The organism is Pseudomonas sp. ATCC 13867 (genome assembly GCF_000349845.1).
Taxonomy (GTDB): Bacteria; Pseudomonadota; Gammaproteobacteria; order Pseudomonadales; family Pseudomonadaceae; genus Pseudomonas.
This window is the reverse complement of the sequence record NC_020829.1, coordinates 1315845-1370688: the sequence shown is the minus strand read 5'-3', so window position 1 is coordinate 1370688 and position 54844 is coordinate 1315845. Positions and strand designations below refer to the sequence as shown.

Below are 54844 nucleotides of genomic sequence, written 5' to 3'. Positions count from 1 at the left end.
TGAGGCTGATGCGGGTCAGGCCGTTGCCGTCGTGCAGCGCCTGGTAGCTGAGCTCCACGGTCACCCCGCCCTGGGTGGCGCTGAGTACGCTCGGCTCGCCGGCGAAGGCCGGCGCGGCCAACGCCAGCAGGAGGAGAAACCGGGCCACGCGGATCATCACAGGAAATACACCCGGCCAACGGCCACGCGCTTGAACTGGCCGGTGTTGTTGGCGTCGATCAGGTCGAACTTGACCTCGTCGATGCTGCGCCCATTGCCGGTCCTGGCGCCCAGGACCGGTGCGCTGCCACGCTGCTGGCTGAGGGCGACGGCCGGCGCCACCAGACGGAACCACAGGCCGTTGTCCAGACGGACCTTCAGCGAGGCGATGTAGTAGTCGCCGAGGTTGCCGTTGGCCGAGAGGCACGCACCGACCTTGCTGACCGGCTGGGAGAACTTCAGGTGGATCGGTTTCATCAATTCACCCGCGCCACGGATCGAACCCAGCAGCAGGGGTTCGTCGACGTCGAAGTTGTAGCCGAACAGCCCGTCACGGCATTGCGAATACACCAGTGTCGGACCGTTGCGCACGATGGTGATGCGCTGGTCACCGACGACGAAGGCGCGGTAACGGCCACTGACCGACACGTCCTGGACGAGGGGTCGAACGCCGCCGTTGAAGTCGGCGAACGATTGCCAGGACGCCGTCTGGCAATCGGCGCTGAGGGCATTGCGGTCGAGCACCGCTTCGAGGTCCGCGCTCATGGTTTGTCCTCCTTGAGGTCTTCAGTGGCGCCCGACGTCACCCGCAGCAGGCCCCAGGTCCCGCCGTCGAAGACGAAGCTGGCCTGGCTGCGCCACAGGTAGTCCATTGCCACGCCCTGGCGTCCGCCGGCCTTAAGCAGCAGGTTGGCGCTCATCAGCGGACCCACGCCGTTGTAGCTGCCCTGGTTGATCCAGCCGTGTTCCACCGCGTCGGCATGGCTGGCGAAGGGCACGGGCACGCCGGCGTTGCCCGGTTGCACGTCGCGGACCAGGTGGTACGGCATCGGGTCCCACTCATGGCCATGCACGGCGATGGCCTGCTGGCGGGTGTGGCCGCCGGGGTGGACGATGCGCAGGCGCACTTCGCTGCCGGCGCGAGCCAGCAGCAGTGGCGTCTCGGGGTCGCAGACATGCCGCAAGGGTTGCGCCAGCAGGTCGATGCCGGCCTGGCAGCGGATGTCCCGCGCGGCGACCAGCGCGCCTTTCGCCTTGACCAACTGGTCGGCGCTGGCCGGGCTCACCGGCATGCGCCGGGCGTCATTGCGCTGCACCTTGGAGCTGAGCACCCCGGCGTAATCGAGCTGGTTGCGATCCTCGAAGGGCACCGACGGATCGCCGCCGCGGCGGCCCCAGAGTGGCTCGCTACGGTAGTTGACGGCCTTGGCGCCATAGTCGTCCGGCTCCTCGGCGCCTGCGAGGTTCTCCAGGCGGTTGCCGTCGATCTTGGCGTCCACCGCGTCCTGCAGCACCAGCACCAGGTCGCGGTAGCGGCGTTGCTCGCGCCGGTCCTCGGCGATGGCGTTGCCGTCCTTGTCCAGGGTCGGAGAGAAGCAGACCGTGGCGCTGATATCGCTGCGACGGTCGGCCTCACGCTCCTCGACATTCTCGGAACGGCACACGCGGCTGCCCTGCGGACCGATCACCAGCGCGCCGATGGCGCCGTGCGCCGGGTGCTTGATCACGTCGGCGTAGCTGCTCAACGGCAGCGCACCAAACTCCACCGGCGTGGGCACCTGTCGACCCTTGTCGTCCATCCGGTACTCGCCGGCGTACCAGATGGCGAACGATGCCGACGTACAGGCGCTGTCGTCGGGCGCATCGGCAGTGCAAGGCGGTATCAGGTTGCCTTGCGGGCGGTCCTGGGCGGGGTCGTCGCGCCCGGCATCCCAGCGGCCGTTGCTGCCGATATTGGCGCCATCGGCGTCACGGCTGTAGCGGGCGAGCATCGGCGTCGAGAGGCCGATGCTCGACGACATGCGCAGCTGGTTGTAGTTGAAGCCGTCGAGAATCATCGACATGAAGTTGTCGCTGAAATGCGCCGTGGTGCGTTCGCCATTGACCACCGGGCCATCCGGCAGTACCGCCGGCAGGTGGTTGCGCAGTTTGACGAACAGGCAGGCGCCAGCCGGCGCGCGCAGCACCAACGGCTCGATTGGCCGCGTGCCGTTCTGTACCTGCTGGCGCAGCTGGGTGAGGATGAAGCGGTTCAACTGGCCGGCGTCGAGATACGGGGCGGCTGCCTCCGCGAGGGCCGCGTCTTCCTCCACCAGGTCGTCGTAGAACCCCTTGGGTTCGTCCTCGCCGGGCAGGCGGTTGTTGCGCACGTAAAGGATGGCGTTCGGATCGTCCAGGCGCAGGCGCTGGTTGTAGGGGATGCCGCGCCGGCCCGCGCCGCATCCGCCCGTCAGCTCGCAGGCGCGCACCGCGCTGATATCGAAGAACAGCTGCGGGCTGCCAGCCGGGCAGACCCGGAGCGAGGCTTCGTCGTCCGCCGGCCGTGGCGGCAGCGGCACCGGGTTGCCGGGCAAGCCGTGGAGCCGGGCGATGCCGGCCTGGACCACCGGTTCGCTGACAGGCGCCTGGCCGTTGCGCACCGGGCTGTCCTTGCGCCCGTAGCTGCGCACCAGGCCCCACATGCCATCCCAGAGCTGGTCTACGGAGGAACCGAAGTACAGCGAATCGAGCACCGGAGTGGCCAGCGGGTTGACCTTGATGTCGAACTCCATGTGCTCGGAGATGCCCAGCGGCTGGGCGCTGGTCCAGCCGGAACGGGGGTTGTCCGGCTCGCGGGACCACTTGTACTCGCTCATGGCGAAGACGTGCTGGGCCTCCTGGGCCCCCTGGATCAGCCGGATGTACAGCGGGTCCCCTTCGTAGCCGGCGACCACCGGCGTCGCCGGGTCGCCCAGCATGCGCCAGGGCTCCTCGCGTTGCAGCCGGCAGGCGCCCGGCAGTTGCGTGGCGGGATAGAGCGCGCAGTTGAAGTCCCGGCGCCAGCGCTCGATGTCGGCTAGGGTCTTGTCCAGCCGGTTGCCCAGGCCGGCCTGCTTGAGGATCTGCCGTGTCCGGGGCGACACCACCGCGCCATAGGACTGGGTGGCGAGCAGCCGGTCGGGAGAGGCATGCACCTGGGTGCTGAACACGTTGGCCATGTCGCCGACACAGTCGTAGCGCCCCGGCGGGCAATCCTTCTGGCGGTAATCGAAGCCGCCCAGTGACGTGTTCGGCGTGCGCTCGGTGATGCGCAGCGGCACCGGCTCGTTGCGGTAGTTGATCAATTGCGTGCCGGGGTCCTCCGAGGAGATCGCCAGCGGGCGCGGCTGATTGAGGGCGACCTGGCGATGCCCGAGGCGGATCTGCGAACGGTCCGGGTCCTCCGGGTTGATCGGCTCCAGCGCGGCGTTGTAGAGGATCGAGAAGTCAGCCAGGGCCAGCGCGTATTCGCGCCGGGTGTCGGGGGCGCGCAGCGCCGGCGGGCAGTCCAGCTTGGCGTCGGTACGGGCCGGGTCGAGCGGGTTGGAGTCCTTGCGCGATCCGCTTTGTTGCGGGGTCGGCACGCCACCCCAGAGGCACAGCGGCGAGACGATGTTGGCACGGGTCGCGGTCGGACCGCCGTCCTCGCGCAACTTCAGCGGCTCGCGCAGCTCGTTGGCGGCCACCGCGCGGGCGGCGGGGTCGGGCGCGCGAACCTTGCAGCGCTTGTCCAGCTCGATGGTCCATTGGGAAAGATTGGCGCCGCCGATCAGCTTGCCGCGCTCCTTGTCCCGCAGCGCCGCGTCGCGGCTGCACAGCTTGCTCCAGTCGAGGTCCCTGGCGTCCAGGCGCAGCCAGACCGAGTTGCTCGGCTCGACGATCAGCGCGGCGTAGAGGCCATGCTGCTGGTGCGAGCTGGGGCCGAAATGGTCATGGGTGAACACCGTGCGCAAGGTGTAGTCGCGGCCATTGCGCGGGTCGAGCAACGGGTCGGCATACCAGCGCTGCACCGTGCGCTGGGCGCCGCAGAACGGGTATTTCTCGGCAAGGGTCTTGAGTGGCAGCCCGGCCGCATTCGCGGGACAGGTGCCCTTTTTCTTCAACGCCGCGCAACGCGCATTGCCCGGCGCGCACGGAGCGGCGAACAGCGGGTGGGTGCGCAGCGCCAGCGGGGCGACTCCGCGGGCGCCGGCGGTATTGTTGTAGGCATGCACGCGCTCGCGCACTTCCTCGGGGGAGAACGTGCCGTCCTCGTAGTTCCAGCCGTTGCCCGCCCCATCGGAGGCGGTTACGTCGAACTTCACCAGGTGGATGTGCTGGCCGATGGTGTCGGTCGGCGTATAGATCTGGAAATCGTCCAGCGCCAGTGCGTTGGGCACCAGGTTGCTGTGCTTGAAGTTGATGCAGTCGCCGGAGTTGGCGCGGAAGAATAGCGGCTCGGGCAGGCGCGCGCGGGTGTTGGGGTCGATGATGTCCTTGATGTCCTGCTCCAGCGAGAGGATGCGCGCCTGCGGATCGAACCAGCCGTGGCGGTTGACGGTGAGTTCGGTCTGGATCACGCCCACGCGATAGTCGCGCACCGGCGCCGGGGCCGGGCATGGGTCGGCGAAGGGCGCGCCGGACACCGGTGCGCGACCATTGACCCAGAACACCGGCGGGCCCTCGGGCGTGTCCTGCTGTTCGACAGTGCTGGCGCGGCTCGACTTGTAGCCGCGCGCCTCCTGTTCCCACAGTGGATTGCGCGGATCGTCCGCCTCGCTCACCGGCTCCAGCCCCGGCGCGCTCAGGGTGCCGGCATGAAACGCCATTGCGCTGCGCTCCTTCGGCTCGCCCTCCTCGTCGAGCAGCCGGATGCCGGCGATGGACTTCCACTCCTCGGCCAGCGCGTACAACGCATTGGGGTTCTGCTCGAAGACTCGCCGGGCGTTCAGTTGCGCGCTCGGCGAGCCCTTGGCCAGCGCCGCTTCGAGCACATCCTGGTTGGCCAGCGCGCGCTCGGTGAGGTTGCCCTTGTTCTCCCAGCCGGTGAGCACATGGCGCGGCAGGCCGCCGTTGACCGGCTGGCCGTCGACTACGTCCATGTCCTTGGGCGGTTGCGGCGGCCGGTGACCGGGCTCACCGGGAATATAGAAGGGATAGCCGGCGAACTGCTCGGTGGGCATCGGTGCCAGTGCGGAACCGGGGATCGGCACCAGAGCCGGGCTTTCCGTGCCGCCGGCGACTTCGGCGTCCGGCAGCTTGCGTGCGTCGGAGCCATCCTCGAATACGTCGTGGGTGCGCCACAGCTCCCACATGCCCTGGGCGAAGTGCGGATAGAGATGGCAATGGAAGATCGAGTCGCCAGGCGTCAGGTTGCGGTTACCCGAGCCGCCGAACTCGATCTCGTAACTGAAGGTGGCGCCGGGGGAGATGGTCTGCGAGTCGAGGTAGGTGGAGCCAGCGGCGCTGGGGTTCTGCACCCACTGGTGGGCATGCAGATGGAAGACGTGGGTTTCCTTGGGCCCCGCATGGATATTGCGAAAACGTACCGCGTCGTTCAGGTACGAGTGGTGCACGTTGGAGGGGTCGTCGGGATACAGCGCGCCGACCGGTTTCCGGCCGTCATCGCTCCAGCGCAGCAGCAGCGCCGGGTCGCCGTTGGCCCAGGAGCTCAGGAAGAACTCTTCCGCGCGGCACTCCGGGCAATCCCTGGCCGGACCGGTGCGCCGATTGCGGGCCAGCACCATAGCGCCCATGCCGCCGGCGCCGTAGTTCACCCCCATGTTGTCGCGGATGTAGAACAGCGGGTTGGACTCGTCCTCCAGTTCCGCGAACGCCTGCACCGCCTTGATCTCATCGTGCATGATCACGGTGAATTCGCGGTAGGCGTGACCGCAGCTGTTACCGAAGGCGTATGCCTGGCAGTGACGGTCGGGGCCGGTGGTGTCGTTGTGGTCTGGCGCCTCGCCGGTGAGCACGACGATGGCATTGAGGTCGGAGTGGACGATCTCGTCGCCATCGAGCATGGCCAGTATCGGCATGCCCGCCTGCGGCCCGCTGGCATAGCGGGCGTTGTCGTAGTCGAGATTGGAGAATGGATGGCTGCCCGACGCGGCCGGATGGGCGGCGGCCTGCAGATCGCCGTGAGTGACCTGCGAACGGTACCAGCGGGCGCCGCGTGGCTGCACGTTGACGGCGCCGAAGAGCCCCGCGCCGAGTTGCCCGCCGTCCCCCTCCCCGCCGACGCTGGCGCCGGTGGAGTATGCGAAGTAGGTTCCTTCGCGTACCGCCTGCAGACGGTAGATGGCACTCTGTCCGGGGTAGACCTGGCCGCCCTGCTGTTCCAGGCGCTGGCGCAGCGCGGCGTCGGTGGCGGGGTTCAGCACGGCGCGATTGAGGCCGACGTTATCCCCGTCGGTGCCGCACAGCCAGGCGTGACCGGCAGTCGAAGGCGGGCACTCGTCAGGGCGCATCGGCACCAGGTTGAGGCCATTGACGTGAAACGCGGCGGCACGGGTATAGGGCAGGTCGTTGCTGACCGACATGGCGCGAACCAGGTTGCGGCCGTCGCTGCCATTGGCGGGGTAGACCGTGCCGTAGTTGTCCTCCATGTGCGCGGGGACCTTTCCGGCATATTGCTCAGGCAGGTTGCTGCGCTCCTCGGGCACCCCCGGCAGGAGCAGGTTGTGGAAGCGCACCTCCAGGCAGTCGCCTTCGTTGGCGCGCAACACCAGCGGGCGCGGACGCTTACCGGGACGCAGGCGCACGTGGCCGGGGGCCTGGGTCAGGTTGCCGTCGTCGACCGGCGTGCCATCGGCGATCCGCGGATGGCCGGAAAACACCACGTCGCGGCGCAACGCATAGAGCATGCCGGCCGGGTTGAACGCGCCGAAACGGTTGAGTACGTAGGCCTGCTCCAGCGCCACTACCTCGGCACGCAACGTGCGTTGGCAGAGGACGGGGGACGGCGCGCCGAGCGCTGCCCCTGCGGGGGCCGCGATAGCCAGTTCACTGGCGGAGCCCAGGACGCACAGGGCGAGCCACTGGCAGGCAGAACGTATGGGAAAGCGCATGGACTCTCTCCTCTTTCGTTCGGTGCCGGCACACGTCGCGACACGATCGAAACAGCACAGAATCCCCGCTCAGGGCACACTCCTTGGAGCATCCGCTCACTACTACAGCACCCGGACTAGATCCAGCAGGGCTAAGTTCCTGCGCAGAACTCTAGATCACAGGCCCAGCCCACGTACGACCGTTCGTAGCAAAAAACGAAACTCGCAGTAGCACAATAATATCGGTCCGGGCGCTTCGATCCGGCCCCGTCCTCGCCGGCAAACGGAGGCAATGCCGGAGGGTCATATCTGTGGCGCGCCACCCGGTTCAGCGAGCAGACTCAACGATCGACTCGACAATCAACGAACCGGCCCACCCGCCCCAGCACGTCGCTCCTCGTCGCCGCTTTCAACGAAGCGGCGCAATCCCTGGAACCCGCTGCTTCCGCTACGGCCAGCGCCGCCATTGTTCCATCCCACACTTCCGTCGTATTGCTCATCGGCCAGCGAGAATCGAGAATACCGGCTGCTGAAAACGAGGTGACCCGCCATGATTCTGCGCGGTATGGCACACATGCACATCGACGACCTGCCCGCCAGGTTTCAGGCGCTGCTCCAGGCGCCCGCGGGTTCGGAGTCGGCGGGCTTCGTCTGGGTGGTGTTCTACCAGGGGCGTATCTTTGGCGCCTATCCCACTGCCGATCTCGCGTTGCGCAAGGTGACCGAAATCGAGCATTGCATCAGCGAAGACGAAGTGCCCACCGCGCAATGCTGAAAGCCCCCATCCAACCAGGCGATAGTGCAAATGCTCCCTCATGTTGCAAAACCCCGCAGCGCCAAACGATCGCGGCTACATGTGCTGCGCGGACGTGTCGGGCTGGGACTCGTCGCCGGCATGTCGGTGCTGGCGGGAATGACCGATGCCATCGGTTTTCTGGCGACCGGGGACTTCGTGTCCTTCATGAGCGGCAATACCACCCGCCTTGCCGTCGCCGTGAATGACCACGACCTGACCACGCTGTGGCGGCTGTCGCTCGCGGTGGTGTGTTTCGTCGCCGGCAATGCCCTGGGCATTGTCCTCGCCCGCGGATTCAAGAGGCAGGCCACGCCGTTGCTCATCGTCGTCGCCGCGCTGCTGGGCTTTGCCGCGCTGTGGCCTGAGGCCCGGAACCTCCCGGCCTTCGCTGCCGCGATCGTCTCGATGGGGATGCTGAACGCAGTCGTGGAACAGGTGAATGGCATGCCCATCGGCCTCACGTATGTCACCGGCGCGCTGTCCCGTTTCGGCCGGGGCCTCGGGCGCTGGCTGCTCGGGGAGCGCAATAACGGCTGGCGCGTTCAGCTCATCCCCTGGAGCGGCATGCTGCTGGGGGCCACGGCGGGGGCCTTTCTGGAGCATCACCTGGGGCTGATGGCGATGGCCGCGAGCAGCGCCCTGGCCTGCACACTGGCCGTGGTCGTCCACTTCGTCCCGCGCGCCTGGCAATTGGGCTACATGCCCCGGTAGTTCCCGGGCACGCCCGCCGGCTAGACGAGCACTTGCCGGGTACTGGCTATCAGCTCATGCACCTGGCGCTCAACCTGTTCGTCCGTTGCGGCTTCCGGCCCACGGCCGCGCGGGCATGGCAGGCTCGGGGTAGTCCCGAACAGACGGCAGATCAACGGACGCTCCCCGTACACCTCGCAGCCCTGGGGCCCCAGGTGCACGCAGTTCCATTGCTCGAGGGCGGCCTCATGCTCGGCGTCGCCTTTCCTCGGGAGCCGCGACATTTCCTCGGAGGACGCGGTCACCGGCCCGCAGCAATCGTGGCAGCCAGGCACACAGGCGAACGTCGGGATCTGCCGGCGCAGATGGTCGATCTTTCGACGGGTCGTGCAGCTCATGGGGTTGTCCACCCCAGGCCCTTGCCGGCCCTGCGCGGATAACGCTTGCGCAGGGCCGGATCCGTGATCGTCACTGACATGGCGGCACCTCTCGGATTAGAGATGGATTTCGACATTCTTGATGCCGAGCGCGCGCAACTCATCGATCAGGCCGTCCAGGTGCGCAAACGACTCGACGTCCTCGTTCTCATCCACCAGGAAGAAACTGCGCCCCGCGTCCTTCTTGAAGAACACGATCCACTCCCGGGTATTGGCCGGGTTGGCAATCACGTGGGTGTAAAAGGAGATACCGACGGCATTCCGGGCTTTCACATCGTTTCGCTTCACTTCAAATCACCACACTGCATCCGCGCTTGCACCTGTCCATTCAAGATTGCCACCGATCCGCTTCGACGCTGGATAGGCACAGGCTCCCCTGCTGGCGGGCAGCCTGCTCCAAACATGCGTCATAAGGGTTACATGATAACACCCGGAACCGGCCTCGTTTCCCGCCGAGAGCTCTTGAACCCGGCTCATTCGCTGGAGCCGGGCCGTGATATCCCCCTTTGCATGATCGACGGAGGCCAGCATGACTGACTTCCGCAAACTCGCCGATGGTGACGACGAGGGCCGGCTCGCCACCCTGCGCTCGATGCTGGTGGTCGGCCTGACCGTGATGCTCACTGCCTTCGCAGTCACCCTGTCGTACCAGGATCCGGCCGCCGTGGTCAGCGGCCAGATCGTCGACTCGGCGACCCTGGCGGCGATGGACGCCTTCGGCGCCCGGGTCGAGCAGCCGTTCGTGGCCATCGTACTGGTAGCCTTCGTCGCCTGCGTGGTGTCGGCGCAGACTTGCATCGGCCGCGCCACCTTCGGCATGCCCCACCCACTGGACGCGCGCTATCACCTGCACCACTGGCCGCTCAATGCCGTACTGCCGCCCTCTGTGCTGATCGCCAACCGCTCGGCCATCGAAGCGGACGCGAGCTCGGCTGGCGCCCGGAAAGCTGCGAGGTCGAGCGGGGCGACTGCGGTAACCGCCGTTCCCGAGGTCAGCCATTGGCGCTGCCGCGCACATTTTCCTGACGCGCGAGTCAACTTTGATCTATCCTGTCACTGTCCATGCTGAGGACACTCTGCGGCCGCCATGGCTTTACTCCTTTCCCATGGCGGCCTTTCTTTTGCAGGCGTTGGGCCTGGCCCCTGGCGTAAACGCCACCGCCGTCATCAAGGCATCCCACGTCATCGTCGGCGTACCTGCCTGACATCCTCCCGCCAGAGCACTGAACGGTGCTCTGGCGCTCCGTCACCTCCAGGCTGTTGTGCTGGCAGCGGCCGCGGCTGAAGCGCCAGAGTTACCATCACGCCTCATATTCATCGTGCCGCCGCCACCAGAGCCCGTGCTCATTGCGTCCCAGCGGCGCGCGGTCCAGCCAGGCGTACATGTTCCACAGCGCATCCAGTCCGCGCGAATAGGTGGAGTAGCTGTGGTAGATGACGTCGCCCTCGCGGATGAAAGTGCTCAAGCCCGGGCGGTCGCGGGCGAAGGTGGGAGCGTCGGTACCGCAGCGGGCGGCGAAGCGGGTCATGGTCTCGGGGATACACGAAGCATCGAGGGCCGGCTCGCCACGGCCGTAGTTGTAGTCGATGTCACCGACGCGCTGCTGTTCCTGGGTGAAGGCGACGTTGAAGTCGAAGTTGAAGTCGCTGTCCTTCGAGGACGCCCAGGGGAAGCGCCAGCCCATGCGCCGCTGGTAGGCCCGCAGCTTCTCCAGGGGCGCACGGGAGACCGCGCACAGCGTCACGTCGTGATGGGCCAGGTGAACGACGATGCCGTCGAAGCCGTCGGCGATGGCCGAACAGGACGGGCAGCCGGCGCTGTAGTCCGGGCCGAACATGAAATGGTAGACCAGTAGTTGCGAGCGCCCCTGGAACAGCTCGACCAGGGTGGCGGGGCCGTCCGCCGTGTCGAAGTGGTAGGGCTTGTCGACCTTGACCCAGGGCAATGCCTGGCGCCGGCGAGCGAGTTCGTCACTGTGGCGGGTCAGGGCCTTCTCGGCGTCGAGCAGTTCCAGGCGTGCCGCCAGCCATTGTTCGCGGGTGGCGAGTGGGTGCGTTGCCATGTGGAGTTCCTCCGGTCGCCGGTGGCGACAAGTCGGTCGATGGGCGAGGGATAGGCTAGGCTCGGGACCAGGCATGGCGGGAGTGACAAGCGTGGCGGGATTACGATGGACGCCCTGGTAACGGCCGCCGCGCGGGCGCTGGCGGCGGGCGATCCGCTGGCGGCGCTGAACCGCATCGCCCTGCGCGACGATCCGCCGGCGCTGGCCTTGCGCGGTATCGCGATGGCGCAGCTGGGCGACCTGGACCGCGCCCGCCTGCTGCTGCGCCGGGCGGCCCGCGCGTTCGGGCCACGGGAAGCGACATCGCGCGCCCGCTGCATCGTCGCCGAGGCGGAGGTGGCGCTCGCCAGCCGCGACCTCGGCTGGCCGCCCCGTGCGCTGGCCGCCGCACGGGCGACACTGGTGACCCACGGCGACCGGGTGAATGCCGCCCACGCCAGTTACCTGGAAATCCGTCGCCTGCTACTGATCGGCCACGTCGACGAGGCCGAACGGCAACTGGCCGATCTGGATCCCTCGCCCCTGCCCCCGGCCCTGGGCACGACCCACGCGCTGATCGCCGCCGGCATCGCGCTGCGCCGCGTACAGAGCGCGGCGGCTCGGGAGGCTCTTTCACAGGCGCGGCTCACTGCGCGGCGTGCCGGCATTCCCGCGCTGCTGGCAGAGGTGGAGCGGGCCACGGCGCTGCTCGATGCGCCCGCCGCCCGCCTGATCGACGACAACGACGGGCGTCCGCTGCGACTGGATGAGGTGGAGCGGCTGCGGGCGTCCGACGCGCTGCTGGTCGATGCCTGTCGTTACGCGGTGTGCCGGGGCGAGCAGGTGATTTCTCTGGCGCGGCGGCCGGTGCTGTTCTGCCTGGCCCAGGCGCTCGCCGAAAGCTGGCCGGCCGATGTACCGCGCAACACGCTGATCGCCCGGGCCTTCCGCACTCGCGCGCCGGACGAAAGCCATCGCGCCCGCCTGCGAGTCGAGATCGGCCGGCTGCGCAAGTCGCTTGCCACGCTGGCCGGGGTCAAGGCGACGCCGCGTGGTTTCATACTGGTCCCGCTGGCCACGCGGGACGTGTACGTGCTGGCCCGGCCGCTGGAGGAGCGCCACGCGGCGGTGCTGGCGTGCCTGGCCGATGGCGAGGCCTGGTCGAGTTCGGCGCTGGCCCTCGCCCTGGGCGGCAGCCAGCGCACCGTGCAGCGCGCGCTCGATGCGCTGGCCGAGAGCGGCAAGGTGCAGTCCTTCGGCCAGGGCCGCGCGCGGCGCTGGACCGCTCCCACGGTGCCGGGTTTCGCGACGACCTTGTTACTCCCCACGCCCTGGTCGGGGAACTAGGCTGGAGTCTCAGACCCATCAGCGAGGACTGTCAGATGAAGCGTTCAACAGCCGAGATCCTCGGCGAGTTCGGTCCCTTCCCCGGAGTCGACGCGGTACACGGCGTCACCTTCGATGGCGAACGCGTCTGGTTCGCCGCGGGTGAACGGCTGGTCGCCCTCGACCCGGACAGCGGCGAAACCGTCCGCACCCTGGACACCCCCGGCGATGCCGGAACGGCCTTCGATGGCCGGCACCTGTACCAGATCACCGACGCGCGCATCCAGAAGATCGACCCGGCGACTGGCGAAATCCTCGCCAGCATTCCCGCTCCCGGCAACGGCGAGGATTCGGGCCTGGCCTGGGCCGAAGGCACGCTCTGGGTCGGGCAGTACCGCGAACGGAAGATCCACCAGATCGACCCGGACAGCGGAAAAGTACTGCGTACGCTGGAATCCAACCGCTTCGTCACCGGGGTTTCCTGGGTCGACGGTGAGCTCTGGCACGGCACCTGGGAGAACGAGCAGAGTGACATCCGGCGCATCGACCCCGGCAGCGGCGACGTCCTGGAAAGCGTGGAAATGCCGGCCGGCATCGGCGTGTCCGGGCTGGAGTCCGACGGTGGCGAGCGCTTCTTCTGCGGCGGTGGCGGCAGCGGCAAGCTGCGCGCGGTGCGGCGTCCGGCGCGGGGCACGGCCTGACAGAGGACCGTCACCAACAACACGCTCCTGGCTCACCACGAATGCGTGGGCCAGGTGCCCCGGACTCACCTGCCCGCTCTACCGCAACAGACCGTAGGGCACCGGCGTTTCGTCGCTCCGCTGCTCACCCCGCCGAAGAGCGAGGCGGACCCCGCTAATCACCAAAAGCCTCCAACTGACTCTAGTAGCCCGAAAACGATTCGAAACCAGTGTATTTGTGTGTGGGAGCCCTGCGGTACCGTGCGTACTCCCACGACTTGGCGATTGGCACTCCCAACTCAATCGCCGGGACCGAAACCGTCGACAGGGAACAACGATGCAGAAGTTCAACGACTCCCTCCGCGGGTACTCCCATAACGTCCATAAACGCGACCATTTCGTCTGCCGCTACTGCGACCTAGACGGACCCTTGTCGTTCGCTAATTGGCTTGCACTTTCCTGGGATCATCTGCTCCCCACAGGAGATCCGAACCGCGACAACGAAGACTTCATTGTTACCGCCTGCCTGTTCTGCAATGGAGCCGACAATTGCTACTTCGATCACGCGAAAAGGAGGAACGGGTTCGGCCAGCCCCTGGCAACTCGGCAACCTAGCCGCTTTATCCAGCAGCGCCATCACGCTCCTTCAACAACGCCTTGATCACCGCCTCCTGCTCCCCATAGCCGCCCTCCCCGATCGCCAGGTAGCGAATCCGCCCCTGGGCATCGATGAGGTAGTGCGCCGGCCAGTACTGGTTACCGAAGGCATTCCAGATGCGGTACTGGTTGTCCAGCGCCACGGGGTAGTGGATGTCGTGTTTCTTCACCGCTTCGCGGACGTTGGCCGGGATGCGTTCGTAGGGGTATTCCGGCGTGTGCACGCCGATCACCACCAGGCCCTGGTCGGCGTACGTCTTCGCCCAGGCGTTCACGTACGGCAGGCTGTGCTGGCAGTTGATGCAGTCGTAGGTCCAGAAGTCGATCAGCACCACCTTGCCGCGCAGGTCACGCAGGTGCAGTTCGGGGCTGTTGATCCACTCCACGGCGCCTAGCAGTTCCGGAGCCGGGCCGAGGTCGGGCAGGCGTTCGGCGCCCTGGGCGGTGTCGCCGGGCATGAGCCGGGTGAGCAGTACGGGCACGCCCTCGACGACCTTGCGCTCCAGGCTGTTCACCAGCGTGGATGAGCTGCCGGAAGCCAGTTGTGCGCTGGCACCGCTGGCGATGCCGACCACGGCCAGCAGGGCGAGCACGCCAGTGGCACGGCGCAGGCCTTCGATGACCGCCATGCGCGGGCGCAGATGCCGCATCAGGCGGCGACCGGCGAAGAGCACGATGCCCAGTACGGTGGCACTGCCCAGGCCATAGGCGAACAACAGCAGGCTGGTCTGCGCACTCGGCCCTTGCAGCATGGCGCCGGAGAGAATCAGCCCGAGCACAGGCCCGGCGCAGGGCGCCCACAGCAAGCCGGCGGCGAAGCCCGGCAGCCACGCGGAAAGCGCCGGCGGCAGGCGCCGGGATTCGCCCTGCAGGCGATCGCCGATCCACGTCCAGGGCTTGGCCAGAGTGTCGCCGAAGCGCGGCCAGAGCAACGCAACCGCGGAAACCGACAGCAGCGCGAGGGCGACGTAGCGCCCCCACTCGCTGGCGGCGATCACCCAGTTGCTGGAGACGGTCGCCAGGCTCGCCAGCACCGCGAAGCCGCTGGCCAGGCCCAGCAACGTGACCCACGGCGACCACGCCGGGCCGCCGGCGCGCTGCAGCAACAAGGGCAGTACGGGAAGGATGCAGGGGCTGAGCAGGGTCAGCGCCCCGCCGAGAAAGGCGATGAGCAGCATGGGTACCTCAGTGAGCCGCCGGCCCGTGGGGTCGCAATGAATGAACGCCAGGGAATGAACGCCGAGGCCGTCCGTGGCCGCGGCTTCAGGGGAATCAGCCGCCTTCGTTGCAGTTGGTGGCGAACTTGCGATAGGCCAGGCTGCGCGGCTGGCCGTTGGAATCCAGGTAATCCATGCGGGCGTCGACGATGCCGCAGTCGAACGGCGAGGCGCTCTCTTCGTGGATGGCCAGGACGCGCTTCACATCCAGTTTCTGACCGTAGTGGTACTGCTCGGCGGGTTGGGTATCGGCAGCCTGGGCGCCGAAGCTGGCGAAGGCGGCGATGGCAGCGAAGAGGCAAGCGTTGGCGAGCTGGATGGCTTTCATGGTGGTTCTCCTGTCCTGTGTCGGGTTTGCCCGGCGGCGGCTGTGTGCCTCGCCGTTGGTACCCATTTCACGCTCAGGAGGTATCGGGCTTGTGTCGCGCCAGCCCTGGGTTTGCGGCGCCGGGTATCGCCGGCGGCCCTGGATACAGTGCAATACAAAGCCCGGCAGGCAAGCGCGGCGCGGCGCTATACACTCGTTTCAACCCACTACGAACGAGGAACCGGCATGGACCATGTCGATCACGTACTGATCGTCGATGACGACCGCGAGATCCGCGAGCTGGTCGGCAACTACCTGAAGAAGAACGGCCTGCGCGTGAGCCTGGCGGCGGACGGCCGGCAGATGCGCGCCTTCCTCGACGGCAACACGGTCGACCTGATCGTCCTCGACATCATGATGCCCGGCGACGACGGCCTGAAACTGTGCCGCGAGCTGCGCGTGGGCAAGCACAAGTCCACCCCGGTGCTGATGCTCACTGCGCGCAACGACGAGACCGACCGCATCATCGGCCTGGAAATGGGCGCCGACGACTACCTCACCAAGCCCTTCTCCGCCCGTGAGCTGCTGGCGCGGATCAATGCCGTACTGCGGCGCACCCGCATGCTGCCGCCGAACCTGCAGGTCAGCGAGGCCAGCCGGCTGATCGGCTTCGGCCGCTGGAAACTGGACACCACCGCGCGCCACCTGCTCGACGAGGACGGCACCCTGGTCGCCCTGAGCGGCGCCGAATACCGTCTGCTGCGGGTGTTCGTCGATCACCCGCAGCGGGTGCTCAGCCGCGAGCAGCTGCTGAACCTCACCCAGGGCCGCGAAGCGGACATCTTCGACCGCTCCATCGACCTGCTGGTCAGCCGCCTGCGCCAGCGCCTGCTGGATGACGCCCGCGAGCCGGCCTACATCAAGACGGTGCGCAGCGAAGGCTATGTCTTCGCCCTCGCGGTCGAACTGCTCGAGCCCAACGAATGAAATCCGTCCTGCACTGGCCACGCACGCTGGCCGCACGCCTGGCGCTGATCTTCCTCGCCGGACTGGTGTTCGCCTACAGCCTGTCGTTCTGCTCGCAGTTCTACGAGCGCTACCAGAGCGCGCGCAACATGATGCTGGGCAACCTGGAAACCGATGTCAGCACCGCCGTCGCCCTGCTCGACCGCCTGCCGAAAGATGAACGCGAGGCGTGGCTGCCGATGGTGCAGCGGCCCAACTACCGCTACCTGCTGAGCGAAGGCCAACCGGGCGAGCCGATGAACATGGCGCAGGCGCCGATGGCCGCCACCTCCATTGCCGATGTCGTCGGGCCGCGCTACCCGCTGCGTTTCGAGAACATTCCCGGCTCCATCCCGCACTTCCAGGTGCACTTGAAACTGAGGGACGGCAGCCCGCTGACCATCGACGTGACGCCCAAGGGCGTGCCGGTGGCGCAGTGGTTGCCCTGGGTGCTGATCGTGCAACTGGCGCTGTTGCTGTTCTGCACCTGGATCGCCGTGCGCCTGGCCATCCGTCCGCTGACGCACCTGGCGCAAGCCGTGGACCACCTCGACCCTGACGCCCCGGCGCCGGAACTGGACGAACGCGGCCCCAGCGAAGTCGCCTACGCGGCCCGCGCCTTCAATGCGTTGCAAGGCCGCATCGGCGCCTACCTGAAGGAGCGCATGCAACTGCTCGCCGCCATCTCCCACGACCTGCAGACACCCATCACGCGGATGAAGCTGCGCGTCGAGCAGATGGACGACTCGCCCGAGCGCGAGCGCCTGTGGAGCGACCTGGAAGAAATGCAGCACCTGGTCCGCGAAGGCGTTGCCTACGCCCGCAGCATGGACGGCGCCAGCGAGGCGGCGGTGAAGGTCAACCTCGATGCATTCCTCGACAGCCTGGTGCTCGACTACCAGGACAGCGGCCAGGCCGTGGAGCTGCGCGGCAACAGCCACGCCGTGCTGGAAACCCGCCCGCACGCACTGCGCCGGGTGCTCACCAACCTGGTGGACAACGCGCTGAAATTCGGTGGCTCCGCCCAGGTGGAAGTCGAACGCGATAGCCAGGGCGTCGTGTGTGTTCGTGTACTGGACGAGGGCCCCGGCATCCCCGAGGCAGAGCTGGAAGACGTGGTGAAACCCTTCTACCGGGTGGAGAGCTCGCGCAACCGCAGCACCGGCGGCACCGGCCTGGGGCTGGCGATCGCCCAGCAACTGAGCCAGGCGCTGGGCGGCACGCTGAGCCTGTCCAACCGCGCGACCGGCGGGCTGTGTGCGCAACTGGAACTGCGCCCCACCGCCTGACACCTTGCTCGCGAAAGGCTTGCCCGTGAAAGGAACGCCCATGAAAGGAATGTACAAAGCGATACATGACGGGCTTTACCGGACACATCCGAGATAAGGCCCGTTGACAGCATGGCTCCACGAATCGCGGCGGCATCCCGCACGCCGCGTTCACACTTCGGAGCCTGCCATGAACCGTCCCGTCGAAACCGCCAGCCTGCAGGGCTGGCGCCTGTTCTCCCTGCTCTCGCTGCTGGTGCTGATCGTCACCGCGCTGGCCCTGTGGGCGCAGCCGCAATGGGTGGAAGCGCTGCGCAGTTCGATCCGCGTCACCGCCCGCACCTCCTTCGCGCTGTTCCTCGCCACCTTCCTCGCCTCGTCCCTGGCGGCGCTGGTGCCGAGCGCCTTCACCCGTGGCCTGCTGCGCGAACGACGCTTCCTCGGCCTGGCCTTCGCCTTCTCCCACGCCGTGCACGCGGTGCTGATCCTCCTCTACGTGAAGTTCTTCCCCGAGACTTTCTGGCACGGCCGCAGCGCCGCTGCGAACATCCCCGGCTCCATCGGCTACCTGTTCATCATCCTGCTGACGATCACTTCCTTCCCCGCTGCGGTAAAGCTGCTCGGCTTCCGCCTCTGGAAGGGCCTGCACAGCACCGGCACCTGGGTGATCGCCGGGGTGTTCCTCCTGTCCTTCTACAAGCGCCTGCCGATGGGCTCCTGGTACCCGCTGGGCTTCGGCCTGATCTTCAGCGCCCTCGCCTTCAAGCTGATCGCCAAGCTGGCCGGACGCCTGCGCCGTAGCGTCCGCCCGGCCCTGCCGAACGCGTGACTCCGACTTCCCCCGCGACCGGGCGAAACCATCGCCCGGCCGCCCCTGCCTTGCCCACGACCTTGCCCATGAGGTGCACCATGATCCTGCTCACCCTGAATCCGCTCAAGACCGCCTTCGACCAACTCGACCGTCTCGCCACCTGGAGCTGGGACATTCCCCTGCGGCTGTTCCTGGCCTGGGAGTTCTTCGAATCGGGCCTGGAGAAATGGCACGGCGACAACTGGTTCGAACAGATCCACGCCAGCTTCCCCTTCCCCTTCAACCACTTCTCCGCCGGCTTCGACTGGCAGGTGTCAATGTGGGCCGAGCTGATCGCACCGGTCCTGCTACTGCTGGGCCTGGCGACCCGCTTCGCCTCGGCCTCACTGATCGTCGTGACCCTCGTCGCCATCGCCGCCGTGCACTGGCCGGCGCAATGGTCGAGCCTGGCCGAGCTGGCCCAGGGATACTCGATCACCGACCACGGGTTCGGCAACTACAAGCTGCCGCTGATCTATCTGGTGGCGTTGCTGCCGCTGCTGCTGAAGGGCTCTGGGGCGCTGAGCGTGGATGGCCTGGCACGGCGCTTCCTGGGGGGTTCGCGGATCGACTGATCGCTTTCGCCATCCGGCGGCTCGACAGAAACGCCCTCTCCATTGGAGAGGGCGTTTTCATTTGTCCGCGCAACGGTCGTGCTGCCGTGGAGGACTGGGGTGCCACGCGTCCAGCCATGTGCACGGCAGCCTGGGTATCGCTGCGCGCCCCCTCCTGCGGGTGCGTTCGATTCATACGTTCACGCGCGCCAACACCGACGCAGGCCCCACCTGTAGGAGCGGACTTTGTCCGCGATCGCGGGCATCGCCCGCGCCCACAAGGAAGCACACAGCCATAGGCGGGCTCGATCCAAACGGCCGGAGGCGGGCCCAAACGGTAGGGGCGAGCTGGCCCGCGAACGGATTTCCCGGCGACGCCAACGCTGGGCAGGTTCGCGAGCAAGCCCGCGCCTACGAACAACAGAAAGCAAAAAGCCCGCGCACCGATGACGGTGCGCGGGCCAGGCTGTGGATAACCGCGATCAGGGAATGACGAACCCGACCTCGATGTTGCCGCGAGTCGCCCTGGAGTACGGGCAGATCTGGTGCGCCTCGGCCACCAGTTTCGCCTTGTCCTCCACCGTCAGGCCGGGCAGGTGCACGGTGAGTTGGGCGGCCAGAGCGAAACCACCGTCGTCGGTGTTGCCCAGGGAAACTTCGGCGTCCACCGCCACGTCATTGGGAAGACGAAGGTTGTACTTCTGCCCCGCGCGGCGCAGGGCGCCGATGAAGCAGGCGGACCAGCCGACGGCGAACAGTTGCTCGGGGTTGGTGCCGGGACGGCCGGAGCCGGGCGGGCTCAGCGGCAGGTCCAGTTCACCATCGACGGTCTGGCCGCGTCCGTCGCGGCCGCCGGTGGTGTGGGTGTGGGCGGTGTAGATCACGGTTGCCAGGGTATCGGTCATGATGCTTCTCCTTCAGAAGCGAGCCAATGGTGAACGACGTGGAGCGCCGCAGTTGGGGCGGGTGCCGAGCACCACGCCCTGTTCTTTCAGGCTGCGCAGCAGGGCGATGCCCTGTCCTTCGATGGCGGCCGGTTCGACGCCGGCGATCTCCGCCAGCGCCTTGAGGTGTTCGCGGCCGCTAAGCTGCCACTGTTGCAGCGATACCAGCAGGGCATGGGCCAGCGGCGCCAGGCGCGAGAAATGCACCTGCAGATCGGCGCCCCGGCGAGCCAGCAGCAGCGTGGGTTCGGCCGGCATTTCCGACGGAATGTCGTCGGGACCGATATGGCTGACCGGCCAGGCATAGGCCAGTGGCGCGGCGAGGCTGGACAGCAACGGCACGCCGTCGAGCAGGTCGCCGTCCGGATCGTGGTCCGGTTCGGCCTTGTCGCTGAGCAACAGCGCGGTCTCGATCCATTCGTAGTGGGCCAGTTCGGCCACCCAGCCGGGCTGGCCGGCGCGCCCTTCCAGGTAGTCGACGAACTCGCCGGCAACCTCGGTGAACAACGGTGTCCGGCAGTGGAAAACGGCGTAGAAGTCCTCGGTCAGCCCCTGCCACTGCTCGCGTGGCAGGCTGGCGTGGAGCACCGGGAAGTTGCCGGCCAGCAACGATTGCAGGTTGCCGAAGAACAGCTGCCGGTAGACCGCCAGGCGCCGCGCTTCGATGCCCGGCGGCGGCTCATGGGCCTGCGGGTTCCGGATGAAGCGGGTCATGCGCAATTGCTGTTCGCGCAGGCTCTCAGTCATGGCGCACCGCCTTCGATTGCGCGGCGGACTGCAGGCCACGAATGTGCCCGATCTCGCCCAGCAGCTCGGCCAGCGGCGGCAGGTTGAAGTCGCGCTCCAGCAGGGTCGGCACCCTGCCCAGGTGCTGGTAGGCGCTGGCCAGCAGGCTCCACACGTCGTCCTTCACGGCAGCGCCGTGGGTGTCGATCTTCAGGTCCGGCGCCTCGTCGTAGTGCCCGGCGACGTGCAGGCAGACGACGCGCTCCGCCGGTACGCGGGCGAGGAACCCGGCGGCATCGTAGCCGTGGTTGTGGGCGTTGACGTAGAGGTTGTTGACGTCCAGTAGCAGGTCGCAGTCGGCCTCGCTGAGCACCGCGCGGAGGAAGTCGATTTCGCTCAGTGCCTGGTAGGGCGCGGCGTAGTAGGAGATGTTTTCCACGGCGATGCGGCGGCCGAGGACGTCCTGCACTTCACGGATGCGGCCGGCAATGTGGCGCACGGCTTCGTCGGTGAAGGGTATGGGAATCAGGTCGTAGAGGTGGCCTTCGTCGGAGCAGTAGCTCAGGTGTTCGCTGAACAGCGGGACGTTGTGCTGGTCGAGGAACCCGCGGATGCGCCCCAGGAAGACGTGGTCCAGAGGCTCGGGGCCGCCGAGGGACAGCGACAGGCCGTGGCAGGACAACGGGAAGCGTTCGGCCAGGCGGACCAGGCCTTCGCCGTAGGAGCCACCGACGCCGATCCAGTTGTCCGGGGCGCATTCGAGGAAGTCGACGGCACCGGCGTCCATCGTCAGCAGGTCGGGCAGCAGCGCGCGGCGCAGGCCGAGGCCGGCTCCTTGCAGGGATACGGAAGTGCTCATGGGCGGTCTCCTTGGCGAAGTGCCCTCCCCGGCCAGCGGCGCGGGGAGGCTGTCGGCGCGTGTCAGTTCCTGGCCTGGCTCAGCTTGCTGTACAGATCGGACGGGAACGGTTTGCCGTTGGCGTCGAACTGATTCTTGCGGAACTGGTAGACCTCGCCCTCGGAGAGATAACCGTCGTGGTTGGCGTCGATGGCATCGAACTCGGCGTTGGCCTTGGGCGCCACGGCCAGCAGTTCGGCGCGGGAGACGCGGCCGTCGTGGTCGGTGTCGGTACGGGCGAAGGAGGCATCGCCGCACTTGCCTTCACCGCACTTGCCCTCGGCGCCGGTGGCCTTGGCCTGGGCACCGGCGGCACCGCATTTGCCCTCGCCGCACTTGCCTTCACCCTGGGTGGCCTTGGTCTTGGTCTCGGTGGCGCCGCACTTGCCCTCGCCACACTTGCCCTCCCCGGTCTTGGCGGCGGAGGCCAACTGGTAGCCCTGCGGCAGCGCTTCGACGGCGAAGGCGGAGGACGCCATGTTCAGTCCGCCGGTCAGGGCGACAGCGAGCAAGCCGAGTTGGGTTTTCGAAATACGCGTCATGGTGCTTCTCCAGATGCTTGGGCGCATTCACGCGCCGGTTCATGCCTTGATGGCGGAATCCCTGGAACGAAGCGCGCTGGAGGTTCTGCCCTGCCGTCGCGTTGCTCGTTCGGGTAGGGCTATTTCGCCGTAGCGATGTATCGCCGGCGTATCTGGAGCGGGAGTCTTTTGTATGCCAGTGCCCGCTCAGGGGATGGCGGATACAAAGGAATACATGGGCGGGAACGGTTGGCTCGGTGGCGTGGCCGGGTGCGGGACCGTGTCAGCCCTTCGTGGGGCTGATGCGTGCAGGAGCGAGAGAGGGGACCGTTCGGTGCAGGAGGAAATCTCGGTCTCAGTCGGCACGGTCTGCCCCCTCTCCCTGAGGGAAAGGGTTGGGGTGAGGGGGAAGCGCTGGTACGGATTTCCCCGATAGAAGACAGTTGCTCCTACGGGAGCGCAGCGCCCGGCTTCGGGGCTGCTGGCGAATCCGTTCGCGAGCAAGCTAGCTCCTACAAGAGCGGGTCGGCTTCGGGCGCTTTTGCAGGAGCAGCGCGGGCCATGTTCGGGGTAATCAGCCCGCGCGCCGCGCGGCGATGGCGGTGACTTCCACCTTCATGCCATCGAAGGCCAGCTCGGACACACCAACGGCGGCGCGCACCGGATAAGGCTTGCCGAAGAAGCTGCAGTACACCTCGTTGAAGGCGGCGCGCTCGGCCATGCTGGTCAGGTAGATGGTCAGGTGCAGGACGTGCTCCAGGCCGCTGCCGGCCTTTTCCAGCGCGACCTTCAGGCTGCGCAGGGTGGCCTCGCTCTGGGCCTTGATGTCGCCCAGCTCCAGGCTGCCGTCCTCGCGGGTGGGGATCTGCGTGGAAACCAGCAGGCCGCCGAAGCCGGCCACGTCGGAAGAGATGGATTCGGGGTCCGCGTCGGGAATGAAGAAGGGGCTGTCATTCTGCGCCATGAGATGCTCTCTACTATCGGGTGTATGAGCGGTGCCCGTTCGGCCCGCCCGGGACGCGCAGCTTAGCCTCATTGCTCCCCTCGCCGCCACGCCGGACGGCGACCTTCCACCTCGCCCAGACCCTTTATTTTTGTCGCCAGTCAATACATCCATCGTATAGGCGGACCATATTTTCCAAGAACTTCCCGCGAGGATTATTACAGTTTGGGATATAGACCTTTTCACAATCCGTTATTTAAACCGGGCACTCTTTCGGCATTATGACGCTGGCTTTTCCCTGCCTGGAGCGGGCCGGGGAAAGTTGATTGCAACAATGCCAACGCAACTTCCTGCGATTTCCGCCGTGGTTATTCCATGATCGGATTCATTGTGCCTGCCTATAAAAATTCCGGCCCTCACGCAATTGAACAGGCCGGTTCTCCAAGACTCTAGGGGCAATATCCATGAAGCACCTCAAACGCAGCGCCATCGTGCTTGCCGTTTCCGCCGCCGCCAGCCAGTTCGCCAGCGCCGAACCCTTCGTCACCGACCAGGCCGATGCCAAGGGCTTCGTCGACGATGCCAAGTTCGACGTGCTGCTGCGCAACTACTACTACGACCACGACGGCAAGAATCACACCGCCGATAACCGCGACTGGACCCAGGGCTTCCTCGCCAACTTCTCCTCCGGCTACACCCAGGGCACCGTCGGTTTCGGCGTGGACGCCTTCGGCTACCTGGGCATCAAGCTCGACGCCGGCGGCGGCCGTACCGGCACCGGCAACCTGCCGGTGGACAACCACGGCAAGCCCGAGGACGACTACGGCAAGGCCGGTGGCGCGCTGAAGGTGCGTATTTCCAAGACCGAGCTGAAATTCGGCGACATGCAGCCGGTCGCACCGGTGTTCGCCGCCGGCGGCAGCCGCCTGATTCCACAAACCGCGTCGGGCTTCAACCTGCTGAGCAGCGAAATCGAGGGCCTGGACCTGGAAGCCGGCCACTTCACCGCTGGTACCAGCCCGATCACCACCAGCCACGACGGCGGCCTGTACGCGACCTACGCGGACGTCGAAGCCGACAGCGTCGACTATGTCGGCGGCCTGTACGCGATCACCGACAACCTGAACGTCTCGCTGTACGGTTCCGAGTTCGAGGACATCTGGCGCCAGTACTACGCCAACGTGAACTACCTGCAGCCGCTGGGCGGCGACCAGTCGCTGGGCCTGGATTTCAACATCTACCGCACCAATGACTACGGCCAGGCCAAGGCCGGCGAGATCAGCAACACCACCTGGTCGCTGGCAGCCGCGTACGCCTTCCTGCAGGCGCACACCGTCACCCTGGCCTTCCAGAAGGTCCACGGCGACACCCCGTTCGACTACGTGGGCTTCGGCGACAACGGCTCGGGCGCCGGCGGCGACTCGATCTTCCTCGCCAACTCCGTGCAGTTCTCCGACTTCAACGGCCCGGGCGAACGCTCCTGGCAGGCACGCTACGACCTGGCGATGGACACCTACGGCGTACCCGGCCTGAGCTTCATGGCCCGCTACATCAACGGCGACAACATCGACGGCACCCACGCCGACCCGAACGGCCGGTACGTCGGCATGTACGGTGAAGACGGCAAGCACCACGAAACCGACTTCGAAGCCAAGTACGTCGTGCAGTCCGGCCCGGTGAAGGACATGTCCTTCCGCCTGCGCCAGGCCTTCCACCGCTCCAATACCGATCAGGGCGAGTCCGACAACAACGAACTGCGTCTGATCGTCGATTATCCGCTGTCGATCCTGTAATTCGGCGCGAATAATCAAAGGGCAACTTTCGGATTCATTCGAGAGTTGCCCTTGCTATTTCATCGTCCATTATTGCACTGCGATATAAAGTCTCTTCCCCGGATCGGGGTTTATCCACTCCGGCAAACTTTCTAGAGTCCCCACCATCTTTCCCGCTTTCGATATCGTCTCTTGCCGATTATCGAAAGATGACTCCTGACGTTGATATTGTGATTGCTCCTTCAACGTCCTTCCGAACCGCTCCCTGGAGCGGTTTTTTTTATGCCCGCCCATCGCTGGCGCACTCCTGGCGGAATCACACGGGAACATCGGCGGTCAAAACAGAGACAGTCGCGGCAATCCGAATGCCCACATAGCTGAAGGAGGCCACTACCATGAGCGCGATGACTCTCGAAGGCTGGTGCAAGACCCGCCCCGACCAGAAACCCACCCCGCTGGAAGACATCCACTTCTTCGTCAGCGATGCCGACCACCTGCGCCTGGAACACGCCGAGGAATACCTGCAGAACAGTGGGGCGCATGACGTGATGGTGGACGCCGACCTGGACAACCTCGACCTGAAGATGCCCGAAGGCTTCGGCCCGCTCTCCGATTGCCAGTACCGCGTCTACCTGAGCCACGGCGACCAGCGCGGGCACTTCCACCTGGTCGGCCACCGGGCCAGCGATGGCAGCCTGATCTACACCAATGCCGTCCTGATCGACCAACTCCTGGGCTAATCGACCTGTGCCCCGCGCTGCGCACGCAGCGTGGCGGACGCGGGTCATCAGTTCACTCGTCGCCCGTCCTTCATGTGGAGATTGTGGCGCGTGCCCGCGCGTGATCTCATAGGGCCATCTGCCGGACGCGAGGCCCCCCGCCCCTCCGCCAGACAGGGAAACGCCCCCACTCTCCGGTGAAGAAGCAGCCATCCGATGCAAACTTCCAGTGATCCTGATGTTCAGGAGTACGGGCGATTCGACAGTCTCCTACGCCTTGCCCGCTATCCACTCGGCGCGGCCGCCGCCTTGCTGGCCGACGTCCACGGCCGCCTGCTGGGTTTCGATGGCCTGGCCCGCGAAGCGGCGCAATCCTTCGCCACCCTGCTTTGCCTGAATGCCGCTTCGGCTCCCCTGCGCACCCGCGAAGCCGACCTGTACCCGCTGGCGGTCGTCGTCCTGCATGCCGCCGACGGCGCCGCCCTCGGCTGGCTGTGCGTGCTGGACAACCAACCACGCGCACTGGATGTCGCCGCGCGCGGCGCGCTGGACGATGCCGCCAGCATCGCCCGGGAACTGCTGGAGCGCCCCGATGAACGACGCCTGGCACTGGCCATCGCCGGCAGCGGTACCGGCGTGTGGGACCGGCACGTCCCCAGCGGCGAGATTCACTATTCCCCCGGCTGGAAGGCCCTGCTGGGCTACACCGACGACGAAGTCGGCAAGCGCATCGAAGACGCCTATGCGCGCGTTCACCCCGACGATCTCGACTACGTCCAGGCGACCATCAGCGCACACTTCGACGGCCACACCCCGGCCTATGAAGTGGAGCACCGGCTGCGCCACAAGGATGGTCACTACATCTGGGTCTGCAGCCGCGGCAAGGTGATCGAGCGCGACGATGCCGGCCGCCCCTTGCGCATGATCGGCACCACCACCGACATCACCGCGTTGCGGAGCGTCTCGGAACAGTTGCGGCAGAACGTCGAACTGCTGACCGACCTGACCGATGAAATCCCCGGCATGGTCTTCCAGTTCCGGCACCGGCCCGATGGCACCAGCACCTTCCCCTACGTCAGCGCCGGTGTGATGGACATCTACGGCATGACCGCCGAGCAGATCAGCGGTAATGCGGCGGTCCTGCACGACCGGGTCCACCCGGACGACCTGCCCGCGCTCCTCGCCTCGCTGGACCTCTCCGCCTCGACGCTGCATCCGTGGCGGCATGAGTTCCGCGTGCAGCTTCCCGGACGCGGCATCCTCTGGCGCCAGGGCAACGCCCAGCCCAAGCGCCTGGCCGACGGCAGCGTGATCTGGCACGGCCTGGTCACCGACGTCACCGAGCGCAAACGCATCGAAGTCGAGCTACAGGTGCTGGCAACCACCGACTTCCTCACCCAGTTGCCCAACCGCCGCCACTTCATGCAACTGATCGAGGCCGAGCTGGGCCGCGTGCAGCGTTCGCTGACGCGCAGCGCCGCGATCCTGATGTGCGACCTGGACCACTTCAAGGCCATCAACGACCGCTGGGGCCACGGCATCGGAGACGAGGCGCTGCGCCACTTCGCCGGCATTCTCGGGCGGGCGATCCGCCGCATCGATTTCGCCGGACGCATGGGCGGCGAGGAGTTCGCCATCGTGCTCGGCGACGCCGACGTCAGCAGCGCGGTGACCTTCGCCAGGCGCCTGCAGCAGCAACTGGCCGACCGTCCGCTGCTCCTGGGCTGCGAACGCATCCCGCTGAGCATCAGCATCGGCGTCGCTACCCTCCAGGCCAACGACGTCTCCGCCGAGGCCGCCCTTTCGCGCAGCGACAGCGCGCTCTATCGCGCCAAGCAGAACGGCCGTAACCGCATCGAGTGCGACTGAGCGGCAACCCGCGAGGCAGAGCGCGCCGCCCGGCGCGCCCTGCCGTTGCCATGAAAAAATGTTCAGAATTTTTCACCATTATTTACGAACGTTGTAAATAATGGACTTTTTGCTTTGCTTGGTTATTTTTAAAAATCCTTAAAAAACAAAGTCTTACTCTTATTTCTCGACAAGACTTCGGTCATTATTTTTGACGCCCATCAGCGATTTCGTTTGACATATTTAACGGCTCTGGCAGGCTGGTAGCCAGGTTTCGACCGGGAAACTTCGCCTTCTGTGCGTTCCCGGCAGTGCTCGGGACCTCAGGTAGCGTGCTCTTCAGCTGCGCGCCTGCACAAAAACGATGGGCTGCAGCCCGTCCAAAGGTGACATATGTCCAACAGCAACATTGGCAACAAGAAACAGACCCTCCGCAAACCCGTCGTCCTGATGTCCATGGGCAGCCAAGAGCGCAAAGGCCACGACTATCAGGTAATGACCCACAAATACATCGTGCCCCTGGTCGAACAGGCCGAGTGCGTGCCGGTGCTGGTACCGACCTGCTGCGGTATCGAAGACCTCGAGCAATACCTGGACATGGCCGACGGCGTGTACCTCACCGGCGCCGGCAGCAACATCGATCCGGCGCTCTATGGCCAGGAGAACGAGACTCCCGGCAAGGGCCAGGACAAGGACCGCGACAACTTCGACATGCCGCTGATCAAGGCCGCCATCGCCCGTGGCCTGCCGATCTTCGGCATCTGCCGTGGCATGCAGGAAATCAACGTTGCCCTCGGCGGCGACATCTACCAGAAGGTCTACGCCGAGCCCGGCTTCAACGACCATCGCGAGAATCCCGAAGACCCGGTCGACGTGCAGTACAGCCAGGTTCACGGCGTTCGTCCGATCCCGGGCAGTTGGCTGCAGCAGTTGCTGGGCGACGAGATCCGCGTGAATTCGCTGCACGGCCAGGGCCTGAAGAACCTCGGCAAGGGCATCGAACCCATCGCCCATGCCGAAGACGGCCTGGTCGAGGCGATCCACGCCCCAACCCTGTCGCCCTTCCTCTTCGCGGTGCAGTGGCACCCGGAATGGAAGGCCGCGCAGAACCCCGACTCGGTGAAGATCTTCAAGGCGTTCGGCGATGCCTGCCGCGCGCAGGTGAAGAAGAAGCAGGCCCGCGCACTCGCGGCCTGATTCGCTTCCCGCGCCCTGAAAAAGCCCGGCCCTTGCGCCGGGCTTTTTCCTTTCTGCTCCCTGTAGGAACGAGCTTGCTCGCGAACGGATTTCAGTAGTGCTCCTGCGTTGGGCCGTTCGCGAGCAAGCTCGCTCCTACGAAGAGCCCTGGGGCTTCGTCATTCGCGGTGCGAATGGCGCACCCTGCATGCCCTTGAGGGCGCTTCGGGCTAACCTTGGCGATCAGCGATTTCGCTCTGACGACAAAGGTATAGCCATGAGCAACGACCTCTTCTCCCTGGCCGGCAAGACCGTACTGATCACCGGCGCCTCCAGCGGTATCGGTGCCCATCTGGCGCGGGTCGCCGCCCAGGCCGGAGCCAGGGTGGTACTGGCCGCACGGCGTACCGAGCGCCTGGCGCAGCTGGCCGACGCCATCCGCCACGACGGCGGCGAAGCCCTCGCGGTGGCGCTGGACGTGACCGACCGCGCCAGCGTGGAGGCAGCCTTCGACAGCGCCGAAGCGCAGTTCGGCGTGGTCGACGTGGTGCTCAACAACGCCGGCATCGGCAATGGCCAGCGCGCGCTGGAGATCAACGAGGACGACTGGCGCAGCATGCTTTCCACCAACCTCGACGGCGTCTGGCGCGTCGCCCAGTGCGCGGCGCAGCGCCTGGCCAAGGCCCAGCGCGGCGGCAGCATCGTCAACATCGCCTCGATCCTCGGCCTGCGCGTGGGCGGCGGCTACAGCCATTACTGCGCGGCCAAGGCCGGCGTAGTGCAGTTGAGCAAGTCCCTGGCCCTGGAGCTGGCACGCTACCAGGTGCGGGTCAACGCCATCGCGCCGGGCTACTTCAAGACGGAAATGAACGACGCCTATTTCGACAGCGACAAGGGCCAGGCCTATATCCGCGATACCGTGCCCATGCGCCGCCTGGGCCAGCTCCGCGAGCTGGAAGGCCCCTTCCTGCTGCTGGCCAGCGACGCCGGCGCCTTCATGACCGGCGCCGTGCTCGCGGTGGATGGCGGACACCTGGTGAGCAGCCTGTAACCCCTCGCCACGCCGCGAAGACCGCCGGTTTTCGCGGCGGGCCAGTCCTTACAAGGCGCCGACCAGGACTCCGAGCAGCGCCGCCAGCAGGACCAGCGCCCACACTGGCAGCTTGCCGCTGGCCAACGCCAGGTAGGCCAGCGCGACCAGGCCAATGTCCAGTGGCCCGGCGATGGCGTCGCGGCCGATCGGCTGGTAGAGCGCCGCCAGCAGCAGGCCGACCACGCCCGCATTCACCCCCGCCAGCGCCGCGCGCAGCCAGCGCCGGCGCCGCACGCTGTCCCAGAACGGCAGTACGCCGAGCACCAGCAGGAAGGACGGCAGGAAGATCGCCAGCAGGCAGAGCAGCGCGCCCCACGCGCCGCCGGGAGGGGACTGCATCGCCGCCCCGAGGAAGGCGGCGAAGCTGAACAGCGGCCCCGGCATCGCCTGGGCGGCGCCATAACCGGCGAGAAAAGCCTGCCCGTCGACCCAGCCCGGCTCGACCACGGCGGCCTGCAACAACGGCAGCACCACGTGGCCGCCGCCGAACACCAGCGCCCCTACCCGGTAGAAGGCCTCGAAGCGCGCCAGCGCGCTGCTGGACGCCAGACCGGCCAGCACCGGCAGCAGCGCCAACAGGACGAAGAACAGCAGCAGATAGACTGCGCCGATACGGCGCGAGGGCAGTCCGGCCCAGGACGGGCTCTCCGGCACCGGTGGCGGACGCAGCGCCAGTACGCCGATCACGCCGGCCGCGACGATCAGCAGCACCTGCCCCACGGCGCCCGGCCAGAGCAACGCCAGCAGCGCCGCCGCCAGCATCAGCGCCCGTCGCGGCCAGTCCGGGCACAGCGAGCGGGCCATCCCCCAGACCGCCTGCACGACCACCGCCACCGAAACCAGCATCAGCCCGTGCAAGGCGCCGGCGGGCAGCCAGCCGGCCTGGCCGCTCAGTCCCAGGGCGAACAGAGCCATGAGCAGCGCCGAAGGCAGCGTGAAGCCCAGCCAGGCCGCCACGGCACCGGCCTGGCCGGCGCGCAGGGCCCCCAGGGCCATGCCGACCTGGCTGCTGGCCGGCCCCGGCAGGAACTGGCAGAGGCCGATCAGCTCGGCGTAGTGGGCTTCATCCAGCCAACGGCGCCGGTGGACGAACTCCTCGCGAAAGTAGCCCAGGTGCGCCACCGGGCCGCCGAAGGAGGTCAGCCCCAGGCGCAGGAAGATCAGGAAGACCCTGAGAACGGAAACGGACGCTTCGGTCCGGCGTGGCGGGAACATGCGTGGCGACAACCTTCCGGGAACAGACACCGCCCTCCTCGGACGGCCAGGACCGTCCGAGGATAAACCGCCAATGCGACAGGCGCATGGCGGTCATCGGCTCAGGCCATCAGTGGAACGGGAAGATGTAGTTCATCCAGGCAGCCATGCGCAGGAGGACCTTGCGGATGATCGCCACGTGGTGGAAGTGTTCGGTATAGATCGCCGCCTGCCCGTAGGAACCACCCGGCATCAGGTTCTTGTACTGATCGTAGGCCGGATCGGTGATCTCGATGAACACCGGCACCCGTCCCGGCGGCGGCGACGTCGTGTAGCTGATCAGCGTGCCCGAGGGCTGCACCTGGCCTTCGCCGATCACCGCGATGACCTGCTTGACCTTGCCCTGGAACACCTCCCCCGGAATGCCGTCGAACGCCACCTCGGCCTGGTCGCCGGGGCTCAGGCGCAGTTGGCTGTTCTGGCGCATCCAGGCCACGAAGTACTGGCCTTCATCCGGAATGAACACCATCGGCGGGCGCAGCGGCAGCTTGCTCACGCGCATCCCCGGGCGCAACGACACATGGGTGACATAGCCGCGCGACGGCGCGCGCACCGTGGTGTGGTCGAGGTTGTACTGGGCGGTCGACAGTTGCGCGGAGAGATCGTTGACGCGCGCGTTCAGCACATCGACGTCGCGGCGGTTGCCGACGTTGCGCCGGAACAGTTCGCTGGCCCGGCTCAGGTCGGCGCGCGCCGAAACCAGTTGCGCCTGCAGGGAATGCACCTTGTCCTGGAACGGCAAGGGATCGATGCGGAACAGCACATCCCCCTTGTTCAGCATTTCATTCCCCTTGACCGGCACCTCGACCACGTCGCCCGACACCACGGGGACGATCGGCGTGGAGATGAAGTAGGTGCGCGCCGCCTCGCTGTAGGGGTGGTTGTAGTTCATGGTGAAGATCAGCGTACCGATCAGCACCACGCCCCCCAGCACGGCGGTGGGAACGCTCCACTTGTTCAGCGGGATCTTGAAGATCTTGAAGATGGCGATGCAGAACGCGGTATAGGTCAGGACGAGCAGGAGATCCATCTTCAGCGCCCTCCTTCCTGGATGGAGCCCTGCGGCTCCGGTGGCACCCTGGCCTCCAGCCGTTCCAGGCGCGCCTGCAGTTCGCTGACCTGGGCTTCCAGGTGCTGTACGTGTTCCTTGGGCGAGCCGCCGTCACGGAAGCCCCAGCCACGGTCCTCGCGATAGAGCATCGCCCAGATCCACAGGAACGGCCACAGGGCATGCAGGGTGAACAGGCTGACCCAGCCAGCGGCGTGGATCGCGTCCTGGTGCGGGTGCTTGCGGTGCACCGCGATCTCATAGGGTATGTCGTGCAGCACGATGATGCCGTAGAACAGCACTACCCCGACGAAGCACAGCACCCCCAGGGCAAAGTAATCAAGCATGGTCTTTCCTCGAAATGGCCATCGATTCAAATCTCATTGCGCCGTTGCGCCGCGCGCTGCCGCGGGTTGTTCGCACCCGACCCGAGCCCCAGAAACAGGCCGGATCGGCTCGACCCCCTGGATCGTCGAAGCGGATCGGCATAGGTGTGAATGTCCGCTCCGCCCCTGTCAGCCGATCTCCGACTACCGCCGTGGAATATCCAGTCTTTCGCTGGCTTTCCAAGGTCCGCACGCTGTCGTCGATGGCCCGGTTGCCGCGGGCGATCCCCATGTTCCAGCGTAGCCGAGGCGCAGCCCGCACGACGCCGTCGCGCGCACAAAAAACGCCGTTGATCAGTGGGTTCGGATCGGCCCTGCCAGTCTGTTCCGAAGCATGAAGGCGGTGGCGGCCCTCCGGCGCTGGCAGCGGGGGCGAGCGCGCGGGACCGGCGATCATGCCACCGATGGCGCTCGCAATGGCTCGAGCCTGCCGGCGCACGCGGCGGTCATTCGGCCAGTTCGCGCAGGCGCTGCTCCAGGAAACGCCGCTCCGGCTCCTGCCGTACCAGTTCCAGGGCCCGAAGGTAGGACTCGCGGGCCTCGTCGCGACGATCCAGGCGCCGGCACAGGTCGGCGCGGGCCGCGTGGGCCAGGTGGTAATCCTGCAGCTCGCCACGGGCGAGGATGGCGTCCACCTGCGCAAGCCCGGCCTGCGGGCCGTCGCGCATGGCCAGCGCTACCGCGCGATTGAGCTCGATCACCGGCGAGGGCTGGATGCCCAGCAGCGCGTCGTAGAGGTCGACGATCTCCACCCAGTCGGTGCTGGCGAAGTCGGGCGCCACCGCATGCACGGCGGAAATCGCCGCCTGCAGGGTGTAGGGGCCGACCTGGCGGGTCGCCAGCGCGGCGACGATCAACTGCCGGCCCTCGTCGATCCGCTCGCGGCTCCAGTGCCGGCGATCCTGCTGTTCGAGCAGCACCATCCGCCCGTCCCGGCCGGTACGCGCCTCGCGCCGCGACTCGTGCAGCAGCATCAGCGCCAGCAACCCCATCACTTCCGCATCGGGCAGCAGCTCGAGCAACTGGCGGCCCAGCCGTATGGCTTCGGCGGACAGGTCGGTGCGGGTCAGCGAATCGCCCGCCGACGCCGAATAGCCTTCGTTGAACACCAGGTAGATCACCCGCAGCACGCTGGCCAGACGTTCGGGCAACTCGGCGGCCTCCGGCACCTGGTAGGGAATCTGCGCATCGCGGATCTTCGCCTTGGCGCGGACGATGCGCTGGGCGATGGTGGAGGGCGAAACCAGGTAGGCGCGGGCGATTTCCTCGGTCTTCAGGTCGCAGACTTCGCGCAGGGTCAGCGGCACCTGGGCATCCACCGGCAACGCCGGGTGACAGCAGGTGAAGATCAGGCGCAGGCGGTCGTCCTCGACGCTCTCGTCGGCCTGTTCCTCCACCGCCTGGGTGTCGATCTCCAGTTGTTCGGCGATCTGCAGCAGCGAGGCGTCGAAGCGCGAACGACGGCGCAGGCCGTCGATGGCCTTGAAGCGTCCGGCGGACACCAGCCAGGCGCGCGGATTGGCCGGCACGCCGTCGCGCCGCCACTGCTCCACGGCGGCGACGAAGGCTTCGTGCAACGCCTCCTCGGCCAGGTCGAAATCACCCAGCAGGCGGATCAGGGTGGCCAGCACGCGGCGCGATTCGCGGCGGTAGACATCGTCCACCACATCGCGCAGGGCCTGGGGGGCGTAGTCGTGCATGGTTGCCGGCGTCCTTGGCGGAGAGGGGTCTGCCTATCCTGCACGGGTTTTCGGCGACGTGGGAAGCGGCCGGACGGGTGTGCGGGGGAGATCGTTGCGGGGTATTTCGCTTGATGGCGGTAACGCCCTGGCTCGCGTCTTTCGTAGGAGCGCGCTTGCTCGCGAACAGTGTTCCCAGGCCGTATCGGTATTGGGCGGTTCGCGAGCAAGCTCGCCCCTACAGGCGGGGCGGTCCCCATGCGCGGGCGGCTTACGGCCTGGCATCGAACAGCAATTGTCCGGTCAGCGGGTCGAACGGAATCGAGTAGTGCTCATGCGCGATCTTCCACTGCCCCTGTTCGCGGCGCAGGCCGACCGTGACACGTACCCAGGAGGCGTTCTGGACACCATCCTGGTCGGTCCCGCCGCAGTAGGCCAGGTAATGGCCGAAGGCGATGTCGCCGGAGGACTCGAAGCTCAGCTGATGCATGTCGAAGGTGTGCTGGGTGCACATCTGCAGGCACTCGCTCCAGTGCCTGGCGTAGGCGTCCACGCCCTTGAACTGCAACTGTTTCACCGCATCGAAGGCGAGGATATCGCGGCTGTAGTGAGCGGTGATGCCCGGCACGTCAAGGGCACGCACGGCGCTCACCCAGTTTTCCAGCAGCGCGTGCAGTTCGGCGTGGGCGTTATCGTCGGTGGTCATGGGAGTGTCCTCCTCTCTTCGTCGGTTCAGGATGCACAGCAGCCGTGCGGTTTGGCGGGCTCGTCGTACTCGTCGTGGAAGCGCGTCCAGTTCATGCCCTTGCCTTGGTAGTCGGGCATGCCGCCCCAGCCTTCGCCGCGCCCCAGCGGCGTGAGGTCGAGCAGGTGGTAGGTGAACAGCGGCGCTTCCAGTCCGCGTCCATAGGTCGAATAACTGTGGAACACCTGGTCGCCATCGCGCAGGAAGACGCTCATGCCCGGCTGTTCGCCCTGCACGTGGTAGCCCTGGCCGAGACGTTCGAGCTCCGCCTTGTCGCGGTAGTTGTACTGCACCGGCGCGACCGCCTCGTCGATGCTGACGTGGAAGTCGTAGTTGAAGTCGCTGCCGAACGAGGAATACCAGGGCAGGTGCCAGCCCATGCGCTCCCGGAACGGTGCGATCTCCTCCAGCGGCGCGCGGGAAACCATCGCCAGGGTGGTGCCGCGCGCATGCAGGTGCTCCAGCCGGCCCAGGTTGTCGATAAGGAAGGAGCAGCCTTCGCAGCCCAGGGCTTTGTCGCGATGGAACATGAAGTGGTAGACGATCAGTTGCGGGCGCCCCTCGAACAGGTCCACCAGCCGCAGCGGGCCGCGCGGGCCTTCGAAACGGTAGTCCTTGTCGATCCGCACCACCGGCAGCGCCCGCCGCACGGCGCTCAGCGCATCGCGGGCATGGGTGGCGGCCTTCTCCTGCTCCAGCAGGCGCTTGCGCGCCTGCAGCCACTCATCACGTGACACCACGCGGGGGAAGGCTTGGTTGGCGAGATTCATGATGCACGCTCCTGGGGATGACCCGGTTGCGGGTTGGGACGTACGCGGCGTTTGCCACGCAGGCGGATGATGGCGAACGCGCTGGCGCCGCCGGCGGAGAGGACGCCGGGCACTGCCAGCGTCAGGGTGGAAAGGCACACGGGGCACATGGCGGACCTCCTTGGGCGGCGCCCTGGCGGGCTCAGCCCTGCTCGCTGAGCCGTTTGAGGGTGGCAAGGCCTGTCTCGAAGTCCTGGCCGACCATGCCGTCCATGCTGAAGAACAGGTGGATGATCTTCGCCACGAAGGGCGTGGGGCCGAACATCGCCCAGGTCACCTCGGTGGCGCCGTCGCGCGGCAGCAGGGTGAACTCGGCGGTGTTGCTGGCCTTGAACGGCTTGAGGAAGTCCAGCGCGATGGTCACCCGCGAAGCCCGTGTGCTCTCGATGATTTCCATGCGCCCTGCCCCGGCCTTGCCGTTGCCGGCCCAGGCGTACACCGCGCCCTGCCCCTTGGCCGCACCCGAGAAGCTGCGCTGCATGTCCGGGTCGAGTTTCTCGAAGGGCGACCATTGCGGCCACAGGTGGAAGTCCTCGATGTAGGCGTAGACCTTCTCCGGTGGCGCCTGGATACGCACCGTGCGCTCCACGCGGAAGCTGTCCGGCCGGCTCGCCGCCAGGACCAGCACCACGAGCACCGCCAGTACCACGACCACTGCAATCCACTTGAACATGACATCCTCCTGATGGTGTCGATGGGCTCATTGCCCAGCGAAGTAGCGATCCCAGTCGCGGACCGGTCGAACCTCGACGCAGCCCAGCCGGCCCGACGGCAGGCGGCCGGCGATCTGCAATGCCTCGTTGAGATCACGCGCCTCCAGCAGCACGAAGCCGCCCAGGTGCTCCCTGGTCTCGGCGAACGGCCCGTCGGTGATCGTCGGCACGCCCTCGGCATGGCGCAACGTGGTGGCGGTCTCCGCCGGCTCCAGTGCCTGCGCCGCCAGCAACTGGCCGTTTTCGCGCAACCGTTCCTCATTGCAGCGGCACTCGTCGATCACCTGGCGGAACACTGCGGCCGGCAGGCTGGCGACGCGCGTGTCGTCGACGTAGATCAAGCAGAGGTATTTCATGCTCGGCTCCCGGCTTGGCGACCTCGTTCAACCCATAGTCGAAGCGCGGCAACGGAAATCGACAGACCCTGGCGAATTTTTTCGACGGCGCCACCGGAGTAGCCCACGCGACGCTCTGCCACGTTCTTTTCACCACTGGTCGGCAACCGCCCCTGGACGCTCCGCTACCCCCATCGCAGTCCTTTTCAGAATCCTCTCAGATACTCTGGGCCGCAGTGGCCGCAGCATTCTCCTGGGGAAACGCCCCCTGACCATGGAGCAAAGAGAATGAAACTTCACGCAACTGCCCTGGCTGTCGCAGCAATCATCGTTGCGCCGGGAATTGCATCTGCCAGCAACACCATCAACTTCAGCGGCGAGGTAACCGACCAGACCTGTTCGGCAGTCGTGGACGGCAACACCGACCCGACCGTTATCCTCGAAAGCGTACCGACCAGTGCCTTCAGCGGTCTGGGCTCGGTCACCGGTGAAACCACCTTCACCATGCAACTGACCGGCTGTGTCGCCCCGTCCGGCGCTTCCGAGCACTTCACCACCCTGTTCCAGGCGACCAACGCCAGCGCCGCCGGCAACCTGACCAACACCGCCGCCGGTGGCGCCACCGGCGTAGCCCTGCAACTGCTCGAGGCCCCGGGCGGTAGCGCCATCAACCTGGCGGGTGGCGCGGCGGTCGAGGCGGGCGACATCGTCCTCGCCGACGGCGAGACCAGCACCACCTACGACTATGCCGTGCAGTACGTGGCCGAAGCCGCCACCGTCACCCCTGGCCCGGTGCTTGGCTCGGTGACCTACACCCTGCGCTACGAGTGACCCAGCGGCACCGCCCAGGTGCCGCACCTCATTGCGTCGATCCGTTCAGGGCGGCCACGCCCTGAACGGCCCGGCTTAAGGTGAACATGATGAATGCCCTCCCACTGCGGCCCCTCCGTGCGGCGACGCTCGCGCTCGCCATGCTGTTGGCGTCGGCCGCCGCCTCGATGGTCCAGGCCAGCGTGGTGATCACCGGCACCCGGGTGATCTATCCCGGCGACGCACGGGAGAAAACCGTGCAGATGACCAACCAGGACGCCTTCCCCAACGTGGTGCAGGCGTGGATCGACGTCGACGATCCGGCCTCCACCCCGGACACCGCCAAGGCGCCGTTCCTGGTCAATCCGGCTGTCTCGCGCATGGCCCCCGACAGCGGCCAGACCCTGCGCATTCTCTTCACCGGCTCGGGCCTGCCGCAGGACCGCGAGTCGCTGTTCTACCTCAACGTGCTGCAGATCCCACCCCGCAACGTGGCGAAGGCCGACCGCAACCAGATGCTGGTGATGCTGCGCAACCGCCTGAAGCTGTTCTACCGTCCGGCCGGCATCCCCGGCAGCCCGGAACAGTTGCCTGAAAAACTGAACTTCAGCCTGGTGCAGAGCGCTGGCAACTGGCGCGTGCGGGTAGAGAACCCCACCGGTTTCCATGCCTCGTTCGGCAGCGCAACGCTCAGCGTCGGCGAGCGCCAATGGACACTGCGGACCAGCATGCTGCCTCCCCGCAGCACCGCGGAATGGACCGCGGACAAACCCGCCGCACTGCCGGCCGGCACTCCCCGCCTGCACGCCCTGTTGATCAACGACTATGGCGCGCGAGTGGACGTTCGCCATGACCTGCCGCGCTGAACTCTTCCGCGGCCCCATCGTCCCTATCGCCCTCGGCAGCCTGGCCCTGGCGGTGGCGGGGGTGGCCAACGGGGACGCGGATTATCGTTTCGACGACAGCCTGCTGATGGGTTCGAGGCTGGCCGGCGGCAGCCTGGAGCGTTTCAACCGCGCCAACCAGGTCGACCCTGGCAACTACCACGTCGACCTTTACCTCAACGGCAAGTACGCCAGCCGCGCGGAAGTGGAATTCCGCGCACGCGGCGATAGCGTGGAACCCTGCCTCAGCGAGCGCTTCCTGCGCCAGAGCCTGGGAGTACGCCCGGATCCCAAGGCCGGCCGCGACGACCAGGGTGGCTGCCACAGCCTGAGCGAGCGCCTGCCCGGCTCCACTTTCAACCTCGACACCGCCCGCCTGCGCCTGGACCTTTCCGTTCCGCAGGCCCTGCTGGACATCAAGCCGCGCGGCTATGTCAGCCCGAACGAGTGGGACGCCGGCAGCACGATGGCCTTCGTCAACTACGACGCCAACCTGTACCGCTCCACCTTCGACAGCGCCGGCGGCGGCGACTCGGACTATGGCTACCTGGGTCTCAATGGCGGCATCAACCTCGGCCTGTGGCGCCTGCGCCACCAGTCCAACTACACCTATTCCAGCTATGACGGCCAGACCCGCAGCGACTGGAACAGCATCCGCACCTATGCCCAGCGCGCCGTTCCCGGCCTACGCAGCGAACTGACCCTGGGCGACAGCTACACCGAAGGCAACCTGTTCGGCAGCATGGGCTATCGCGGCGCGCGCCTGGCCACCGACGACCGCATGCTGCCCGACTCGCAGCGCCAGTACGCACCGCAGGTACGCGGCACGGCCAATACCAATGCGCGGGTGGTGATCAGCCAGAACGGCAACAAGATCCACGAGACCAACGTCGCTCCCGGCCCCTTCGTGATCGACGATCTCTACGGTACCGCCTACGACGGCGACCTCGACGTACAGGTGATCGAGGCCGACGGCAGCGTCTCGAGCTTCACCGTGCCCTTCTCCGCGGTCCCCGAGTCCATGCGTCCGGGACAATCGCGCTACAGCGCCACCGTGGGCCAGGCGCGCCAGTACGGCGACGGCAACGACCTGTTCGGCGACGTCACCTACCAGCGCGGCCTGACCAACGCCCTCACCGCCAACCTCGGCACGCGCGTGGCGGAAGACTACCTCGCCCTGCTCGGCGGCGGCGTGCTGGCCACGCCCTACGGCGCCTTCGGACTGAATACCACGTTCTCCAGCGCCACCGTGGAGAATGGCCAGCGCAAGGAAGGCTGGCGCGTCGGGCTCAACTACAGCCGTACCTTCCAGCCCACCGACACCACGCTGACCCTGGCCGGCTACCGCTACTCCACCGAAGGCTACCGCGACCTGGGCGATGCGCTCGCCTCGCGCGACGCGGCGGACCACGGCGACAACTGGGATTCGAGCAGCTACAAGCAACGCAACCAGTTCACCCTGCTGGTCAACCAGGGGCTGGGCCACTACGGCAACCTATACCTGTCCGGCTCCACCAGCGACTACTACGACGGCAAGAGCCGCGACACCCAACTGCAGTTCGGCTACTCCAACACCTGGCGCCAGCTCAGCTACAACCTGGCCTACTCGCGCCAGCAGACCACCTGGTACCGCAACATCGATACCGACTACGACCCGGCGCTGCCGCCCGACTACAACGTGCAGCACGGCAACACCCGCAGCAACACCCTGACCCTGAGCATTTCCATGCCGCTGGGCTCCACCAGCAATGCGCCGAACCTCAGCGCGATGGCTTCGCGGCGTTCCGGCGACAGCCGTGGCAGCAGCTACCAGACCGGTATCAATGGCACCCTCGGCGCAGACCGCACACTGAGCTACGCGCTCTCCGCCGGACGCGACAGCGAAAGCCAGGGCACCGACTGGAACGGCAACCTGCAGAAACAGACCGCGGTGGCCACCCTCAACGCCGGCTACGCCGAAAGCTCCAGCTACCGCCAGATCAACGGCGGCCTGCGCGGCGCCGCCGTCCTGCACAGCGGTGGCCTGACCCTGGGCCCCTATGTCGGCGACACCTTCGCCCTGGTCGAGGCCAAGGGCGCCAGCGGTGCCGGCGTACGCGGCGGCCAGGGTGCACGGGTGGACGGCAACGGCTATGCCGTGGTGCCGTCGCTCTCGCCATACCGCTACAACCCCATCAGCCTCGACCCGCAGGGAATCGGCGAAAACGCCGAACTGGTCGAGACCGAACGCAAGATCGCACCCTATGCCGGCGCCACCGTCCGCGTCGAGTTCAAGACCCTGACCGGCCACCCGTTGCTGATCCAGGCGCGGCTACCGGATGACTCGCCCCTGCCGCTGGGCGCCGACGTGCTCGACAGCCACGGCGTGAACATCGGCATGGTCGGCCAGGGCGGGCAGGTCTACGCCCGCGCCGAGGGCGAGAAAGGCCAACTGCGCGTGCAATGGGGCGAACGCGCCGAAGATGCCTGCCTGCTGCCTTACGAGCTGAAAGGCACGGACCCCAAGCAGGTGCTGATCCGCCTGCAAGGTACCTGTACCCCCACCAAGGAGGCGTCATGACTTCCGCACTCCGGCTGCTGCCGCTGGTAGCCGTGCTGCTGGCGCCGAGCGCCTGGGCAACCTGCTACAGGGTTACCTCTGTCGGCTCCGCGACGACCACCGCCACCTACCAGATTCGTCCAGGAGAAGGCACTGCCGACGCTTGGACCGGTGCCTGCGATACCTGCAACGGCAAGCTGGGGCTGCCCAGCGTGGTCAACGTCAGCGACCCCAGTTTCCAGCCCTACCCGACCCTGCTCGCCGCCTCGGTGGTACCGCTTACCCAGTACGGCGCCAGCGCCGGCTACGATCCGGAGCGAGTGTTCTTCCGCTGCGCCGCCGACGACGCGGTGTACGAGATGTTCTCCACCAACGGCGACGACCTCTACAGCGGCTGGTACCAGGGCGGCGACAGCGTCGGCAACAGCATCGGCCTGACCGCCGCCTACCGCACGGCCTGGCCGAACGTGCTGCTGCGCCTGACCCACGTGGAGACCGGCCAGTACTTCACCGACGTCTGGCGCGAACGCCAGCTGAGCGGGCTGGACATCGACTCGCGCGGCTTCCAACTGGTCAAGGCGAAGAACCTCAGCGCGGTCCGCGCCGAACTCTTCAGTGCGCCGCTGGAGTCCACCCAGGGCTATTCACCGAATACGAAATCGCAGATATATGGCCGTACCCAGCCGGCCGGCTACATCGCCATCAAGGGGCCGGGGCTGTCCTATCCCAACGTTGGCCAGACCCACTACGGCAACTGGTCCGGCTGGTACACCAACTGGCCGGGCGCCATCAGCCTGTACAACGACGTCACGCTCAAGCGCTACCCGACCTGCGCCGTCACCAACGTCACCCCGCACGTGGTGTTCCCATCGATCTCCATCGGCGAGATCAATGCCGGCAACTCGCGCGAGATGCCGTTCCAGGTGGACTTCAAGTGCCAGAGCGGCGTGCTCAGCAGCACCACCCCCAGCACCAGCCAAACCGGCACCAGCGGCACCGCGCTGGGCATCAAGGTCTCCGCCGGGGCCTTGGCGGCATCCTCGGGCCTGGGGCTGGTCAACGCCAACGGCGGGTTGTCCTACCTGGTTTCCGACCGCTACGGCCAGCCCGGCATGGCCCAGGGTGTGGGCATCCGCCTGCTGCGCAACGGCAGCGTAATGAACCTGCTGGCCAACGACGATTCGGCCAACGGCAGCAACGCCGAGGCGCGCGGCTGGTACCCGGTGATCGGCGCAGCCTCCAACCAGACCGGCGACAACGGCGGCATCACCCAGTACAGCGAGACCTTCCGCGCCCGCCTGGAAAAGCTCGGCATCGGCAGCATGCCCACCGTCACCCCCGGCCGGGTGGAGGCGACCGCGCAGGTGGTGATCCGTGTCCAGTGAGCGCCTGCGCGGCTTGCTGCTGTGCCTGTGCCTGTGCCTGCTGGCCGGCGTGGATGCCCAGGCCGGCGTGACCGCCGAACGCACCCGGGTGATCTTCCACGAAGGCCAGCGTGAGGCCTCGCTGCTGCTGGTCAACCAGAACGCCTACCCAGTGATCGTGCAGACCTGGATCGACGACGGCGACCTCGAATCGGCACCGGAGACCGCCCAGGCGCCGATCATGCCGTTGCCGCCGGTGTTCCGCCTGAACCCCGAGCAGCAGCGCAGCCTGCGCCTGCTCCATACCGGGGAGGCGCTGCCGCAGGACCGCGAGTCGCTGTACTGGCTGAACCTCTACGAAATCCCGCCGCAGTCCAACGAACCGCTCGCCGAGGGCCAGTCCCGGCTGACCGTGACCCTGCGCACGCAGATGAAGGTCATCTACCGTCCGCGCGCACTGGCCAACGACGCCGAAGAGGCGCCCGGCCAGCTCACCTTCCGCCGCCTGGGCGATGCCGTGCAGGTGGACAACCCGACGCCCTACTTCGTCACCCTGGCCGGCGCCGACGTGCGCCAGGGCAACGCCGGCACGCCCCTGCCAGCCGAGCTGCTGCCGCCGTTCAGCAAGCGCACGCTGACGCCCACCCAGGCATTGCCGGCGGGCGGCGGGGAAGTGCGCTACCTGTGGATCGATGACGGCGGCAACAGCCAGCAGGGCAAGAGCGCGCTACGCTGACGGCGCCATGCCCTCAACTCCTGTCAGACCCGGCCGATAGCTACCGCGCGCGCACCCTGCCCCTTGTCCGCCTCCGACGCCGCCCCTCTGCTGCACCCGTCACGGCCAAATCCGTGATCGGGTTTGACAGCCTGGAACATCGGCGCGATTGCGCCAACAGGTGCATGCGAAAAGCGGCGAATGCTTTTTGCAGGACCTGTTTCGACCACGTTTTTTGGTTGAAGACGTCATGGCAGATCGCGCGGGGAGACCGCTTGCGGTCTGCCGGCCCGATGTCCGGTCTGTCAATCCCCCGTGGTCTGCCTTCCTTCGTTTGACAGCGAAGCGGCAGCTCCCTTCCTACATCGGAGCTCCATTCATGACTTCAGACAACAACACCCTCGACCCTGCATCAGACCTGCCCGCCAACGCCTTCACCGGCGACGTTCCTCCCTTCGCCGACCAACCCGGCCTGCCACCGATCTAGCCCAAGGAGGCACAGCCCGCCTACGCAGTCGGCTTCCTCACCCGCCTGCAGCAACACCTGCAACGCATGCCCGAATAAGCTCGTGGTACTAACCACGAGCTGTCGCTCGGACCATCACCTCATCGCATCACGATAACGAGCGGCCCACGAGCACCATGACTGGATTCGCGGCCTTCCCGGATCGGGATGGAAGGCCTCTGAGGTCCGGTTGAAGCACTGCCGGGCAACAGCGCCCCGACAAGCCCAAGAGAAACGAAGAGAGCATGGTAGCGATGGCTCGTGCCTTCCCTGTGTCACCCATGCATAGCCGCAGAAGGCTACTCGGGGTACTTCTACCGCATGGGCTACCTGTGCAAGGCCGAAACCAAGGTCCACGACAATGGGCAGCATGCTTGCGGGTACAGCAGGGTTTGCTATTTGCTGCTCAAGTAGTCGCTCTTCATCCTGCCGGTATCCGGCAAGACCATGCTCATGCTCAGCTGTGCAAATCATTGCCGCCTCTGGAACCCTGATATTACTTGTAAACCCGTGTTTTCGCGGCCTGGAGCCAGATGGCAGAAAGCTGCACAGCAGTGCGCAAGAAGCTGCTCAGATTTTCCCTTCCAGCCCGCAAATACAGCCTTTGAGTCGCTATCGAAACACGCTGCAGCCCAAGTGGTACGGTGACCTCACCATATCCGGCATGGAACTTGTTGGCAAAGCGATGTCCGCGGTGTCATGTGACCCCGGGGCCCATCACTTCATCACGGCAAGGAGCGCTTTCATGCCAACACCCGCGTATCTGTCCCTCGAAGGCACCAAGCAAGGCCTGATCACCGCCGGCACCTTCACCGAGGACTCGGTCGGCAACATCTTCCAGGAAGGTCACGAAGACCAGGTTCTGGTTCAGGCCTTCAACCACCAGGTCATCATCCCGCGTGACCCGCAGTCCGGCCAGCCGACCGGTCAGCGCGTGCACAAGCCGCTGATGATCACCAAGGTCTTCGACAAGTCCTCGCCGCTGATCTTCAACGCCCTGACCTCCGGCGAGCGTCTGAACAAGTGCCGCCTGGAGTGGTACCGCACCTCCTCCACCGGCACCCAGGAGCACTACTTCACCATCGAGCTGGAAGACGCGGTGATCGTCGACGTGCAGTCGCGCATGCCGAACTGCCAGGACCCGAACATGGCGCACTTCACTCACCTGGAAGACGTCTACTTCACCTACCGCAAGATCGTCTGGACCCACGAAGTCTCCGGCACCTCCGGCTCCGACGACTGGCGCACCCCGATCTCTGCCTGATCCGCAGCGATCGACGTCCCACGCATCGGCCAGGCTTTCCTGGCCGGTGCTCTTTACCGGCCCGCGTTACCGGCATGCCCCCGCCAGGATGGCTGCTCGGATGACCGGCCACCTGCGCAGAGGAACAGCGGATGTTCGCCCCGGCCAACCAGACTCATTTCAGCCTGAGCATCGAAGGCGTCCAGCATGACCTTCAGGTGCTCAGCTTTTCAGGGCATGAAGCCCTCAATCAGCCGTATTGCTTCGCCCTTGAATTGGTGAGCGAACGATCTGATCTGGACTTGGAAGCGTTGCTGCACAAGCCCGCGTACCTGGCATTCGCTCGGTCAGGCCAGGGCATTCACGGGCAGATTTTCCGTGCGGCCCAAGGCGATTCCGGCAAGCGCCTGACCCGTTATCAGGTGACCATCGTTCCCCGACTGGCGTACCTGGCCTTCAACGTTAATCAACGCATCTTCCAGCATCTTACGGTTCCGGAAATCATTGCTCAGGTACTGGAGGGGCACGGCATCCTGGCCGATACCTATCGCTTCCAGCTTGGCCCTACGGTGTACCCCGCCCGCGACTACTGCACGCAGTACGACGAAACCGATCTGGCGTTCGTCAACAGGCTGTGCGAGGAAGAGGGTATCCATTTTCACCACGTCTTTTCGCCCGATCAGCACCTATTGGTCTTCGGTGACGACCAGACCTCCTTCCCGAAACTGAGCCGCCCGACCGCTTACGTGCAGGACACCGGATTGGTTGCCGACGAGCCGGTCGTCAAGCGCTTCGAGGTGCAGCTCAATACCCGAACCAGCCGTGTCACCCGGCGTGATTACGACTTCGAAAAGCCCGCCGTGCAAATGGAAGCGGCATACCGCCCATCCCTGGAGTCACCGCAGCCTGACCTGGAGGACTACGACTACCCTGGCCGCTTCGTTGACCGCGAGCGAGGCAAGCACCTCAGCCAACGCGCACTGGAACGCCATCGCAGCGATTACCTGCAAGCCGAAGGCAATAGCGACCAACCCATGCTGGTGACAGGCCATTTCCTTCCGCTGTCCGATCATCCCAGGCAGGAATGGAACGACCTCTGGCTGCTCACCGAAATCCACCATGAAGGTCGCCAGCCACAGGTGCTGGAAGAGTCCGTTACCAGCGACCAGCGCGCTCATCCTGGCGATTTCCAGCAAGGCTATCGCAACCACTTTGTCGCGATTCCCTGGAACGTCCACTTCCGCCCTGCATTAAGGCATCCAAAGCCTCGCGTATTGGGCAGCCAGACTGCCGTGGTGACCGGTCCGGAAGGGGAAGAAATCCACTGCGACCCATACGGGCGGGTGAAGGTGCAGTTCTTCTGGGATCGCCAAGGCCAGGCCGATGACAAAACCAGCTGCTGGCTGCGCGTGGCGTCTTCCTGGGCAAGCAAAGGCTACGGTGGTATTGCCATTCCCCGCGTCGGCATGGAAGTGTTGGTGAGCTTCCTGGAAGGCGATCCCGACCAGCCGCTGGTTTCCGGTTGCCTGTACCACGCCGAAAACCGGGTGCCCTATACATTGCCGGAGAACAAGACGCGCAGCCTGTTCAAGACCAACAGCTACCCCGGTGGTGGCGGCTTCAATGAGCTACGTATCGAGGACAAGAAAGGCCAGGAGCAGATATTCGTCCATGCTCAGCGCGACTGGGACGAGAACATCGAGCACGACCAGCGTATCCGTATCGGCCACGAACGCCACGACACTGTGGAAGCCAACAGCTACAGCGAGTTCAAGGCCGAGGAACACCGCACCACCCACGGTGACCGCAAGGTGGAACTGCGCAGCGACGACCACCTCACTGTCGGCAACAACCAGCACATCAGGATCGGCACCGCCCAGTTCGTCGAAACCGGCAACGAAATCCACATCAAGGCCGGTGACAAAGTGGTCGTCGAAGCGGGAATGGAGCTGACTATCAAGGCCGGAGGCAGCTTCATCAAGCTCGATCCTGGCGGCGTTACCATCAGTGGCGCAACGGCCAGGATCAACAGCGGTGGATCGCCTGGTAGCGGGTCTGGCATCGCCATCAAACCACCCATCCTTCCCAACGCCGCGGACAGCGACAAGCCCGGGGCACCAGCGTTGCTGGCCCTGGTGAACAACTGCGAGGAAAAGCTCGGGCAGCCTGCGGTCTGTGAAGAATGCTTGAAGCAGGCACGCGCCAAGCAGCAAGCCTTGGTACCTCGATAAGTTCAGGCAGGAGCACTCTGCTATGCAACCCAGAAACTCGGCCTGGCTCGATCATTTGATCGAAGAAGCTCAAGTGAACAGACTCAGTCATATTGACCTGTTGCTCGACGCTACGGGCCTGGCCTCACCGCTTCCGGTGACTCCAGCTCATCAGTTGAACGCACGGCTATTCGATAACACGCCGGAGCACGCCCTATCTCAGCAAGGAGCACATTTGCGGCGGATCAGTCTGGATGACCCCGTGCAGCGAACCGCAGCGCACGCTCTCAGCGACGCCCTGGGTGCAGGTCGAGTACTCGCCCTGTTCAGCAAATGGCCATTTGAACCTCTCGTGGCACATCTGCGGCACTGCACCCAAGCCCATTGGGGCAAGGAGCAGCATAGCGGGCTGTTGCGGTTCTACGATCCGAGGCTGTTCCGCACCTGTTGCGAGGCCCTGCTGCCGAACCAGTCAGCCTGGTTCCACTCCCCTGCAATCGCCTGGTACTGGCGTGATAGCGCCGGACAGCCTCAGCAGTGGGCCGGACAGCCGCAGCGCCCGGAAGATACCCCTTCACCTTTGCCAGCACTTCACCTGAGCGATTCGCAGTTGTTCGAACTGGTGGCCTGGAGCGAAGCCGTCCGCTTTTGCGACACCCACGCACTGACTCACCGGGATGCGGGGTTGCCGAGCCAGGATGCGCTGCATCGTCATGTCACGAGCGGAATCCGGGCCGCCCAACGGGAGCAGGTCTTGGACTCGGACCGGGATGATTTCCTGCTCGGCTGGATTGGACAGCAACAACAAAGGCCCCTGACATGACTCGTCATCTCGGTGGCAGCCCTCGCATGTGCGTGATGCGCATCCGCAAGGCTGCTCTGGCCGTTATCACCGGTATCTGGCTTGCCGGCTGTACTGCTACTCCGCCAGAAAGCCTGCCGACGCCCATCGAGGGCTACAACCACACCTCGGCGGCGATCAATTGGTTCAAGGTCAACGGGGCTGGGGGCTCCAACTTTGGCCCGCACCTGGGGGGGTGGGAGTCAGACCTGCTGCGTTTCTCTGCCGACGAAATGGCGTCCCGGCCTGAAGGTAGTGATTGAGTGGGAGAAAGACCCCAATGTTGGGGCTTCTCGGTTCTGGAAAGAGCCTCCATTCAGCGACGCTTGGAACCAACGAATGGAAGAGCATCGGTCGCATTACACCCGACATCGAGCAGTTGTAGAGCTCCCCCCCTACGACAAGGTTGGTGCCGTCGTCGTGCACTTCTTCCCCTGTGATCAGGTGAAAGTTATTGCGACGCTCTGAATAGCCCCTAGTTTCGTAGACACCTCCAAGCCTCATAATGAGGCCCGTTAGGAGGTGCCATGAGCAACCAGCGTTACCCCGAAGAATTCAAAATCGAAGCGGTCAAGCAAGTGACCGAGCGCGGCCTCCCCGTGGCCGAGGTGGCAGCGCGGCTGGGCATGTCGGTGCATAGCCTGTATGCCTGGATCAAGCGCTACGGCAAGCCCCAGGAACAACGGCAGCAGGAAGACGATCAGCAGGCCGAACTGCGTCGTCTGCGCGCCGAACTCAAGCGGGTGACCGAAGAGCGAGACATCCTAAAAAAGGCCGCCGCGTACTTTGCCAAGGAGTCCGGCTGAAGTACGCCTTCATCAGCAAGCTGTCGGTGGAGTACCCGGTACGGCGTCTCTGCCAGACCCTCAAGGTGCATCCCAGCGGTTACTACGCCTGGCTGGCCGAGCCGAAATCCGTACGCACCAAGGAAGATCAGCGCCTGCTCGGATTGATCAAGCATGCCTGGCTGGAAAGCGGTGGGGTCTACGGCTACCGCAAGATCCACGACGACCTGCGTGAACTGGGGGAGTCCTGTGGCCGGCACCGCGTGGCTCGCCTGATGCGGGGAGAGGGGCTGCGCTCGCAGACCGGTTATCGTCGGCGTCCCGGCTATTACGGTGGCAGACCGACGGTGGCCTCGCCCAATCGCCTGGAGCGGCAGTTCAACGTCAGTGAACCGAACAAGGTCTGGGTCACCGACATCACCTACATCCGCACCTATGAGGGTTGGTTGTACTTGGCGGTGGTGCTGGATCTGTTTTCACGCCAGGTGATTGGCTGGTCGATGAAACCACGGATGTGCAGCGACCTGGCCATCGATGCGTTGCTGATGGCGGTGTGGCGGCGCAAGCCCAAGCAGGAAGTGATGATCCACTCCGACCAGGGCAGCCAGTTCAGCAGCTCGGACTGGCAGAGTTTCCTCAAGGCCAACAATCTCATCAGCAGCATGAGTCGACGCGGCAACTGTCACGACAACGCGGTGGCAGAAAGCTTTTTCCAGTTGCTGAAGCGCGAACGCATCCGACGGAAAACCTACGGCACTCGCGAAGAAGCTCGCAGTGATGTGTTCGATTACATCGAGATGTTTTATAACCCCAAACGCCGGCACAGCAGCGCTATGCAGCTATCGCCAGTGGAGTTTGAAAAGCGCTATTTCCAGAGCTTGGAGAGTGTCTAGGAAAGCCGGGGCGATTCACTCCACGCATACGGGCATCCGCAGTACGCCATAAAAGAACCGCTCAACATGGAAGAGCCCAAGACATGTCAAAACGTTTGAGTCCTCTCGCACAACACACGCTGCTGATCGCAATAGCGTTCTGGATCAGCGGCTGCTCGGCAACTCCACCCGAAAACCTGCCAACGCCCATCGAGGGCTACAACCACACCTCGGCGGCGATCAACCGATTCACTGTGAATGGTGGAGGCGGTCCTAATATTGGCCCTCACCAAGGTGGTGGAAAGCAGAACTGCTGCGTTTCTCTACCGACGAAATGGCGTCCCGGCTTGAAGGTAGTCATTGAATGGGAAAAGGACCCTGATCCCTATGCTAGTCGATACTGGCCTGAGCGCATTTTCTCCGATGCGTGGAATAAACGAGCGGCAGAGCACGAGACACACTACACCCATCATCGCGCGGTGGTGGAGTTGGAGCCGTACGGCGAATTTGGCTCACTCGATGTGCACTTCTTCCCCTGCGACGTGGTGAAGGTAGCCACCAGCAATACCATCTATGGCCAGCCTGGCTACCCCCATAACGAACCGCTCAACATGGAAGAGCCCAAGACGTGCCAAAACAGCTGAGTTCTCTCGCACAACACACGCTGCTGATCGCAATAGCGTTCTGGATCAGTGGCTGCTCGGCGGCTCCATCCGAAAACCTGCCGACGCCCATCGAGGGCTACAACCACACCTCAGCGGCAATCAACAGATTCACTGTGAACGGTGCTGGGGGCTCCAACTTTGGCCCGCACCTGGGGGGCGGGAGTCAGACCTGCTGCGTTTCTCTACCGACGAAATGGCGTCCAGGCCTGAAGGTAGTGATTGAGTGGGAGAAAGACCCTAGCCCGGGAGCAAGCCGCTATTGGCCTCAGCCAATGTACTCCGATGCCTGGTTTAAGGCCGCCGAGGAGCATCGTACCCACTACAGCCGCCATCGAGCAGTTGTAGAGCTCCCCCCCTACGACAGAGTCGGCGCTGTTGTCGTGCACTTCTTCCCCTGTGATCAGGTGAAAGTTATTGCGACGCTCCACGCATACGGGCATCCGCAGTACGCCATAAAAGAACCGCTCAATATGGAAGAGCCCAAGACATGCCAAAACGGTTGAGTTCTCTCGCACAACACGCGCTGCTGATCGCAATAGCGTTCTGGATCAGTGGCTGCTCGGCGGCTCCACCCGAAAACCTGCCGACGCCCATCGAGGGCTACAACCACACCTCGGCGGCGATCAATCGATTCACCGTTAACGGCGGCGGTGGTCCCAACATTGGTCCCCATCAAGGGGGTGGCAAGCAGAACTGCTGCGTTTCTCTGCCGACGAAATGGCGTCCCGGCCTGAAGGTAGTCATTGAATGGGAAAAAGACCCTGATCCCTATGCTTACGCCAAGTGGCCTGAACGCCTATATAGCGATGCTTGGAGCAAGCGCGCAGCAGAGCACGAGACGCACTACACCCATCATCGCGCAGTGGTGGAACTCCCTCCCTACGACAGAGTCGGTGCTGTTGTCGTGCATTTCCTACCTTGTGATCAAGTAAAAGTCCTCGCCTCGCTCTATGTCTATGGACATCCGCAATACGCAATAAAAGAACCGCTCAACATGGAAGAGCCCAAGACATGCCAAAACGGTTGAGTTCTCTCGCACAACACGCACTACTGATCGCAATAGCGTCCTGGATCAGCGGCTGCACGGCAGCCCCACCGGAGAACCTTCCGACGCCCATCGAGGGGTACAACCACACTTCGGCGGCGATCAACCGATTCACTGTCAATGGAGCTGGCGGTTCAAACTTCGGCCCACATTTAGGGGGCGGGAGTCAGACGTGTTGCGTTTCTCTGCCGACGAAATGGCGTCCCGGCCTGAAGGTCGTCATTGAATGGGAAAAGGACCCTGATCCCTATGCGAGCCAATACTGGCCACAGCCAAGGTATTCGGATGCTTGGAGTAAAGCTGCGGCGGAGCACGAGACACACTATACCCATCATCGCGCAGTGGTGGAGTTGGAGCCGTACGGCGAATTCGGCTCACTCGATGTGCACTTCTTCCCCTGCGACGTGGTGAAGGTCGCCACCAGCAATACCATCTATGGCCAGCCTGGCTACCCCCATAACGAACCGCTCAACATGGAAGAGCCCAAGACATGTCAAAACAGCTGAGTTCTCTCGCACAACACGCGCTGTTGATCGCAATAGCGGTCTGGATCAGCGGCTGCTCGGCAGCCCCACCCGAAAACCTGCCGACGCCCATCGAGGGCTACAACCACACCTCAGCGGCAATCAACAAATTCACTGTGAACGGTGCTGGGGGCTCCAACTTTGGCCCGCACCTGGGAGGCGGGAGTCAGACCTGCTGCGTTTCTCTGCCGACGAAATGGCGTCCCGGCCTGAAGGTAGTGATTGAGTGGGAGAAAGACCCTAGCCCGGGGGCAAGCCGCTATTGGCCTCAGCCAATGTACTCCGATGCCTGGTTTAAGGCCGCCGAGGAGCATCGTACCCACTACAGCCGCCATCGAGCAGTTGTGGAGCTGGAACCTTTTGGTGAGTTTGGCTCGCTGGATGTGCACTTCTTCCCCTGCGACGTGGTGAAGGTCGCTACCAGCAATACCATCTATGGCCAGCCTGGCTACCCCCATAACGAACCGCTCAACATGGAAGAGCCCAGGACATGCCAAAACGGTTGAGTTCTCTCGCACAACACGCACTACTGATCGCAATAGCGTCCTGGATCAGCGGCTGCACGGCAGCCCCACCGGAGAACCTTCCGACGCCCATCGAGGGCTACAACCACACCTCGGCGGCGATCAACCGATTCACCGTGAATGGCGGCGGCGGCCCCAACATTGGTCCACATCAGGGAGGGGGAAAGCAAAACTGCTGCGTTTCTCTGCCGACGAAATGGCGTCCCGGCCTGAAGGTCGTGATTGAGTGGGAGAAAGACCCCAACGCAGGTGCATCACGCAATTGGCCGGAACCTTTGTTCTCGGATGCATGGCGCAAGCGCATGGCAGAGCACGAAAGTCACTACACCCATCATCGCGCAGTGGTGGAACTCCCTCCCTACGACAGAGTCGGCGCTGTTGTCGTGCACTTCTTCCCCTGTGATCAGGTGAAAGTTATTGCGACGCTCCACGCATACGGGCATCCGCAGTACGCCATAAAAAAACCGCTCAACATGGAAGAGCCCAAGACATGTCAAAACGGTTGAGTCCTCTCGCACAACACACGCTGCTGATCGCAATAGCGGTCTGGATCAGCGGCTGCTCGGCAACTCCACCCGAAAACCTGCCGACGCCCATCGAGGGCTACAACCACACCTCGGCGGCGATCAATCGATTCACCGTAAACGGCGGCGGTGGTCCCAACATTGGCCCTCACCAAGGTGGAGGCAAGCAGAACTGCTGCGTTTCTCTGCCGACGAAATGGCGTCCCGGCCTGAAGGTCGTCATTGAATGGGAGAAGGACCCTGATCCACGCTCCTACGGGAAGTGGCCAGAACCCCTGTTCTCAGATGCATGGCGCAAGCGCATGGCGGAGCACGAAAGTCACTACACCCATCATCGCGCAGTGGTGGAGTTGGAGCCGTACGGCGAATTCGGCTCACTCGATGTCCACTTCTTCCCCTGCGACGTGGTGAAAGTCGCCACCAGCAATGCCACCTATGGCCAGCCTGGATACAGCCATAACGAACCGCTCAACATGGAAGAGCCCAAGACATGCCAACACAGTTGAGTTCCCCCGTACGCCGACTCCTTCTACTTGCAGCAACATTGTGGTTTGGCGGCTGTACAGCAGCCCCGCCAGAGAATCTCCCAACCCCTATCGAGGGGTACAACCACACTTCGGCGGCGATCAACCGATTCACTGTCAATGGAGCTGGCGGTTCAAACTTCGGCCCACATTTAGGGGGCGGGAGTCAGACGTGTTGCGTTTCTCTACCGACGAAATGGCGTCCCGGTCTGAAGGTAGTCATTGAATGGGAAAAAGACCCTGATCCCTATGCTTACGCCAAGTGGCCTGAACGCCTATATAGCGATGCTTGGAGCAAGCGCGCAGCAGAGCACGAGACGCACTACACCCGTCATCGTGCTGTGGTGGAGCTGGAACCTTTTGGTGAGTTTGGCTCGCTGGATGTGCACTTCTTCCCCTGCAACGTGGTGAAGGTAGCCACCAGCAATACCATCTATGGCCAGCCTGGCTACCCCCATAACGAACCGCTCAACATGGAGGAGCCCAAGACATGTCAAAACAGCTGAGTTCTCTCGCACAACACGCGCTGCTGATCGCAATAGCGTTCTGGATCAGCGGCTGCTCGGCAGCCCCGCCCGAAAACCTGCCTACCCCTATCGAGGGCTACAACCACACCTCAGCGGCGATCAACCGATTCACCGTTAACGGCGGCGGTGGTCCCAACATTGGTCCCCATCAAGGGGGGGGGAAGCAAAACTGCTGCGTTTCTCTGCCGATGAAATGGCGTCCCGGCCTGAGGGCGGTTGTTGAGTGGGAAAAAGACCCTGATCCTTTTGCTAGCCAATACTGGCCACAACCAAGATATTCGGATGCTTGGAGTAAAGCTGCGGCGGAGCACGAAACTCATTACACCCACCATCGAGCAGTTGTAGAGCTCCCCCCCTACGACAAGGTTGGTGCCGTCGTCGTGCACTTCCTTCCTTGTGATCAGGTGAAGGTCATTGCGTCAATCTATGTCTATGGACACCCGCAATACGCAATAAAAGAACCGCTCAACATGGAGGAGCCCAAGACATGCCAAAACGGTTGAGTTCTCTCGCACAACACGCGCTGTTGATCGCAATAGCGTTCTGGATCAGCGGCTGCTCGGCAACTCCACCCGAAAACCTGCCAACGCCCATCGAGGGCTACAACCACACCTCAGCGGCGATCAACCGATTCACCGTTAACGGCGGCGGTGGTCCCAACATTGGTCCCCATCAAGGGGGGGGGAAGCAAAACTGCTGCGTTTCTTTACCGACGAAATGGCGTCCCGGCCTGAAGGTAGTGATTGAGTGGGAGAAAGACCCTGATCCCTATGCCTATGCGAAATGGCCTGAGCGCCCTTTTAGCGATGCATGGAATCGGAGGATGGAAGCCTCCAAGGCGGAGTACACCCGTCATCGTGCGGTGGTGGAGCTGGAGCCTTTTGGTGAGTTTGGCTCGCTGGATGTGCACTTCTTCCCCTGCGACGTGGTGAAGGTCGCTACCAGCAATACCATCTATGGCCAGCCTGGCTACCCCCATAACGAACCGCTCAACATGGAAGAGCCCAAGACATGCCCAGCTCACTGAACAACATCCCTGCGCAAGCTGTCAGTAAGCCACCTCGCATGGTTGAGGGCGGTCTGCTGCCGCGCACCCCCAAAGAAGTAGCCACCAACCGCAGAATGCAGGAGCGGCTGTACGAAAAGGCCATCGTGCGGGACAAAGAAGCTGCGCAAAAAGCCGGAAACTCCCCAGCACTGCCGCCTTGCGCGAAGGTGCTACATGTCAGCCTGTTCTTCGATGGCACCAACAACCATGAGCCTTCGGATAGCGTCGC

At 65.1% G+C, this 54844-nt stretch carries 58 protein-coding genes and 2 pseudogenes (2 of these 60 only partly in view); 37 read left to right on the top strand and 23 right to left on the bottom strand.

Annotation, left to right across the window (positions count from 1 at the left end):
• The 3 genes in view from H681_RS06275 to H681_RS25490 are tightly spaced (at most 8 nt apart) and all read right to left on the bottom strand, a layout consistent with a single transcriptional unit that may run on beyond the window.
• On the bottom strand, nucleotides 1-148 hold the start of the coding sequence (locus H681_RS06275; RefSeq protein WP_157883303.1) for a YncE family protein. The gene continues 1682 nt to the left of window position 1, outside the view; 148 of the gene's 1830 nt are visible here — the first part of the coding sequence; its start codon is at nucleotides 146-148; the stop codon falls past the left edge of the window.
• Between the two features lie 8 nt (nucleotides 149-156).
• Nucleotides 157-744: a hypothetical protein gene (locus H681_RS06270; RefSeq protein ID WP_015476001.1), complete on the bottom strand. Its 588-nt coding sequence runs from the start codon at nucleotides 742-744 to the stop codon at nucleotides 157-159.
• Nucleotides 741-7049: a multicopper oxidase gene (locus H681_RS25490; protein WP_015476000.1), complete on the bottom strand. Its 6309-nt coding sequence runs from the start codon at nucleotides 7047-7049 to the stop codon at nucleotides 741-743. Before H681_RS25490 ends, H681_RS06270 begins: the two co-directional genes overlap by 4 nt.
• A 529-nt stretch (nucleotides 7050-7578) precedes the next feature.
• Here H681_RS25490 and H681_RS06260 point away from each other — a divergent pair.
• Together H681_RS06260 and H681_RS06255 are read left to right on the top strand one after the other, a co-directional pair.
• Complete coding sequence (locus tag H681_RS06260; protein WP_015475999.1) at nucleotides 7579-7803, top strand: hypothetical protein; 225 nt, start codon at nucleotides 7579-7581, stop codon at nucleotides 7801-7803.
• Between the two features lie 30 nt (nucleotides 7804-7833).
• Nucleotides 7834-8535, top strand: a complete 702-nt coding sequence (locus tag H681_RS06255) for a YoaK family protein (protein ID WP_015475998.1) — start codon at nucleotides 7834-7836, stop codon at nucleotides 8533-8535.
• A 20-nt stretch (nucleotides 8536-8555) separates the two neighbouring features.
• On the opposite strand, the gene H681_RS06250 is transcribed toward H681_RS06255, so the two are convergent.
• The gene (locus tag H681_RS06250) at nucleotides 8556-8912 is read right to left on the bottom strand and encodes a YkgJ family cysteine cluster protein (protein ID WP_015475997.1); all 357 of its coding nucleotides are present in this window, start codon (nucleotides 8910-8912) and stop codon (nucleotides 8556-8558) included.
• 96 nt (nucleotides 8913-9008) lie between these two features.
• A complete protein-coding gene (locus H681_RS06245; protein WP_015475996.1) occupies nucleotides 9009-9239 on the bottom strand; it encodes a hypothetical protein in 231 nt (76 codons plus the stop codon).
• Nucleotides 9240-9528: 289 nt separating this feature from the next.
• Here H681_RS06245 and H681_RS25680 point away from each other — a divergent pair.
• Nucleotides 9529-9771, top strand: a pseudogene (locus tag H681_RS25680) (APC family permease); the annotation flags it as partial.
• A 310-nt stretch (nucleotides 9772-10081) separates the two neighbouring features.
• Nucleotides 10082-10156 (top strand): annotated as a pseudogene (locus tag H681_RS27110) (TOBE domain-containing protein); the annotation flags it as partial.
• Between the two features lie 96 nt (nucleotides 10157-10252).
• Here H681_RS27110 and H681_RS06235 read toward each other — a convergent pair.
• Nucleotides 10253-11014, bottom strand: a complete 762-nt coding sequence (locus H681_RS06235; protein WP_015475994.1) for a DUF899 domain-containing protein — start codon at nucleotides 11012-11014, stop codon at nucleotides 10253-10255.
• Between the two features lie 105 nt (nucleotides 11015-11119).
• On the opposite strand from H681_RS06235, the gene H681_RS06230 reads away from it, so the two are divergent.
• Nucleotides 11120-12340 (top strand): hypothetical protein, encoded by a 1221-nt coding sequence (locus H681_RS06230; RefSeq protein WP_015475993.1) that lies wholly within the window; start codon nucleotides 11120-11122, stop codon nucleotides 12338-12340.
• A gap of 35 nt (nucleotides 12341-12375) precedes the next feature.
• Nucleotides 12376-13020 carry a Vgb family protein gene (locus H681_RS06225; protein ID WP_015475992.1) on the top strand — a complete coding sequence of 215 codons (645 nt, stop codon included), beginning with the start codon at nucleotides 12376-12378 and terminating at the stop codon, nucleotides 13018-13020.
• A gap of 397 nt (nucleotides 13021-13417) precedes the next feature.
• Here H681_RS06225 and H681_RS26550 read toward each other — a convergent pair whose 3' ends face one another.
• From H681_RS26550 to H681_RS06215, 3 genes are all read right to left on the bottom strand, one after another.
• Nucleotides 13418-13636: a hypothetical protein gene (locus tag H681_RS26550; RefSeq protein WP_162140826.1), complete on the bottom strand. Its 219-nt coding sequence runs from the start codon at nucleotides 13634-13636 to the stop codon at nucleotides 13418-13420.
• Complete coding sequence (locus H681_RS06220; protein WP_015475991.1) at nucleotides 13620-14834, bottom strand: cytochrome c biogenesis protein DipZ; 1215 nt, start codon at nucleotides 14832-14834, stop codon at nucleotides 13620-13622. The genes H681_RS26550 and H681_RS06220 overlap by 17 nt, the downstream gene beginning before the upstream one ends.
• A gap of 94 nt (nucleotides 14835-14928) precedes the next feature.
• Nucleotides 14929-15201, bottom strand: a complete 273-nt coding sequence (locus H681_RS06215) for a DUF2790 domain-containing protein (RefSeq protein ID WP_015475990.1) — start codon at nucleotides 15199-15201, stop codon at nucleotides 14929-14931.
• 225 nt (nucleotides 15202-15426) lie between these two features.
• Here H681_RS06215 and H681_RS06210 point away from each other — a divergent pair, with 225 nt between their 5' ends.
• The 4 genes from H681_RS06210 to H681_RS06195 all read left to right on the top strand — a co-directional run bounded on the left by H681_RS06210 (nucleotide 15427) and on the right by H681_RS06195 (nucleotide 18878).
• On the top strand, nucleotides 15427-16167 hold the full coding sequence (locus H681_RS06210) for a response regulator (protein ID WP_015475989.1): 741 nt from the start codon (nucleotides 15427-15429) through the stop codon (nucleotides 16165-16167).
• Nucleotides 16164-17474 carry an ATP-binding protein gene (locus H681_RS06205; protein WP_015475988.1) on the top strand — a complete coding sequence of 437 codons (1311 nt, stop codon included), beginning with the start codon at nucleotides 16164-16166 and terminating at the stop codon, nucleotides 17472-17474. The genes H681_RS06210 and H681_RS06205 overlap by 4 nt, the downstream gene beginning before the upstream one ends.
• 169 nt (nucleotides 17475-17643) lie before the next feature.
• On the top strand, nucleotides 17644-18282 hold the full coding sequence (locus H681_RS06200) for a ferric reductase-like transmembrane domain-containing protein (RefSeq protein ID WP_015475987.1): 639 nt from the start codon (nucleotides 17644-17646) through the stop codon (nucleotides 18280-18282).
• 80 nt (nucleotides 18283-18362) lie between these two features.
• The gene (locus H681_RS06195; RefSeq protein ID WP_015475986.1) at nucleotides 18363-18878 is read left to right on the top strand and encodes an HvfX family Cu-binding RiPP maturation protein; all 516 of its coding nucleotides are present in this window, start codon (nucleotides 18363-18365) and stop codon (nucleotides 18876-18878) included.
• A gap of 461 nt (nucleotides 18879-19339) precedes the next feature.
• Here the strand turns inward: H681_RS06195 and H681_RS06190 are convergent, their stop codons facing one another.
• The 5 genes from H681_RS06190 to H681_RS06165 all read right to left on the bottom strand — a co-directional run bounded on the left by H681_RS06190 (nucleotide 19340) and on the right by H681_RS06165 (nucleotide 22910).
• Nucleotides 19340-19762, bottom strand: a complete 423-nt coding sequence (locus tag H681_RS06190; RefSeq protein WP_015475985.1) for an organic hydroperoxide resistance protein — start codon at nucleotides 19760-19762, stop codon at nucleotides 19340-19342.
• Nucleotides 19763-19774: 12 nt separating this feature from the next.
• Nucleotides 19775-20548, bottom strand: coding sequence for an HvfC family RiPP maturation protein (locus H681_RS06185; RefSeq protein ID WP_015475984.1), 774 nt, complete (start codon nucleotides 20546-20548; stop codon nucleotides 19775-19777).
• Nucleotides 20541-21386, bottom strand: a complete 846-nt coding sequence (locus H681_RS06180; RefSeq protein WP_015475983.1) for an HvfB family MNIO-type RiPP peptide maturase — start codon at nucleotides 21384-21386, stop codon at nucleotides 20541-20543. The genes H681_RS06185 and H681_RS06180 overlap by 8 nt, the downstream gene beginning before the upstream one ends.
• Nucleotides 21387-21448: 62 nt before the next feature.
• Nucleotides 21449-21967 (bottom strand): HvfA family oxazolone/thioamide-modified RiPP metallophore, encoded by a 519-nt coding sequence (locus H681_RS06175; RefSeq protein WP_015475982.1) that lies wholly within the window; start codon nucleotides 21965-21967, stop codon nucleotides 21449-21451.
• Between the two features lie 553 nt (nucleotides 21968-22520).
• Nucleotides 22521-22910, bottom strand: a complete 390-nt coding sequence (locus H681_RS06165; protein ID WP_015475980.1) for a RidA family protein — start codon at nucleotides 22908-22910, stop codon at nucleotides 22521-22523.
• 443 nt (nucleotides 22911-23353) lie between these two features.
• Here H681_RS06165 and H681_RS06160 point away from each other — a divergent pair, with 443 nt between their 5' ends.
• The 5 genes from H681_RS06160 to H681_RS06140 all read left to right on the top strand — a co-directional run bounded on the left by H681_RS06160 (nucleotide 23354) and on the right by H681_RS06140 (nucleotide 29455).
• A complete protein-coding gene (locus H681_RS06160) occupies nucleotides 23354-24682 on the top strand; it encodes an OprD family porin (protein ID WP_015475979.1) in 1329 nt (442 codons plus the stop codon).
• A gap of 374 nt (nucleotides 24683-25056) precedes the next feature.
• On the top strand, nucleotides 25057-25401 hold the full coding sequence (locus H681_RS06155) for a hypothetical protein (RefSeq protein ID WP_015475978.1): 345 nt from the start codon (nucleotides 25057-25059) through the stop codon (nucleotides 25399-25401).
• Between the two features lie 195 nt (nucleotides 25402-25596).
• Nucleotides 25597-27249 (top strand): sensor domain-containing diguanylate cyclase, encoded by a 1653-nt coding sequence (locus tag H681_RS06150; RefSeq protein ID WP_051070423.1) that lies wholly within the window; start codon nucleotides 25597-25599, stop codon nucleotides 27247-27249.
• 372 nt (nucleotides 27250-27621) lie between these two features.
• A complete protein-coding gene (locus H681_RS06145) occupies nucleotides 27622-28425 on the top strand; it encodes a gamma-glutamyl-gamma-aminobutyrate hydrolase family protein (protein WP_015475976.1) in 804 nt (267 codons plus the stop codon).
• A 256-nt stretch (nucleotides 28426-28681) separates the two neighbouring features.
• Entirely contained in the window at nucleotides 28682-29455 is a 774-nt protein-coding gene (locus H681_RS06140) for an SDR family NAD(P)-dependent oxidoreductase (protein ID WP_015475975.1), read from the top strand.
• A gap of 48 nt (nucleotides 29456-29503) precedes the next feature.
• On the opposite strand, the gene chrA is transcribed toward H681_RS06140, so the two are convergent.
• The 9 genes from chrA to H681_RS06100 all read right to left on the bottom strand — a co-directional run bounded on the left by chrA (nucleotide 29504) and on the right by H681_RS06100 (nucleotide 36487).
• A complete protein-coding gene (gene chrA, locus H681_RS06135; RefSeq protein WP_015475974.1) occupies nucleotides 29504-30712 on the bottom strand; it encodes a chromate efflux transporter in 1209 nt (402 codons plus the stop codon).
• Nucleotides 30713-30821: 109 nt separating this feature from the next.
• A complete protein-coding gene (locus H681_RS06130) occupies nucleotides 30822-31781 on the bottom strand; it encodes an HlyD family secretion protein (RefSeq protein WP_015475973.1) in 960 nt (319 codons plus the stop codon).
• A 2-nt stretch (nucleotides 31782-31783) separates the two neighbouring features.
• A complete protein-coding gene (locus tag H681_RS06125) occupies nucleotides 31784-32146 on the bottom strand; it encodes a DUF3302 domain-containing protein (protein WP_015475972.1) in 363 nt (120 codons plus the stop codon).
• A 485-nt stretch (nucleotides 32147-32631) separates the two neighbouring features.
• Nucleotides 32632-33885 (bottom strand): RNA polymerase sigma factor, encoded by a 1254-nt coding sequence (locus H681_RS06120; RefSeq protein ID WP_015475971.1) that lies wholly within the window; start codon nucleotides 33883-33885, stop codon nucleotides 32632-32634.
• Between the two features lie 250 nt (nucleotides 33886-34135).
• Nucleotides 34136-34570 (bottom strand): YybH family protein, encoded by a 435-nt coding sequence (locus tag H681_RS06115; RefSeq protein ID WP_015475970.1) that lies wholly within the window; start codon nucleotides 34568-34570, stop codon nucleotides 34136-34138.
• 26 nt (nucleotides 34571-34596) lie between these two features.
• A complete protein-coding gene (locus H681_RS06110; protein ID WP_015475969.1) occupies nucleotides 34597-35379 on the bottom strand; it encodes a DUF899 domain-containing protein in 783 nt (260 codons plus the stop codon).
• Nucleotides 35376-35528: a hypothetical protein gene (locus H681_RS26330; RefSeq protein ID WP_157883302.1), complete on the bottom strand. Its 153-nt coding sequence runs from the start codon at nucleotides 35526-35528 to the stop codon at nucleotides 35376-35378. Before H681_RS26330 ends, H681_RS06110 begins: the two co-directional genes overlap by 4 nt.
• Nucleotides 35529-35560: 32 nt before the next feature.
• Nucleotides 35561-36091, bottom strand: coding sequence for an SRPBCC family protein (locus H681_RS06105; RefSeq protein WP_015475968.1), 531 nt, complete (start codon nucleotides 36089-36091; stop codon nucleotides 35561-35563).
• A 27-nt stretch (nucleotides 36092-36118) separates the two neighbouring features.
• The gene (locus H681_RS06100; protein WP_015475967.1) at nucleotides 36119-36487 is read right to left on the bottom strand and encodes a YciI family protein; all 369 of its coding nucleotides are present in this window, start codon (nucleotides 36485-36487) and stop codon (nucleotides 36119-36121) included.
• 267 nt (nucleotides 36488-36754) lie between these two features.
• Between H681_RS06100 and H681_RS06095 the strand changes: the two genes are divergently transcribed.
• The 22 genes from H681_RS06095 to H681_RS06005 all read left to right on the top strand — a co-directional run.
• Nucleotides 36755-37297, top strand: a complete 543-nt coding sequence (locus H681_RS06095; RefSeq protein WP_015475966.1) for a fimbrial protein — start codon at nucleotides 36755-36757, stop codon at nucleotides 37295-37297.
• 140 nt (nucleotides 37298-37437) lie between these two features.
• Nucleotides 37438-38142 (top strand): fimbrial biogenesis chaperone, encoded by a 705-nt coding sequence (locus tag H681_RS06090; RefSeq protein ID WP_442961261.1) that lies wholly within the window; start codon nucleotides 37438-37440, stop codon nucleotides 38140-38142.
• A complete protein-coding gene (locus H681_RS06085) occupies nucleotides 38126-40720 on the top strand; it encodes a fimbria/pilus outer membrane usher protein (protein ID WP_051070463.1) in 2595 nt (864 codons plus the stop codon). The genes H681_RS06090 and H681_RS06085 overlap by 17 nt, the downstream gene beginning before the upstream one ends.
• Nucleotides 40717-42084, top strand: coding sequence for a fimbrial protein (locus H681_RS06080; RefSeq protein WP_015475963.1), 1368 nt, complete (start codon nucleotides 40717-40719; stop codon nucleotides 42082-42084). The genes H681_RS06085 and H681_RS06080 overlap by 4 nt, the downstream gene beginning before the upstream one ends.
• Nucleotides 42074-42799: a fimbrial biogenesis chaperone gene (locus H681_RS06075; protein ID WP_015475962.1), complete on the top strand. Its 726-nt coding sequence runs from the start codon at nucleotides 42074-42076 to the stop codon at nucleotides 42797-42799. Before H681_RS06080 ends, H681_RS06075 begins: the two co-directional genes overlap by 11 nt.
• A gap of 1229 nt (nucleotides 42800-44028) precedes the next feature.
• The gene (locus tag H681_RS06070) at nucleotides 44029-44547 is read left to right on the top strand and encodes an Hcp family type VI secretion system effector (RefSeq protein WP_015475543.1); all 519 of its coding nucleotides are present in this window, start codon (nucleotides 44029-44031) and stop codon (nucleotides 44545-44547) included.
• Between the two features lie 131 nt (nucleotides 44548-44678).
• Nucleotides 44679-46757 carry a type VI secretion system Vgr family protein gene (tssI, locus tag H681_RS06065; RefSeq protein WP_015475961.1) on the top strand — a complete coding sequence of 693 codons (2079 nt, stop codon included), beginning with the start codon at nucleotides 44679-44681 and terminating at the stop codon, nucleotides 46755-46757.
• 22 nt (nucleotides 46758-46779) lie between these two features.
• Complete coding sequence (locus H681_RS25485; protein ID WP_015475960.1) at nucleotides 46780-47559, top strand: DUF4123 domain-containing protein; 780 nt, start codon at nucleotides 46780-46782, stop codon at nucleotides 47557-47559.
• Complete coding sequence (locus H681_RS27105; protein WP_330217885.1) at nucleotides 47556-47840, top strand: DUF3304 domain-containing protein; 285 nt, start codon at nucleotides 47556-47558, stop codon at nucleotides 47838-47840. The genes H681_RS25485 and H681_RS27105 overlap by 4 nt, the downstream gene beginning before the upstream one ends.
• Nucleotides 47833-48045, top strand: a complete 213-nt coding sequence (locus tag H681_RS27100) for a DUF3304 domain-containing protein (RefSeq protein WP_442961251.1) — start codon at nucleotides 47833-47835, stop codon at nucleotides 48043-48045. Before H681_RS27105 ends, H681_RS27100 begins: the two co-directional genes overlap by 8 nt.
• Before the next feature lie 59 nt (nucleotides 48046-48104).
• Nucleotides 48105-49255 (top strand): IS3 family transposase gene (locus tag H681_RS06045; protein WP_086009549.1). Its coding sequence is split into 2 segments (ribosomal slippage): nucleotides 48105-48348 and nucleotides 48348-49255, totalling 1152 coding nucleotides; the frame shifts between segments, so codons are not numbered across the junction.
• A gap of 83 nt (nucleotides 49256-49338) precedes the next feature.
• Nucleotides 49339-49878, top strand: coding sequence for a DUF3304 domain-containing protein (locus tag H681_RS06040; RefSeq protein ID WP_041711770.1), 540 nt, complete (start codon nucleotides 49339-49341; stop codon nucleotides 49876-49878).
• Nucleotides 49863-50402: a DUF3304 domain-containing protein gene (locus tag H681_RS25675; protein WP_015475954.1), complete on the top strand. Its 540-nt coding sequence runs from the start codon at nucleotides 49863-49865 to the stop codon at nucleotides 50400-50402. The genes H681_RS06040 and H681_RS25675 overlap by 16 nt, the downstream gene beginning before the upstream one ends.
• Entirely contained in the window at nucleotides 50387-50926 is a 540-nt protein-coding gene (locus H681_RS25670) for a DUF3304 domain-containing protein (RefSeq protein WP_080636205.1), read from the top strand. The genes H681_RS25675 and H681_RS25670 overlap by 16 nt, the downstream gene beginning before the upstream one ends.
• The gene (locus H681_RS06030) at nucleotides 50911-51450 is read left to right on the top strand and encodes a DUF3304 domain-containing protein (protein ID WP_041711768.1); all 540 of its coding nucleotides are present in this window, start codon (nucleotides 50911-50913) and stop codon (nucleotides 51448-51450) included. The genes H681_RS25670 and H681_RS06030 overlap by 16 nt, the downstream gene beginning before the upstream one ends.
• On the top strand, nucleotides 51435-51974 hold the full coding sequence (locus H681_RS06025) for a DUF3304 domain-containing protein (protein ID WP_015475952.1): 540 nt from the start codon (nucleotides 51435-51437) through the stop codon (nucleotides 51972-51974). Before H681_RS06030 ends, H681_RS06025 begins: the two co-directional genes overlap by 16 nt.
• A complete protein-coding gene (locus H681_RS25665) occupies nucleotides 51959-52498 on the top strand; it encodes a DUF3304 domain-containing protein (RefSeq protein ID WP_080636204.1) in 540 nt (179 codons plus the stop codon). The genes H681_RS06025 and H681_RS25665 overlap by 16 nt, the downstream gene beginning before the upstream one ends.
• Nucleotides 52483-53022, top strand: a complete 540-nt coding sequence (locus tag H681_RS06020; protein ID WP_041711766.1) for a DUF3304 domain-containing protein — start codon at nucleotides 52483-52485, stop codon at nucleotides 53020-53022. Before H681_RS25665 ends, H681_RS06020 begins: the two co-directional genes overlap by 16 nt.
• Nucleotides 53007-53546 carry a DUF3304 domain-containing protein gene (locus tag H681_RS06015; protein ID WP_041711764.1) on the top strand — a complete coding sequence of 180 codons (540 nt, stop codon included), beginning with the start codon at nucleotides 53007-53009 and terminating at the stop codon, nucleotides 53544-53546. The genes H681_RS06020 and H681_RS06015 overlap by 16 nt, the downstream gene beginning before the upstream one ends.
• Nucleotides 53531-54070, top strand: a complete 540-nt coding sequence (locus H681_RS25660) for a DUF3304 domain-containing protein (RefSeq protein WP_015475948.1) — start codon at nucleotides 53531-53533, stop codon at nucleotides 54068-54070. Before H681_RS06015 ends, H681_RS25660 begins: the two co-directional genes overlap by 16 nt.
• Nucleotides 54055-54594, top strand: coding sequence for a DUF3304 domain-containing protein (locus H681_RS06010; RefSeq protein WP_041711763.1), 540 nt, complete (start codon nucleotides 54055-54057; stop codon nucleotides 54592-54594). The genes H681_RS25660 and H681_RS06010 overlap by 16 nt, the downstream gene beginning before the upstream one ends.
• Nucleotides 54579-54844, top strand: partial view of a T6SS phospholipase effector Tle1-like catalytic domain-containing protein gene (locus H681_RS06005; RefSeq protein ID WP_157883301.1) — the 5' end (the start) only. Its footprint extends 2329 nt past the window's final position; the window shows 266 of its 2595 coding nt (coding positions 1-266); it begins with the start codon at nucleotides 54579-54581; its stop codon lies beyond the right edge, outside the window. The genes H681_RS06010 and H681_RS06005 overlap by 16 nt, the downstream gene beginning before the upstream one ends.

What these genes read in the sequence shown, in the direction of transcription:
- H681_RS06270 (WP_015476001.1), bottom strand. Translation starts at nt 744, where the DNA reads ATGAGCGCGGACCTCGAAGCGGTGCTCGACCGCAATGCCCTCAGCGCC.
- H681_RS25490 (WP_015476000.1), bottom strand. Translation starts at nt 7,049, where the DNA reads ATGCGCTTTCCCATACGTTCTGCCTGCCAGTGGCTCGCCCTGTGCGTC.
- H681_RS06260 (WP_015475999.1), top strand. Translation starts at nt 7,579, where the DNA reads ATGATTCTGCGCGGTATGGCACACATGCACATCGACGACCTGCCCGCC.
- H681_RS06255 (WP_015475998.1), top strand. Translation starts at nt 7,834, where the DNA reads ATGCTCCCTCATGTTGCAAAACCCCGCAGCGCCAAACGATCGCGGCTA.
- H681_RS06250 (WP_015475997.1), bottom strand. Translation starts at nt 8,912, where the DNA reads ATGAGCTGCACGACCCGTCGAAAGATCGACCATCTGCGCCGGCAGATC.
- H681_RS06235 (WP_015475994.1), bottom strand. Translation starts at nt 11,014, where the DNA reads ATGGCAACGCACCCACTCGCCACCCGCGAACAATGGCTGGCGGCACGC.
- H681_RS06230 (WP_015475993.1), top strand. Translation starts at nt 11,120, where the DNA reads ATGGACGCCCTGGTAACGGCCGCCGCGCGGGCGCTGGCGGCGGGCGAT.
- H681_RS06225 (WP_015475992.1), top strand. Translation starts at nt 12,376, where the DNA reads ATGAAGCGTTCAACAGCCGAGATCCTCGGCGAGTTCGGTCCCTTCCCC.
- H681_RS26550 (WP_162140826.1), bottom strand. Translation starts at nt 13,636, where the DNA reads ATGGCGCTGCTGGATAAAGCGGCTAGGTTGCCGAGTTGCCAGGGGCTG.
- H681_RS06220 (WP_015475991.1), bottom strand. Translation starts at nt 14,834, where the DNA reads ATGCTGCTCATCGCCTTTCTCGGCGGGGCGCTGACCCTGCTCAGCCCC.
- H681_RS06215 (WP_015475990.1), bottom strand. Translation starts at nt 15,201, where the DNA reads ATGAAAGCCATCCAGCTCGCCAACGCTTGCCTCTTCGCTGCCATCGCC.
- H681_RS06210 (WP_015475989.1), top strand. Translation starts at nt 15,427, where the DNA reads ATGGACCATGTCGATCACGTACTGATCGTCGATGACGACCGCGAGATC.
- H681_RS06205 (WP_015475988.1), top strand. Translation starts at nt 16,164, where the DNA reads ATGAAATCCGTCCTGCACTGGCCACGCACGCTGGCCGCACGCCTGGCG.
- H681_RS06200 (WP_015475987.1), top strand. Translation starts at nt 17,644, where the DNA reads ATGAACCGTCCCGTCGAAACCGCCAGCCTGCAGGGCTGGCGCCTGTTC.
- H681_RS06195 (WP_015475986.1), top strand. Translation starts at nt 18,363, where the DNA reads ATGATCCTGCTCACCCTGAATCCGCTCAAGACCGCCTTCGACCAACTC.
- H681_RS06190 (WP_015475985.1), bottom strand. Translation starts at nt 19,762, where the DNA reads ATGACCGATACCCTGGCAACCGTGATCTACACCGCCCACACCCACACC.
- H681_RS06185 (WP_015475984.1), bottom strand. Translation starts at nt 20,548, where the DNA reads ATGACTGAGAGCCTGCGCGAACAGCAATTGCGCATGACCCGCTTCATC.
- H681_RS06180 (WP_015475983.1), bottom strand. Translation starts at nt 21,386, where the DNA reads ATGAGCACTTCCGTATCCCTGCAAGGAGCCGGCCTCGGCCTGCGCCGC.
- H681_RS06175 (WP_015475982.1), bottom strand. Translation starts at nt 21,967, where the DNA reads ATGACGCGTATTTCGAAAACCCAACTCGGCTTGCTCGCTGTCGCCCTG.
- H681_RS06165 (WP_015475980.1), bottom strand. Translation starts at nt 22,910, where the DNA reads ATGGCGCAGAATGACAGCCCCTTCTTCATTCCCGACGCGGACCCCGAA.
- H681_RS06160 (WP_015475979.1), top strand. Translation starts at nt 23,354, where the DNA reads ATGAAGCACCTCAAACGCAGCGCCATCGTGCTTGCCGTTTCCGCCGCC.
- H681_RS06155 (WP_015475978.1), top strand. Translation starts at nt 25,057, where the DNA reads ATGAGCGCGATGACTCTCGAAGGCTGGTGCAAGACCCGCCCCGACCAG.
- H681_RS06150 (WP_051070423.1), top strand. Translation starts at nt 25,597, where the DNA reads ATGCAAACTTCCAGTGATCCTGATGTTCAGGAGTACGGGCGATTCGAC.
- H681_RS06145 (WP_015475976.1), top strand. Translation starts at nt 27,622, where the DNA reads ATGTCCAACAGCAACATTGGCAACAAGAAACAGACCCTCCGCAAACCC.
- H681_RS06140 (WP_015475975.1), top strand. Translation starts at nt 28,682, where the DNA reads ATGAGCAACGACCTCTTCTCCCTGGCCGGCAAGACCGTACTGATCACC.
- chrA (WP_015475974.1), bottom strand. Translation starts at nt 30,712, where the DNA reads ATGTTCCCGCCACGCCGGACCGAAGCGTCCGTTTCCGTTCTCAGGGTC.
- H681_RS06130 (WP_015475973.1), bottom strand. Translation starts at nt 31,781, where the DNA reads ATGGATCTCCTGCTCGTCCTGACCTATACCGCGTTCTGCATCGCCATC.
- H681_RS06125 (WP_015475972.1), bottom strand. Translation starts at nt 32,146, where the DNA reads ATGCTTGATTACTTTGCCCTGGGGGTGCTGTGCTTCGTCGGGGTAGTG.
- H681_RS06120 (WP_015475971.1), bottom strand. Translation starts at nt 33,885, where the DNA reads ATGCACGACTACGCCCCCCAGGCCCTGCGCGATGTGGTGGACGATGTC.
- H681_RS06115 (WP_015475970.1), bottom strand. Translation starts at nt 34,570, where the DNA reads ATGACCACCGACGATAACGCCCACGCCGAACTGCACGCGCTGCTGGAA.
- H681_RS06110 (WP_015475969.1), bottom strand. Translation starts at nt 35,379, where the DNA reads ATGAATCTCGCCAACCAAGCCTTCCCCCGCGTGGTGTCACGTGATGAG.
- H681_RS26330 (WP_157883302.1), bottom strand. Translation starts at nt 35,528, where the DNA reads ATGTGCCCCGTGTGCCTTTCCACCCTGACGCTGGCAGTGCCCGGCGTC.
- H681_RS06105 (WP_015475968.1), bottom strand. Translation starts at nt 36,091, where the DNA reads ATGTTCAAGTGGATTGCAGTGGTCGTGGTACTGGCGGTGCTCGTGGTG.
- H681_RS06100 (WP_015475967.1), bottom strand. Translation starts at nt 36,487, where the DNA reads ATGAAATACCTCTGCTTGATCTACGTCGACGACACGCGCGTCGCCAGC.
- H681_RS06095 (WP_015475966.1), top strand. Translation starts at nt 36,755, where the DNA reads ATGAAACTTCACGCAACTGCCCTGGCTGTCGCAGCAATCATCGTTGCG.
- H681_RS06090 (WP_442961261.1), top strand. Translation starts at nt 37,438, where the DNA reads ATGCTGTTGGCGTCGGCCGCCGCCTCGATGGTCCAGGCCAGCGTGGTG.
- H681_RS06085 (WP_051070463.1), top strand. Translation starts at nt 38,126, where the DNA reads ATGACCTGCCGCGCTGAACTCTTCCGCGGCCCCATCGTCCCTATCGCC.
- H681_RS06080 (WP_015475963.1), top strand. Translation starts at nt 40,717, where the DNA reads ATGACTTCCGCACTCCGGCTGCTGCCGCTGGTAGCCGTGCTGCTGGCG.
- H681_RS06070 (WP_015475543.1), top strand. Translation starts at nt 44,029, where the DNA reads ATGCCAACACCCGCGTATCTGTCCCTCGAAGGCACCAAGCAAGGCCTG.
- tssI (WP_015475961.1), top strand. Translation starts at nt 44,679, where the DNA reads ATGTTCGCCCCGGCCAACCAGACTCATTTCAGCCTGAGCATCGAAGGC.
- H681_RS25485 (WP_015475960.1), top strand. Translation starts at nt 46,780, where the DNA reads ATGCAACCCAGAAACTCGGCCTGGCTCGATCATTTGATCGAAGAAGCT.
- H681_RS27105 (WP_330217885.1), top strand. Translation starts at nt 47,556, where the DNA reads ATGACTCGTCATCTCGGTGGCAGCCCTCGCATGTGCGTGATGCGCATC.
- H681_RS06040 (WP_041711770.1), top strand. Translation starts at nt 49,339, where the DNA reads ATGTCAAAACGTTTGAGTCCTCTCGCACAACACACGCTGCTGATCGCA.
- H681_RS25670 (WP_080636205.1), top strand. Translation starts at nt 50,387, where the DNA reads ATGCCAAAACGGTTGAGTTCTCTCGCACAACACGCGCTGCTGATCGCA.
- H681_RS06030 (WP_041711768.1), top strand. Translation starts at nt 50,911, where the DNA reads ATGCCAAAACGGTTGAGTTCTCTCGCACAACACGCACTACTGATCGCA.
- H681_RS06025 (WP_015475952.1), top strand. Translation starts at nt 51,435, where the DNA reads ATGTCAAAACAGCTGAGTTCTCTCGCACAACACGCGCTGTTGATCGCA.
- H681_RS25665 (WP_080636204.1), top strand. Translation starts at nt 51,959, where the DNA reads ATGCCAAAACGGTTGAGTTCTCTCGCACAACACGCACTACTGATCGCA.
- H681_RS06020 (WP_041711766.1), top strand. Translation starts at nt 52,483, where the DNA reads ATGTCAAAACGGTTGAGTCCTCTCGCACAACACACGCTGCTGATCGCA.
- H681_RS06015 (WP_041711764.1), top strand. Translation starts at nt 53,007, where the DNA reads ATGCCAACACAGTTGAGTTCCCCCGTACGCCGACTCCTTCTACTTGCA.
- H681_RS25660 (WP_015475948.1), top strand. Translation starts at nt 53,531, where the DNA reads ATGTCAAAACAGCTGAGTTCTCTCGCACAACACGCGCTGCTGATCGCA.
- H681_RS06010 (WP_041711763.1), top strand. Translation starts at nt 54,055, where the DNA reads ATGCCAAAACGGTTGAGTTCTCTCGCACAACACGCGCTGTTGATCGCA.